51 protein-coding genes, 3 tRNA genes and 1 pseudogene (2 of these 55 running past the window's edge) are annotated in these 57671 nt (G+C 32.4%); 32 read left to right on the forward strand and 23 right to left on the reverse strand.

Going from position 1 to position 57671, the window contains the following annotated elements; genetic code table 11:
• The 8 genes from LL966_RS14395 to LL966_RS14430 form a co-directional block, all read left to right on the forward strand.
• Positions 1-68 carry the end of a MerR family transcriptional regulator gene (locus LL966_RS14395; protein WP_026730479.1) on the forward strand. The gene continues 265 nt to the left of window position 1, outside the view, so 68 of the gene's 333 nt are visible here — the last part of the coding sequence; the start codon falls outside the window, past its left edge; the stop codon is at positions 66-68.
• Between the two features lie 34 nt (positions 69-102).
• Positions 103-687, forward strand: a complete 585-nt coding sequence (locus LL966_RS14400) for a LemA family protein (protein ID WP_229354245.1) — start codon at positions 103-105, stop codon at positions 685-687.
• A gap of 45 nt (positions 688-732) precedes the next feature.
• Positions 733-1170: a TPM domain-containing protein gene (locus LL966_RS14405; protein ID WP_229354247.1), complete on the forward strand. Its 438-nt coding sequence runs from the start codon at positions 733-735 to the stop codon at positions 1168-1170.
• Positions 1171-1173: 3 nt separating this feature from the next.
• Entirely contained in the window at positions 1174-1995 is an 822-nt protein-coding gene (locus LL966_RS14410) for a TPM domain-containing protein (RefSeq protein WP_229354249.1), read from the forward strand.
• 35 nt (positions 1996-2030) lie between these two features.
• Positions 2031-2810, forward strand: coding sequence for a tetratricopeptide repeat protein (locus LL966_RS14415; protein ID WP_229354251.1), 780 nt, complete (start codon positions 2031-2033; stop codon positions 2808-2810).
• Positions 2811-2820: 10 nt separating this feature from the next.
• Positions 2821-3234 (forward strand): RrF2 family transcriptional regulator, encoded by a 414-nt coding sequence (locus LL966_RS14420; protein WP_229354253.1) that lies wholly within the window; start codon positions 2821-2823, stop codon positions 3232-3234.
• Between the two features lie 254 nt (positions 3235-3488).
• Positions 3489-6035, forward strand: a complete 2547-nt coding sequence (locus LL966_RS14425; RefSeq protein ID WP_229354255.1) for a TonB-dependent receptor — start codon at positions 3489-3491, stop codon at positions 6033-6035.
• Between the two features lie 149 nt (positions 6036-6184).
• Positions 6185-6925, forward strand: a complete 741-nt coding sequence (locus tag LL966_RS14430) for a DUF2490 domain-containing protein (protein WP_229354257.1) — start codon at positions 6185-6187, stop codon at positions 6923-6925.
• A 200-nt stretch (positions 6926-7125) separates the two neighbouring features.
• Here the strand turns inward: LL966_RS14430 and LL966_RS14435 are convergent, their stop codons facing one another.
• From LL966_RS14435 to era, 3 genes are all read right to left on the reverse strand, one after another.
• Positions 7126-9876: an outer membrane beta-barrel protein gene (locus LL966_RS14435; RefSeq protein ID WP_229354259.1), complete on the reverse strand. Its 2751-nt coding sequence runs from the start codon at positions 9874-9876 to the stop codon at positions 7126-7128.
• 178 nt (positions 9877-10054) lie between these two features.
• Entirely contained in the window at positions 10055-11365 is a 1311-nt protein-coding gene (gene der / locus LL966_RS14440) for a ribosome biogenesis GTPase Der (RefSeq protein ID WP_229354261.1), read from the reverse strand.
• 327 nt (positions 11366-11692) lie between these two features.
• Positions 11693-12574 (reverse strand): GTPase Era, encoded by an 882-nt coding sequence (gene era / locus LL966_RS14445; protein WP_229354263.1) that lies wholly within the window; start codon positions 12572-12574, stop codon positions 11693-11695.
• A gap of 117 nt (positions 12575-12691) precedes the next feature.
• On the opposite strand from era, the gene LL966_RS14450 reads away from it, so the two are divergent.
• Positions 12692-12764, forward strand: a tRNA-Met gene (locus tag LL966_RS14450).
• A gap of 460 nt (positions 12765-13224) precedes the next feature.
• Here the strand turns inward: LL966_RS14450 and LL966_RS14455 are convergent.
• The 3 genes from LL966_RS14455 to LL966_RS14465 all read right to left on the reverse strand — a co-directional run bounded on the left by LL966_RS14455 (position 13225) and on the right by LL966_RS14465 (position 16895).
• Complete coding sequence (locus LL966_RS14455) at positions 13225-13599, reverse strand: hypothetical protein (RefSeq protein ID WP_229354264.1); 375 nt, start codon at positions 13597-13599, stop codon at positions 13225-13227.
• Between the two features lie 160 nt (positions 13600-13759).
• The gene (locus tag LL966_RS14460) at positions 13760-14578 is read right to left on the reverse strand and encodes a DUF5694 domain-containing protein (RefSeq protein WP_229354265.1); all 819 of its coding nucleotides are present in this window, start codon (positions 14576-14578) and stop codon (positions 13760-13762) included.
• Between the two features lie 304 nt (positions 14579-14882).
• Positions 14883-16895: a M13 family metallopeptidase gene (locus LL966_RS14465; RefSeq protein ID WP_229354266.1), complete on the reverse strand. Its 2013-nt coding sequence runs from the start codon at positions 16893-16895 to the stop codon at positions 14883-14885.
• A 267-nt stretch (positions 16896-17162) separates the two neighbouring features.
• Here LL966_RS14465 and LL966_RS14470 point away from each other — a divergent pair, with 267 nt between their 5' ends.
• Both LL966_RS14470 and LL966_RS14475 read left to right on the forward strand, forming a co-directional pair.
• A complete protein-coding gene (locus LL966_RS14470; RefSeq protein WP_229354267.1) occupies positions 17163-18299 on the forward strand; it encodes a helix-turn-helix domain-containing protein in 1137 nt (378 codons plus the stop codon).
• 88 nt (positions 18300-18387) lie between these two features.
• The gene (locus tag LL966_RS14475) at positions 18388-18924 is read left to right on the forward strand and encodes a porin family protein (RefSeq protein WP_229354268.1); all 537 of its coding nucleotides are present in this window, start codon (positions 18388-18390) and stop codon (positions 18922-18924) included.
• A 60-nt stretch (positions 18925-18984) separates the two neighbouring features.
• Here LL966_RS14475 and LL966_RS14480 read toward each other — a convergent pair whose 3' ends face one another.
• Positions 18985-19443, reverse strand: coding sequence for an SRPBCC domain-containing protein (locus tag LL966_RS14480; protein ID WP_229354269.1), 459 nt, complete (start codon positions 19441-19443; stop codon positions 18985-18987).
• A 229-nt stretch (positions 19444-19672) separates the two neighbouring features.
• Positions 19673-20147 (reverse strand): annotated as a pseudogene (gene yiaA / locus LL966_RS14485) (inner membrane protein YiaA).
• A 30-nt stretch (positions 20148-20177) separates the two neighbouring features.
• Here yiaA and LL966_RS14490 point away from each other — a divergent pair.
• From LL966_RS14490 to LL966_RS14500, 3 genes are all read left to right on the forward strand, one after another.
• Positions 20178-21797 (forward strand): hypothetical protein, encoded by a 1620-nt coding sequence (locus LL966_RS14490; protein ID WP_229354270.1) that lies wholly within the window; start codon positions 20178-20180, stop codon positions 21795-21797.
• A 279-nt stretch (positions 21798-22076) separates the two neighbouring features.
• Positions 22077-22148: transfer RNA gene (locus LL966_RS14495), tRNA-Glu, on the forward strand.
• A 113-nt stretch (positions 22149-22261) separates the two neighbouring features.
• On the forward strand, positions 22262-23461 hold the full coding sequence (locus tag LL966_RS14500; protein ID WP_229354272.1) for an outer membrane protein assembly factor BamB family protein: 1200 nt from the start codon (positions 22262-22264) through the stop codon (positions 23459-23461).
• A gap of 152 nt (positions 23462-23613) precedes the next feature.
• Here the strand turns inward: LL966_RS14500 and LL966_RS14505 are convergent, their stop codons facing one another.
• Positions 23614-23859 carry a hypothetical protein gene (locus LL966_RS14505; RefSeq protein WP_229354274.1) on the reverse strand — a complete coding sequence of 82 codons (246 nt, stop codon included), beginning with the start codon at positions 23857-23859 and terminating at the stop codon, positions 23614-23616.
• Between the two features lie 299 nt (positions 23860-24158).
• Between LL966_RS14505 and LL966_RS14510 the strand changes: the two genes are divergently transcribed.
• Entirely contained in the window at positions 24159-25424 is a 1266-nt protein-coding gene (locus LL966_RS14510; RefSeq protein WP_229354276.1) for a putative DNA modification/repair radical SAM protein, read from the forward strand.
• The gene (locus LL966_RS14515; RefSeq protein ID WP_229354278.1) at positions 25424-26200 is read left to right on the forward strand and encodes a TIGR03915 family putative DNA repair protein; all 777 of its coding nucleotides are present in this window, start codon (positions 25424-25426) and stop codon (positions 26198-26200) included. Before LL966_RS14510 ends, LL966_RS14515 begins: the two co-directional genes overlap by 1 nt.
• Positions 26201-26204: 4 nt before the next feature.
• Here the strand turns inward: LL966_RS14515 and LL966_RS14520 are convergent, their stop codons facing one another.
• Positions 26205-27677 carry a glycoside hydrolase family 130 protein gene (locus tag LL966_RS14520; protein WP_229354279.1) on the reverse strand — a complete coding sequence of 491 codons (1473 nt, stop codon included), beginning with the start codon at positions 27675-27677 and terminating at the stop codon, positions 26205-26207.
• Positions 27678-27869: 192 nt separating this feature from the next.
• Between LL966_RS14520 and LL966_RS14525 the strand changes: the two genes are divergently transcribed.
• Complete coding sequence (locus tag LL966_RS14525) at positions 27870-28112, forward strand: helix-turn-helix transcriptional regulator (RefSeq protein ID WP_229354280.1); 243 nt, start codon at positions 27870-27872, stop codon at positions 28110-28112.
• Positions 28113-28254: 142 nt separating this feature from the next.
• Here the strand turns inward: LL966_RS14525 and LL966_RS14530 are convergent, their stop codons facing one another.
• The gene (locus LL966_RS14530; protein WP_229354281.1) at positions 28255-28557 is read right to left on the reverse strand and encodes a hypothetical protein; all 303 of its coding nucleotides are present in this window, start codon (positions 28555-28557) and stop codon (positions 28255-28257) included.
• Positions 28558-28900: 343 nt separating this feature from the next.
• Here LL966_RS14530 and LL966_RS14535 point away from each other — a divergent pair, with 343 nt between their 5' ends.
• The 7 genes from LL966_RS14535 to LL966_RS14565 all read left to right on the forward strand — a co-directional run bounded on the left by LL966_RS14535 (position 28901) and on the right by LL966_RS14565 (position 33951).
• Positions 28901-29449 (forward strand): DUF4494 domain-containing protein, encoded by a 549-nt coding sequence (locus LL966_RS14535; protein ID WP_229354282.1) that lies wholly within the window; start codon positions 28901-28903, stop codon positions 29447-29449.
• A 145-nt stretch (positions 29450-29594) separates the two neighbouring features.
• Positions 29595-31121, forward strand: a complete 1527-nt coding sequence (locus tag LL966_RS14540; RefSeq protein ID WP_229354284.1) for a glycosyltransferase family 39 protein — start codon at positions 29595-29597, stop codon at positions 31119-31121.
• Positions 31122-31124: 3 nt separating this feature from the next.
• Positions 31125-31649, forward strand: coding sequence for a DUF4269 domain-containing protein (locus LL966_RS14545; RefSeq protein ID WP_229354286.1), 525 nt, complete (start codon positions 31125-31127; stop codon positions 31647-31649).
• A gap of 91 nt (positions 31650-31740) precedes the next feature.
• A tRNA-Met gene (locus LL966_RS14550) sits at positions 31741-31813 on the forward strand.
• Positions 31814-32039: 226 nt separating this feature from the next.
• A complete protein-coding gene (locus LL966_RS14555; RefSeq protein WP_229354288.1) occupies positions 32040-32420 on the forward strand; it encodes a hypothetical protein in 381 nt (126 codons plus the stop codon).
• A 267-nt stretch (positions 32421-32687) separates the two neighbouring features.
• Positions 32688-33161 (forward strand): hypothetical protein, encoded by a 474-nt coding sequence (locus LL966_RS14560; RefSeq protein ID WP_229354290.1) that lies wholly within the window; start codon positions 32688-32690, stop codon positions 33159-33161.
• A gap of 145 nt (positions 33162-33306) precedes the next feature.
• Entirely contained in the window at positions 33307-33951 is a 645-nt protein-coding gene (locus LL966_RS14565; protein WP_229354292.1) for a hypothetical protein, read from the forward strand.
• A gap of 177 nt (positions 33952-34128) precedes the next feature.
• Here LL966_RS14565 and LL966_RS14570 read toward each other — a convergent pair whose 3' ends face one another.
• Positions 34129-34758: a hypothetical protein gene (locus LL966_RS14570; protein ID WP_229354294.1), complete on the reverse strand. Its 630-nt coding sequence runs from the start codon at positions 34756-34758 to the stop codon at positions 34129-34131.
• A gap of 294 nt (positions 34759-35052) precedes the next feature.
• On the opposite strand from LL966_RS14570, the gene LL966_RS14575 reads away from it, so the two are divergent.
• Both LL966_RS14575 and LL966_RS14580 read left to right on the forward strand, forming a co-directional pair.
• The gene (locus LL966_RS14575; protein ID WP_229354296.1) at positions 35053-36147 is read left to right on the forward strand and encodes a Ppx/GppA phosphatase family protein; all 1095 of its coding nucleotides are present in this window, start codon (positions 35053-35055) and stop codon (positions 36145-36147) included.
• Between the two features lie 264 nt (positions 36148-36411).
• The gene (locus LL966_RS14580) at positions 36412-37287 is read left to right on the forward strand and encodes a DMT family transporter (RefSeq protein WP_229354298.1); all 876 of its coding nucleotides are present in this window, start codon (positions 36412-36414) and stop codon (positions 37285-37287) included.
• A gap of 78 nt (positions 37288-37365) precedes the next feature.
• Here LL966_RS14580 and LL966_RS14585 read toward each other — a convergent pair whose 3' ends face one another.
• Positions 37366-37671, reverse strand: a complete 306-nt coding sequence (locus LL966_RS14585) for a hypothetical protein (RefSeq protein ID WP_229354300.1) — start codon at positions 37669-37671, stop codon at positions 37366-37368.
• A gap of 526 nt (positions 37672-38197) precedes the next feature.
• Here LL966_RS14585 and LL966_RS14590 point away from each other — a divergent pair.
• Together LL966_RS14590 and LL966_RS14595 are read left to right on the forward strand one after the other, a co-directional pair.
• Positions 38198-38686, forward strand: a complete 489-nt coding sequence (locus LL966_RS14590; protein WP_229354302.1) for a DUF1761 domain-containing protein — start codon at positions 38198-38200, stop codon at positions 38684-38686.
• Between the two features lie 115 nt (positions 38687-38801).
• The gene (locus LL966_RS14595; RefSeq protein WP_229354304.1) at positions 38802-39947 is read left to right on the forward strand and encodes a GNAT family N-acetyltransferase; all 1146 of its coding nucleotides are present in this window, start codon (positions 38802-38804) and stop codon (positions 39945-39947) included.
• A gap of 5 nt (positions 39948-39952) precedes the next feature.
• Here the strand turns inward: LL966_RS14595 and LL966_RS14600 are convergent, their stop codons facing one another.
• On the reverse strand, positions 39953-40822 hold the full coding sequence (locus LL966_RS14600) for a diacylglycerol/lipid kinase family protein (protein ID WP_229354306.1): 870 nt from the start codon (positions 40820-40822) through the stop codon (positions 39953-39955).
• Positions 40823-40882: 60 nt separating this feature from the next.
• Here LL966_RS14600 and LL966_RS14605 point away from each other — a divergent pair, with 60 nt between their 5' ends.
• Positions 40883-41845 (forward strand): App1 family protein, encoded by a 963-nt coding sequence (locus LL966_RS14605; protein ID WP_229354308.1) that lies wholly within the window; start codon positions 40883-40885, stop codon positions 41843-41845.
• A gap of 200 nt (positions 41846-42045) precedes the next feature.
• On the opposite strand, the gene abc-f is transcribed toward LL966_RS14605, so the two are convergent.
• On the reverse strand, positions 42046-43959 hold the full coding sequence (abc-f, locus tag LL966_RS14610; RefSeq protein WP_229354309.1) for a ribosomal protection-like ABC-F family protein: 1914 nt from the start codon (positions 43957-43959) through the stop codon (positions 42046-42048).
• A gap of 64 nt (positions 43960-44023) precedes the next feature.
• On the opposite strand from abc-f, the gene LL966_RS14615 reads away from it, so the two are divergent.
• The gene (locus tag LL966_RS14615) at positions 44024-44407 is read left to right on the forward strand and encodes a DUF983 domain-containing protein (protein WP_229354310.1); all 384 of its coding nucleotides are present in this window, start codon (positions 44024-44026) and stop codon (positions 44405-44407) included.
• On the opposite strand, the gene LL966_RS14620 is transcribed toward LL966_RS14615, so the two are convergent.
• The 8 genes from LL966_RS14620 to topA all read right to left on the reverse strand — a co-directional run bounded on the left by LL966_RS14620 (position 44388) and on the right by topA (position 55378).
• Positions 44388-45461, reverse strand: coding sequence for an NAD(P)/FAD-dependent oxidoreductase (locus LL966_RS14620; protein ID WP_229354311.1), 1074 nt, complete (start codon positions 45459-45461; stop codon positions 44388-44390). The genes LL966_RS14615 and LL966_RS14620 overlap by 20 nt on opposite strands.
• Positions 45462-45537: 76 nt before the next feature.
• Positions 45538-46527, reverse strand: coding sequence for a type IX secretion system ring subunit PorN/GldN (gene porN / locus LL966_RS14625; RefSeq protein WP_229354517.1), 990 nt, complete (start codon positions 46525-46527; stop codon positions 45538-45540).
• 183 nt (positions 46528-46710) lie between these two features.
• Complete coding sequence (gene porN, locus LL966_RS14630) at positions 46711-47700, reverse strand: type IX secretion system ring subunit PorN/GldN (protein ID WP_229354312.1); 990 nt, start codon at positions 47698-47700, stop codon at positions 46711-46713.
• A 44-nt stretch (positions 47701-47744) separates the two neighbouring features.
• A complete protein-coding gene (gene porM, locus LL966_RS14635) occupies positions 47745-49280 on the reverse strand; it encodes a type IX secretion system motor protein PorM/GldM (protein ID WP_229354313.1) in 1536 nt (511 codons plus the stop codon).
• A gap of 52 nt (positions 49281-49332) precedes the next feature.
• Positions 49333-49980 (reverse strand): type IX secretion system motor protein PorL/GldL, encoded by a 648-nt coding sequence (gene porL / locus LL966_RS14640; RefSeq protein ID WP_229354314.1) that lies wholly within the window; start codon positions 49978-49980, stop codon positions 49333-49335.
• A gap of 55 nt (positions 49981-50035) precedes the next feature.
• Complete coding sequence (porK, locus tag LL966_RS14645) at positions 50036-51442, reverse strand: T9SS ring complex lipoprotein PorK/GldK (protein ID WP_229354315.1); 1407 nt, start codon at positions 51440-51442, stop codon at positions 50036-50038.
• A 262-nt stretch (positions 51443-51704) separates the two neighbouring features.
• Complete coding sequence (locus LL966_RS14650) at positions 51705-52856, reverse strand: formimidoylglutamase (RefSeq protein WP_229354317.1); 1152 nt, start codon at positions 52854-52856, stop codon at positions 51705-51707.
• A 5-nt stretch (positions 52857-52861) separates the two neighbouring features.
• Positions 52862-55378, reverse strand: coding sequence for a type I DNA topoisomerase (gene topA, locus LL966_RS14655; RefSeq protein WP_229354319.1), 2517 nt, complete (start codon positions 55376-55378; stop codon positions 52862-52864).
• Positions 55379-55746: 368 nt separating this feature from the next.
• Here topA and miaB point away from each other — a divergent pair, with 368 nt between their 5' ends.
• Together miaB and LL966_RS14665 are read left to right on the forward strand one after the other, a co-directional pair.
• The gene (miaB, locus tag LL966_RS14660; protein WP_229354321.1) at positions 55747-57192 is read left to right on the forward strand and encodes a tRNA (N6-isopentenyl adenosine(37)-C2)-methylthiotransferase MiaB; all 1446 of its coding nucleotides are present in this window, start codon (positions 55747-55749) and stop codon (positions 57190-57192) included.
• A gap of 96 nt (positions 57193-57288) precedes the next feature.
• Positions 57289-57671, forward strand: partial view of a YcxB family protein gene (locus tag LL966_RS14665; RefSeq protein ID WP_229354323.1) — the 5' portion only. It continues 139 nt past the right edge of the window; 383 of the gene's 522 nt are visible here — the first part of the coding sequence; its start codon is at positions 57289-57291; the stop codon falls past the right edge of the window.

The raw sequence follows: 57671 nt of genomic DNA on the forward strand, positions 1-57671 counted from the left end.
AATTCGAAATAATACGTAAATTAGAGTCGATAAAAACGCAACTGAACGACATCAAAAACGAATTGTAATTAAAACTAGAAATAAACTTAAATCAAAACAAATATGAAAAAGTGGTTAATCCCTGTAGGAATTATTATAGCACTTATTGCTATTATCGCATTTTGGTCGATTGGTATTAAAAATACTGCTTTGCAACACAGCCAAGCTGTAAATAAAGAATGGGGAAATGTTCAAACGGCTTACCAAAGACGTAATGATCTTATTGGGAATTTAGTAAACACTGTAAAGGGTGCTGCAGATTTTGAAAAAGGAACTCTAACAGCGGTAATCGAAGCTCGTGCTAAAGCTACATCTGTAACAATTGATCCTAGTAATGTAACTCCAGAGCAATTAGCTGCATTTAATCAAGCTCAAAGCGGCGTAAGTTCATCATTATCAAGATTATTGGTTTCTGTTGAGCAATACCCAACTTTAAAGGCTAACGAGAATTTCTTAAAACTTCAAGATGAATTGGCAAGTACTGAAAATCAGATTTTAACAGCTAGAACTCGTTTTAACGAAGCTGTACAAGTTTATAACGGATATGTTTTGAAAATTCCAAACAATTGGTTCTTGAGCGAATACAAAGAAAAACCATACTTTGAGGCTTCTACTGGAGCAGACAAACCTGTTGAAGTAAAATTCTAAAATCTACAATCTATCCCGATAGCTATCGGGACTAAAATCATTTTCATGTCAAAAGTAGAAGATTTTTTAACCAAAGAAGAAGAGCAAGAAATTGTTGAAGCTATTCGTATGGCCGAAAATAACACTTCTGGCGAAATTAGAGTTCATATAGAAAAAACAACTTCTAAAGCTCATTATGATAGAGCTTTAGAAGTTTTTCATGAATTACGCATGGATGAAACTAAATTGCAGAATGGCGTATTACTTTATTTTGCAGTTGAAGACAAAAACTTCGTGATTTGCGGTGATAAAGGAATTAATGATTTAGTCTCTAATGATTTTTGGGATTGCACCAAAGATGTGATGAGCAATCATTTTAAATCGGGCAATTTTAAACAAGGAATTGTTGACGGAATTCTAAATGCCGGACAACAGCTTAAAAAATATTTTCCCTCTCTGGAAGATGATACTAACGAACTATCTAACGAAATCTCAAAAGGATAAATGATGAAAAATTCCAAAAATAAAATCTCAAATTCTAAAAGGATTTTTCAGTTTACTCTTTTGTTTATCACATTTTTTACCTGCAATATCATTTTTGCTCAATTTGATATTCCTAAAAAACCTGATTTCCAAACTTCTGTTTACGACTATGCAAATGTTTTAAGTGCTTCCGAAAAAACACAGTTAGAAGAAAAACTAATTCGGTATTCTGATTCAACTTCTACGCAAATTGTTGTCATTACTATAGAAAGCCTAAAAGGAGAAGATATCGGAATTCTTACTCCAAAATGGGCGCAAGAATGGGGAATTGGACAAAAAAATGAATATAATGGAGTCCTAATTTTATTAGCAAAAACCGAAAGAAAAATTTGGATTTCGCCTGGATACGGACTTGAAGATCGTTTGACTGCTGGTATCGGAGGAGAAATCACGAGAAATATTATTATTCCAGAATTCAAAGCAGGAAGCTATTATAATGGACTTGACAAAGGAGCAGATGCTCTTTTTGATGTTTTTAAAGGAAAATACAAAGGCGAACGTAAACAAAACAAACAAAAAGATTTTCCAATACTGCCTTTTATCGTAATTGTTGTAATTGTATTAATTTTACTTTCCCGAAATAAAAAAGGTGGAGGTGGCAATTCAGGTAACAGCGGTGGAGGACCGAGCTTGTTAGATGTTATTATTCTGAGTAATCTTGGAAGAAGCGGCGGTGGCGGCGGATTTGGAGGTTTCGGCGGTGGATCATCTGGCGGTGGCGGCGGATTCGGTGGCGGATTTGGCGGCGGCGGATTCTCTGGAGGAGGTTCTGGAGGAAGCTGGTAAATTTATTTGTTTCACGTTTTAGGATTCTGTTGCTTATGAAAATTAGTTTTTATCTGTTTATTCTTTGTTCTTATTTCACTTCTTATTCTCAGGAATATTTTGAAACTGATAAAGTACAAAACGATAAAGTTATTGAGGACTTAAACAGTTCTATTGCTACAGATCCAAGTTCTGAAAATTATTATTACAGAGGATATTATAATTTCTTAAACGATAATTTGGTCGATGCAATTTATGACTATGACAAAGCGGTATCATTAAACCCAAATGATTTTAATATTTATTTTAGCAGAGGAAATTTATTTCTAAAATTAAAAGAGTATCAAAATGCAATTGATGATTTTTCGAAATGTATTGCATTAGATGGAAATTCACAGAAAGCTTATTTTAATAGAGCTTTTGCCAATAGAAAAATTTTTAATCGTACAGGAGCCATCGAAGATTATTCCAAAAGCATTGCGCTAAAACCAGACAATGTAGCGGCTTATCAAAATCGCGGTTTACTGAGAAAAGAACTAAATTTGCATAAGGAAGCCATTGCAGACTTTGACCAAGTAATCAGAGTAGATCCAAAATCGGTTGATGCATTTCAAAATAGAGCCGTTTCTAAAGCCATGATTCATGCAAAAGATGCTTTACTAGATTTTGACGCAGCAGTAAATTTGGCACCAGAAAATGCCGAAACTTATTTTAATAGAGCACTTTATTTCATTAATTTTAAAATAAAAGGAAATTATTGCTCAGATTTAAAAAAAGCGTTTAATTTTGGGTATTTACCGGCACAAGAATTAATAATAGAATATTGTAAAATTTAACAAGGAATAAATGTTATCACATAAAGCAAAATACGCCCTTAAGGCCTTACTTTATTTAGCAGAACAAGATGAAAATCACATTTCCAGAACTGTGGAAATTGCTGAAGGAGCTAATATTCCTAAAAAGTTTTTAGAACAGATATTATTAGACTTGAAACGCGGTCGTTTTGTGAGCAGTAAACAGGGAAAATTTGGCGGTTATTATCTGATAAAATCCAAAAATGATATCACTTTGGCAGAAATTCACCGATTATTTGACGGTGCAATTGCACTTTTGCCATGCGCTTCTTTAAATTTTTACGAACCTTGTGCAGATTGCAAAACAGAGTCTGAATGCAGTCTACGTCACGGTTTGATGCTTATTAGAGACAAAACTTTAAAGGCAATGGAAGGCATCACAATAGCTTCACTTGTGAATAAATAAAAAAATATTTTCTAATTCCTAGTAAATCGATAGAATTAATATTTATATTTGCACAAAATAATTAACTAACCATTTACAAAAGTTTTAACATGAAAGTACATTTTAGTCGATCGGGTGTATCAAAAATTTTGCAAAACAAACAAAGAAGTCTCTCCACTTCTGTAATACGAAATTCATCTATGATGTGTATGTGTTGATTTTAAAAAAATATTTTTTCTTTTAAATTCTACTAATCACATATACTTAATATAAAAATGAAAACATCAATACAAAATATACTTACAATATTATTCTTTTTAACCTTTTCAATCTCATTTGCACAAAATATCGAAGGTGTTGTATCAACAACTGAAAACACACCTTTAGAAGCGGTAAACGTAGTAATTAAAGGAACAACAAACAGTACGATTACAGATAACAGCGGTAAATTCGTTATTGACTCGAAAGGAAGATTACCCTTAACTCTTTTAATTCAGTACGTAGGATACAAAACAGTTGAACTTGAATTAAGTTCAATACCTGCAAATCCGATTCAGGTTGCACTTAAAGAAGAAAACGAGCTTGTTGAAGTCGTAGTTTCTTCAAGACGCCGTATCGAGAAAGTACAAGATGTGCCAATTGCTATTTCTGTTATTACAGGAAAACAAGCAGAACAAACTGGAGCTTTCAACGTAAATCGTATCAAAGAATTAGTACCTTCAGTACAGCTTTATTCTTCTAACCCAAGAAATACAGGTATCAACATCCGTAGTTTAGGTTCTCCATTCGGATTGACAAATGACGGAATTGATCCAGGTGTTGGATTTTATGTTGACGGTGTTTACTACGCACGTCCAGCTGCTACAACACTTGACTTTATAGATGTAGAACAAATTGAGGTTTTACGTGGTCCGCAAGGTTCTTTATTTGGAAAAAACACTACTTCTGGTGCTTTTAACATTACTACTCGTAAACCAAGTTTTACTTCAGGCGCTGACTTTGAAGTAAGCTACGGAAATTATTCTTTCTTACAAGCAAAAGCTTCTTTAACTGGTGCTTTAGGAAAAAAAGTAGCAGGAAGAATATCTTTCTCTGGTACATCTCGTGATGGTTTAGTAGATAATGTGGCAACAGGAAGAGCTACAAATACTTTAAACAACCAAGGAATTAGAGGACAATTGCTTTGGACTCCGACAGTAAATACAAATGTTATTTTTGCGGCAGATATTACAACACAACGCCCTGACGGATATGCGCAGGTTGTTGCGGGAGTAGCGCCAACACAAAGAGCGGCTTACCGTCAATTTGATGCTATCATTAAGGATCTAAATTATCAATTGCCAAGCTTGAATGCTTTTGATCGTAAAATAGATCATGACACGCCTTGGCGCTCTAATCAAGATATGGGAGGTTTCTCTTTAAACGTTGACACTAAAATTGGCGGAGGAACATTAACTTCTACAACTGCATGGAGATTCTGGAACTGGGATCCATCAAATGATAGAGATTTTACAGGATTACAGGTTTTGGCTAAATCTCAAAACCCAACAAGACAAACTCAAATTACTCAGGAAGTACGTTATGCTGGTCAATTAACTTCTAGAATCAGTGGTGTTGCCGGTGTATTCTTTATCGATCAAACATCACAAACTGACGGTACAGAAGAGTCTGGAAGTGCTCAATGGAGATTTGCTCAAAGTTCAACAAGTGCTTTATGGAAAACACCAGGACTTTTTGAAGGATATGGAATCAAAACAGATGCAAGAATTAGAGCTTCTAGTGCTGCGGTATTTGGACAAATCGACTGGGCAATTACAGATTGGTTACACGTTTTACCAGGTTTAAGATATAACTTTGATAAAAAAGACGCGCACTACGCTCGCACAACATACGGAGGTTTGCAAACTACTGATCCGGCATTATTGGCTCTGAAAAGACAAGTTTATTCTGATCAGGCATTTGATTCAGCTATTGACAATACAGACTTTTCTGGAAATATTACTGTTACAGTTAAAGCTTCGGATAAAATCAATGCTTACGGAACGTTCGCAAAAAGTTATAAACCAGTTGGTGTAAACGTTGCTGGACTTCCAACAAACTCTGCTGGACAGCCGCTACTTGATTTGGCAGTTATTAAACCTGAGAAAGTATACCATTATGAAGTTGGAGTAAAAACTTCTCCATTTAGAAACTCGATTTTTAACTTAGCATTATTTCAAACAGACATTAACGATTTCCAAACAAACGTTCAAGCTGCTGAGTTGGGTGTAAATCGTGGATATCTTGCAAATGCTGATAAAGTACGTGTACAAGGTGTCGAAGTTGACGCAAGTTTTGTTGTTAGCTCACACCTAACAGTAAATGGTGCTGTAACTTACACAGATGGTAAATATATAAAATTTACAAACGCACCACTTCCATTAGAAGAAACTGGAGCTCCAGTATCTTTTAAAGATGTTTCTGGATCTGCTTTGCCAGGTGCGTCTAGATGGGCAGGATCTTTGGGCGGAGAGCTTTCAGATAATGCAAAATTCTTTGGAAATGCAGGAAAAATTTTCTTAGCAGTTGATTCTTATGCTCGTTCTGAATTTTCATCAAGTCCTTCAGCTTCTAAATACTTAGTGGTTCAAGGTTATGCGATTTTCAATGCTCGTTTAGGTTTCCGTGCTTCACAAGGTTTATCTGTTCACTTCTGGGGACGTAACCTTTTAAATAAAGATTACTACGAGCAATTATTGCCTGCAGGAGGAAATACAGGTCAATATGCCGGGGTATTAGGTGATCAAAGAACTTACGGTGTTACGCTTAAGTATTCATTGTAAGCGGTTAATTAGTTTTAGTCTTAAAAACGAGATGCATTTGAAATGCATCTCGTTTTTTTGTTCAAATCACAAAAAAAATAAAAAAGCAAATTTTTAAATTAATAGAAATAAGATCATTTACATAAATTCGCAGCCTGAATTTATCATAATTGAACATTTTTTCCAGGTTACTTTTTATTATAATTTTTGCTTGCCAATTTATTAATGGGCAAAATCAAAAGAATATCGACCAGCAAACATTAACTTGGATTCGATACTACAATATTTTTCCACTATCTGAGAAATGGGCGATTCATTCTGAATTTGATAACCGAAGTTTTGTAAATCCTGTTCACGAAAATCTTTTTGTAATAAGATCACAGATTCGATTTCGTGCCAATAAAATAATGGATTTTGGTGGCGGATTTGCTTATTTTAATGTCAATACTCAGAACGAAAAAACAGATGTTGATTTTTCTGTTCCCGAATATCGAGCACAGCAAGATCTCACTTTTATTAATGACATTTTAAAGATTACCTTTCATAACCGTTTTCAAGTTGAAGAACGTTTTATTCAAAAAGCAGACAACACAAGACGTTTAAATGAATTCTCTTTTGCATTTCGATTTAGATATCGTTTACAATCTATGTTTACCATCTGGGAAAAAGAAAGGCGAAGTATAAAAGGAACTATTTCTGATGAAATTTTATTCAATCAAGGAAAAGATAACCGCAATAATACTTTCGATCAAAATCGTTTTTATGTTGCGCTACGTTATCATTTTAATCCCAATATTGGCTTAGAATTGGGATATTTAAAGAACTTTCAAAGACGCGCCAGCGGTGTGGATTTCTATGATCGTGATATTATTAGATTTACTGTTTATCATAGAATTGATAGAAAATTTTAGATTTTAGATTTTAGATTTTAGATTTTAGATTTTAGATTTTAGATTTTAGATTTTAGATTTTAGATTTTAGATTTTAGATTTTAGATTTTAGATTTTTCTATAAAAAAACGGCAAATCAAAAATTTGATTTGCCGTTTTTTTATTTGTCATTTTGGATCTTAGAACCTTAGCATCTTAGAATCTTAGACCCTTTAAAAAAATCACGATCCCCTCTGTCTCTTTCCTCCTTTTTTCCCTTCAGAAAAGTTTCCGATTTTGTAAGCTAAAGAAAACATTACATAACGCTTTAAAACTGTATTTTCTTCATCACGAATCGAAGTAGATGAAATAGTTCTTGTTGCACTTTGGTTCTGATTTAAAACATCGTAAACTTTTACTTTGGCGTATAATTTTTTATCCATAAAACCATAAGATAAACTGGTATTCCAAAGGAAGAAATCCTTTTTAAAATCATCTGAAATATTGGAGTTGTATGTATATCCGAAATCATTACCAAAAATCAAATTAGCTGGCCAATAAGATGTTGTCTGCAAATTAATTCTATGAATCACATTTGAAGTGGCATCTCGCGAAAAGTTTTCATATTTCGTTTCATTATAAGACAAACTATAAGACGGCGCAATAGAAAGTACCTCTCCATAATCGTAAGAAGCATAAACACTAGGTGTTACTACAATTGATTTTGCATTATACAATTGAGCATTGGTAAATCCTTTATCGAAATTATAATTACCGCTTAAGCGTACACCGTATCTTAAAGTATGCGCATCTTTTTTAACTTGCTGATTCCAGTTTCCTCCAATCGAAGCCGAGTACGTTCCAGATATATTTACGTAAGTTGTATTACGTTTTCCGCTATCATCGTAAATTGAAGTTGAAACCACATCATTATTATAATAATCTCCACGAAGATAAACGCTATAACCAGAACGAGTTCTAAAATCAAAATTCTTGAAATCGATACCTGCACTATTTTTCTCAATCGGATTTAAATCTGGGTTTCCAATTACACTATTTAATGGGTTATTTAAATTGGCTACCGGCATTAATTGAGTTGCTGATGGAAGCGCATTAGAATAATCATATTTAAAAGTCAAATTCTTTGAACGGTTGAATTTGTATCTAAGTTGCGCATTTCCATATGGAAGCATATATCTTTTGTTCAAATCAGTCGCTTGATTCAAATAAAAAGAATGATTGTCAAACTCTACAATCGAAGTTCTTGAATTTAAATTCAGCGTAAATTTACTTTTCTGCAATGTAATTCCAACCTTAGGCGTTATCGAATTTTGCTTTGATGAAGTGTAATTTGTCAAAGATTCATTTAAATTTGAATACTGATCTGTAGTTTCATCAAAATCAAAAGTCTTTTGATCGTTGATGGAATTCTGCCAATTGAAATCAGTTCCGAAACGAACACGAAGTGAATCTGTAATTGGTTCTGTATATTCTAAATCAATTGCATAAGAATCACTTTTTGAATTATTTTTTGCATTCTGATTTCTTTCATCATTCGGTTTTCCATCCTGATGAAAAATAGTTTCAGAAATATTAATTCCGTTCGAATCATTTTTAGAGTTATTGTTATTAAAAACAACACTCAGATTTCGTGACTTCTTTTCGAATACTTTATTGAAATTAATGCTGTTCGCAAAATTCGTATTAGATCCTTTTGTATAAGAACTTGATGTGCTTTCGTTTAGCGCTTCGCCATTTTCATCTACCGAAGAAGTAAACGAAGAATTAGTATTGTTCGAATTAGACTGATTTATGTTCGGAGCCACAACCAGACGCATTGTCGGATCGATTTTGTACTCTAATTGAAAATTGGCATTGTTTCCCGTATTTTCATTTTTAGTTTTAGAATCAGCTTCAGTTACAATATTTCCTGTAGGTAAAAAACTAACCTGATTTGATTTACTATCATTTTTAGTCACAGCATTTGTAAAATTATAACTGCTCATAAACTCCAAATCTTTGTTCCAGTCGTCAGAATAATTGATTCCAGCCAAAGTAGATTGCGTAATTCCTTTACCTCCGCTGCTGGCGCCCTGACCGCCTTTTGAATTTCTTCCTCCTCCCATATTATCAAAAACCTCATCCATAGAAAAACCTGTTGAGTTGATATTATTTGAAGAAGCCAAAACACTGATTTTTTGTTTATTTTTAAAGAAGTTCATCATCAAACTGGTTTCATAATGCTCGTCTGATCCATATCCTCCGAGGACTTTTCCAAAATATCCTTTGTTTTTCTTTTCGTCGATCGTGATATTTATACTCGAATAATCCGATGTAGATTCTTGTTTTGCCAGTTCTTCTTTTTTCGTTTTAAAATCAGAAACCTGAACTTTTTTGATAATATCAGCAGGAAGATTTTTAATAGCAATCGCTCCATCTTTATCAAAAAATGCTTTTCCGTTGACTAAAACCTGATTGACTTCTCGCCCATTGACCGTTATTTTTCCAGAATTATCAACGTCAAATCCTGGCAATTGCTTTAATAAAGCTTCGACATTTGCATCTGGACGGACTTTGTATGAAGGAGCATTAAACTCTAAAGTGTCTTTTTTAATGGTAATTGGCGGTGCTTCAGATTTTACGATTACCTCGTTAAGAACATTTGCATTTTCAATCATATACAATTTTCCAAAGTCTTTACTTTCTGTAAGTCCTTTTTGTTCTTCAAAATAAGCCTGATATCCTGTATAGTTTACTTTCAAAAATACGGGTTTATCATACTTTTTAGTATTAATGAGGAAATTTCCGTTTTTATCTGTTGTCGCATATTCAATGATAGTAGAATCTTTTACGGTTGTAAAATAAACGGTGGCAAGTTCAAGTGGAAGCTGTGAATTTATATCAACCACTGTTCCTTTAATAACGATATTATTTTGGGCATTTGCCGAGTAAACAAAAGCTAAAAACAATAAAAATGAATAAATTTTGGTCATAAAATTAGGTTAGTTTGATCAGTAAGACTTAAATAATTGCAAAAGGTTTAATTGTATTTTTTACATTTATCCAAATATAATGCCAATAAAAAATTGATCTCATAATTATAGAGACACAAAAAACAAAAAAGTCCCCTATTGCGGAGACTTTTCTATTTAATTCTATCTTATTTTAATTTTATTTTTCTCTGATATAAATATCAATTGGAACTCCTGCAAAATCCCAATTTTCTCTAATTTTATTTTCCAGATATCTCTTATAAGGTTCTTTTACGTATTGAGGCAAATTGGCAAAAAATACAAACTGAGGCGTTTGTGTTGGCAATTGCATACAATATTTAATTTTAACGTATTTACCTTTTGTTGCTGGTGGCGGATAAGCTTCAATAACTTTCAACATATATTCGTTGAATTTTGAAGTTGCGATTCTTTGTTTTCTGTTTTCGAAAACCTGAACTGTAGCTTCAAGCGCTTTCAACAAACGCTGTTTGGTTAAAGCAGAAACGAATAAAATTGGCACATCTGTAAATGGCATTAATTCTTTCTTGATTTTTTCTTCATAATCACGTGTAGACATGGTATCTTTTTCTACCAAATCCCATTTGTTTACCAAGATTACAACACCTTTACGGTTTTTCTCAGCCAGCCAGAAAATACTCTGATCCTGACCTTCAAATCCGCGAGTTGCATCAATAACCAATATACAAATATCTGCATGCTCGATTGCACGAACTGAACGCATTACAGAATAAAATTCTAAATCTTCTTTTACTTTTGCTTTACGACGAATTCCGGCAGTATCTACCAAGTTAAATTCGAAACCAAAACGGTCAAATTTAGTATCAATTGCATCACGAGTTGTTCCTGCAATATCTGTAACAATATAACGATCTTTACCAATTAAGGCATTGATAAAACTAGATTTTCCAGCATTCGGACGACCTACAACAGCAAAACGAGGTAAATCTTCTTTAACCTCAACTTCTGGTTTCTCAGGAAAAGCATCAATCAAAGCATCTAATAAATCTCCTGTTCCACTTCCAGAAATACTTGCGAAAGTATAATAATCTCCTAAACCAAGATTGTAAAACTCAATCGCATCTTTTTCGCGCATTGCGTTATCTACTTTATTTACAGCCAATAAAACTGGTTTTGTTACTTTACGCAACAATTTAGCAACCGTTTCGTCCATTGGTGTAATTCCCTCTTCAACATCAACAACAAAAATAATAACATCGGCTTCGTCGATAGCCAATTCTACTTGTTTACGGATTTCACCTTCAAATACGTCATCAGATCCGCGAACGTATCCACCCGTATCAATAACAGAAAACTCTTTTCCGTTCCACTCGCTTTTACCATAGTTTCTATCACGGGTAACCCCAGATACTGAATCTACAATAGCTTCTCTTCTTTGTATCAGCCTATTAAAAAGGGTTGATTTCCCTACATTAGGTCTTCCTACTATCGCAACAATGTTATTACTCATTTTATTGAATTTTTGATTTTAGACTTTAGATTTTAGTTTCTTAGTTTCCTAAAAAATCCAATCACTTGTAATCTAAAATGCTTTATTTAAATTTTTTGCAAAGGTAGTTAAAAAAAGTTGCTAAGATGCTAAGTTTCTAAGTACCTAAGTTTTTATTGTTTTTTTGTATAATTTTCAGGAGCTAATCCAGCTATCCGCTATATCTTTTCCTGGCTAAAGAAGCCAGAAAAAGGATACCGCTCCTATCTGGGCTAGGGCACTCATTTTCAAATGAACCTTTCGTTAAACGATTAAACAAATCAACGATTAACCGATTAAACAAAAAAACTACTGATTGTAACCAAATCTTTTCAGCATATTAGCATTGCTTCTCCAATTTTTATTCACTTTTACGACTAGTTCAATGTGAATTTGTTTTCCGAAGAATTTCTCTAAATCGGCGCGGGCATCGGTTCCAACTTTTTTAAGAGCAGCACCTTTATGTCCGATAACAATTCCTTTTTGAGTTTCGCGTTCTACCATAATAATCGAACGGATTCTGATGATTTTTTCGTCTTCAAAAAATTCTTCTGTTACGATTTCAACTGCGTATGGAATTTCTTTACTGTAATTCAATAAGATTTTCTCACGAATGGTTTCGTTTACAAAGAAACGTTCTGGTTTATCTGTTAACTGATCTTTTGGATAATAAGCCGGAGATTCTGGCAATAATTCGATAATTCTTCCGAAAACTTCTGGAACATTGAAATTCTGCAAAGCCGAAATTGGGAAAATTTCTGCATTTGGCACTTTTTCTTTCCAAAAAGAAACTTGCTCTTCTAATTGTTCCTGATTCGAATTGTCGATTTTATTTAAAAGTAATAAAACAGGAATTTTAGCATGAATGATTTTATTAAAGAAAGCTTCGTCTTTTAGATCCTGCTCTCCTATTTCGACCATGTAAATTAAAATATCAGCATCTTCAAAAGCCGATTTTACGAAGTTCATCATCGATTCCTGCATTTCATACGCTGGTTTGATAATTCCAGGCGTATCAGACAAAACCAATTGAAAGTCTTCTCCGTTTACAATTCCTAAAATTCTATGACGCGTAGTTTGTGCTTTTGATGTAATGATAGACAATCGCTCTCCAACGAAAGCGTTCATCAATGTTGATTTTCCAACATTTGGATTTCCGATAATGTTTACGAAACCTGCTTTATGTGACATTTTTTGTTTTATTTATTTTGCAAAGGTAGTCATATCAAGTCAATACAGAAAATAAAACATTTTTTAAAGTTTTCGTTGGATTTCTCAAAAAACGGCGTATCTTTGCACCCGAAACATCGCGGGATAGAGCAGTAGGCAGCTCGTCGGGCTCATAACCCGAAGGTCACAGGTTCGAGTCCTGTTCCCGCTACTAAGTAAAAGCTTCAGAGAAATCTGGAGCTTTTTTTGTTTCAAAAATTTGATTTAGATTGTGGGTGCGAAGTCAGAGATATTCGCACAGCGCCTCCATTTAACTCTTCGAAAAGCGGGGAATTATCTTTTTCATTTTTCAGTTTTTTTAATTCTTTTGTTTTATGAGTTGACAATTCAGAAACCTAATAAACTATCTAACAACTAATTACACACAACAAACATACAAAGCTATCCAAATTATTGAAGATATATGTGATAAAAATTATATTTTCATTATAAATCATTAAAAGGCGAATCTTGTAAACACAATAATCCTCAATGCTCTTGTTATATATTGAATGCTTTCCAGTACGAGGTAAAAGCTTTAGAGAAATCTGGAGCTTTTTTTTTGTTTAATAATAATATGTGATTTAGATTGCGGGTGCGAAGTCAGAGACATTCGCAAAGCGGTGTTTTTTTTAATTATCAAAAGCGTCATCGTATTGATAACTAATAATTCCGTCTGTTATCATAACTTCCTGATTGCCGTCATTTAGTTTTCCTGAAAATGTAGCGTAAAAGCAGGAATTTCTATTTATTATGACGTCACATTCAAATTCACCTTTAATAAAATCTCCATCAAATGATACATTGTCAATATATTGATGGTAAAGAAATTTTTGAATTATATTTTTACCCGTTTTCTTATAAGGTAAAATAACAGCAATTCCCTGTTCTCTAAAAGGATCATTACTTCTTCTATCCCCGTTTAAATGCAATTCATATCCTTCTGACCTAAGATCGATTCCATAGCCTAATGCTTGGAAAGTTTGAGGTTTGCCGTTAACAACCATTGATATGCTTGTTGGTTTGCAATTTAGGACTTCTTCTCGATTCTCATCTTTATTACACGAAAATGTTACAATAACTAAAAGTAAGAATAGTAAGTTTTGAATTTTCATTTTTGATTATTTTATTGTGTTTTTTAATCTCCAAACTATTGTTAACCGTCGCTTATTTCAATACGCTATCTGCCTCAACGATTTCAAAATCGTCATTATTTTGCAACAGATGTTTTAATATGGGAATATGTCCTTGACCAAATATTAGAATAACGTATTTGTCATCTGCATTTATTTGATTCATAATATTTGAATAGATAGCTAGATTTCTCAAATACCAATCAGACACAGATTGTGCTCCTGCATAATTTTTACCCGCTCCAACTTTTGCTATAAATTTTAGATAAATTGATAAATTTCTTTTTAATTCTTCTGGTTTATTGATGTATTTCAAGACTTCGAGAATTGTCCCGTTTTTCAATTTAGCATCAAAATCCTTAATCATTGCATTTGCTTGGGTTCCCAAATCTTTCAACAAATAAAGTTGATTATTTTCTTTTGCGGTTGCGGCCATTAAGCTATCGTGTGTCATTCCGTAGAATTTATCTACACAGTTTACTTGATTTAATTTTAATTTTTTAGCTAACCTAAAGCCAATTTGTTCTCGTTCTGAGACTGGAAGCTTATACTGGCCTTTCAAATATAAATTATACAAACTGTCATTAGAACGTTGATTTTCAAATGATCTTTCAATCATCACTTTAGTTGCTTTCGTTTGAGACAGAACATTTGTCAAATCTTCCAACTCACTTTGACGTTTAGCACTAAAAAAATCATCCGTTTTTAATTCAAATTGATCTGTATGCGGATTTTCAAAATGAATTGTTCCAATTAACAAGATCTTAGTCTTATGCTTCGCTTCCTGTCCAAAAGTTGCGGTTACAATTAAAAATGTAATTAAAAATGCAGAAACTGTTTTAATGAAAGTCATATTTTTAGTCTATTTATGTTATAGTTGTTCATAAAAATTCTCACCAGTTTTTTTAAAACAATATTGAAACTTGGTTTGTAAAAATAAATTATTAGTATTACTCTTTTTTACGGCATTCCTCATTATTTAAAATAAGTTTCTTTTCATTTACCTTCGTTCCTAAGAATATTTTCAAATAGCACTAACACGATACCTAAATATCTTTGACTTTGTGACTTTATCGTAACAAAACGTAAAAAAAAGCGCAAAGTCGGAGACATTTGCGCTTTTTTTTTCTTTTCAAACACTTCTGAGAATTTAAGCATTACCAAATCGTTATTCTATCTTTTTCTGGTAAATACATTTTATCTCCAGATTTTACATTAAATGCATCATAAAAAGGTGTCGTATTCATTAAAGGACCATTAACACGCCAATTTGGTGGAGAATGTGGGTTATTGTTAATCCACAAACGCAGGAACTCGTCTTTCATTTTTACTCTCCATATTTTAGCTATAGAAATAAAGAAGCGTTGATCTGGAGTAAATCCGTCGATTTTAGTATTTCCTTTTCCTTGGTCTGTCATTTTAAAAGCATCATAAGCAACCGCAATTCCAGCAATATCTGCCGTGTTTTCGCCAACTGTCATTGCACCATTAATGTGTAGATCGCCTAAAACGGTATAAGTACTATACAAATTGATAACCTGTTGTATTCTTGACTTAAACTGTGCATAATCTTCTTTTGTCCACCAGTTTTTTAGGTTGCCATCTTTATCATATTGAGCGCCTTGATCATCAAAAGTATGGGTTATTTCGTGGCCTATAACCATTCCGATACCTCCATAATTAAGTGCATCATCTGCATCATTATCAAAATATGGGGCTTGCAAAATACCTGCAGGAAAAACGATTTCATTTGCAGTAGGATTATTGTATGCCGTAACTGTTGGAGGCGTAGTATACCATTCTGATTTATCGACTAGTTTGCCCAATTTTGCCAATTGAAATTGATATGCAGCTGTAGCGGCAGAAACCATATTTTCAAAATAGGTATCCCTGGCTATATTTACATTGCTATAATCCCTCCATTTATCTGGATATCCTATTTTTTTAGTAATGGCAAACAATTTTTCTTTGGCCTTTTGTTTTGTAACAGGACTCATCCATTCCAGTTTATCAATCCTTTTGCCATATGCTTTTTGCAAATTATTTACTAGTGTCAACATACGTTTTTTGGCATCTTCTGAAAAATATTTCTTTACATACAATTCACCCAATGCTTCGCCTAAATAAGTATCAACTGCATTGGCCATTATTTCGCCACGCGATTTTTGAACAGCTTGACCAGAAAGCACTTTGGTGTACTCAAATGTAGCATCTACAAAAGGTTTACTTAAATCATCTGCATATCTTTCTAAAGAATTTGCTTTCAGATAAATTTTCCAATTATTGATCGGGATTGTTTTTAATAACTTATTAAGAGCATCATAATAGGCCGGTTGAGACACATTAATAGAATCCGTTTTTGCTCCTAATTTTGTCAAAAAAGTAGTCCAGTCTATATTAGAATGCCTTTTTACAAGATCTGTCACAGCGATTTTATTGTAATTTGCCTGCACATCTCGAAGTTCTACTTTTGTTTTATGAGCAACGGCGATTTGTTTGTCAATACTGTAAACCAAATCAGCATTCTTTTTAGACACTTCGGCATTGCTACCTGTTTGCTGAAATAATGCAGCAAGATATTTTTTGTATGCTTTCTGTATCGCAACAGTTGATGAATCTGATTTGAAATAATAATCCCTGTCAGGCAAACCAATACCTGTTTGATAGATTTCCGCAATGTTCATACTGCTGTTCTTTTGATCGGGTGAAACTCCGAAAGCTATTATAGAAGAATTTCCTGCTTTTTCTTCATTCACTACAAAGTGCATCAAGGATGGTAAATCGTTAATTGCTTCAATTTTGGCAAGCAGGGGTTTTATAGGTTCAAAACCGCGTTTATCAATAGCTACAGTATCCATACCAGATGCATAAAAGTCTCCTACTTTTTGCGCAATACTTCCTGCTGGATTCTTGCTTTGCGAAATACTGTCTAATATTCCTCGCAAGCGAATTCGCTGCGGAAAATTCATAAACATATAGGCTCCTACTCCGGCTTGAGACGAAGGTATTGATACAGAATCGTACCATTTGCCATTTACGTATTTAAAAAAATCATCTCCCGGACGTAATGTAGAATCTATTCCAGTGATAGCAATATTTTTTTTCCTTTCGTGCTTTGAACACGCTGTAAAAGCTAAAAACACAATCAACAGTACTAATATTTTTTTCATAATCTAAATGATTTCTATTAAAATGAATATGCTTGGCATAATTTATTTAGCACAACAATATAAGAATTCAGTTTCAAATTATAAAGTTTTTCTTAGAAGAACCGCTTACCAAAATGATTACTGTTTTTAGTTAATCATTTCTTAATCTGTAAAAAAATTCATTCTTATTACTATAAATTCGCCAAGCCATTTGATATGAAATAAGCTACGTTTTATAAAATACCATAATATCCCAAAAAATCTTAAACCAACTTTTATCTTAAAAAATTGATTTATACAACACTTTTAAATATTGCGGTTTTTCAGGGAACACTTTTAGGCTTTATTATTCTAAAGTCTTCCTTATTCAATAGTAATTCCAATAAATATCTCGCATACTTATTATTTGCACTTTCAATTATTTTACTGAATTACGTTTTTGAACTTGAAGAGGTTTTTATATCATATCCTTTATTACGTTTTATAGACGAGATCGATTGGATATTTCTATTACCTGTTTTTACATTTTTGTTTATTACAAACCGCATTGATGATACGGTAAAAAACAGACAAAAAACTTATTTGTATTATATCCCATTTTTCTATGCCACTATTCTTAATCTTTCAGCCTATTTTGAAATTGTAGTAGGACTTTATAAAATTCCTGAATCTTACACATTCCTAATCAATATTTTTAGACTGATTCAGCTTTTATTGGTCGTTATCATCATTGTGTGTTTACCTCTTTACTCTTATTTTATGATAAGATATTTAAAAAACCCTCAAGAGAAAAAATGGGTACTTACGTTATTAAATTTCATGTATTTGGTGTTATTAGTATGGCTAACTACTTATATAGTCGGTCTGTTTTTTAAATCAGACATTTCTTTTCCCATGAGTCTGGTGGCTTTATTTGCAACATTTATTATTCATTGGACAGCCTATATAGGTATTTACAAATACAAATTGGCAAAAGACACAGATGCTGTTTACAATTTTTTAAATAAAGATTTAGCGATCGCACCTGCCAATTTTCAAATTGTAGAAAATGATATCTCACAAGAATATAGCGAATCTATCACGTCTATTAATCTTTATTTTCAAAAACTGGAACATCTTTGCAAAGAACAGCACATTTACACTGACAGTACTTTGAACAGAGAAAAAGTTGCAGAGAAATTAGGTATAAGTGCAGGATATCTATCGCAAATTGTAAACACAATAACGGGCGACAACTTTGCTAATTATATAAATAATTACAGAGTTGAAGCTGTGAAGGAAATGATTTCAAATTCTGAATATGAAAATTATAATTTGCTAGCAATGGGATTAGAATCTGGCTTTACTTCAAAAACAACTTTTTACAAAGCCTTTAAAAAAGTTACCGGCCAAACACCAAATGAGTATAAAAACGCAATCAAATAAGTGCCGATTTGTAAAGTTTTAAGCTTTTGAAACCTTTTCTAATTTTTCTTACACGAATTTTGGCTTCAAATAATTCAAATCAATTTTTATGAAAAAAATTTTATTGCTAGCTGTTTTTACAGTTTTAGGATTTATGAATGTAAATGCCCAAGAAATTAAATTTGGAGCTAAAGCGGGTTTAAACTTTTCAACGGTCAACGGAAGTAACACCAATAACATTGATTATGTAACATCCTATCATGTTGGCGTTGTATCGGAAATTCCAATTTCTGAAAAATTTTCTTTTCAACCTGAACTAATGTATTCTCGTCAGGGTTATAGCTTCAATAATGATGTAGTTGCTATGAATTATCTGAACATTCCTTTAATGGGAAAATATTATGTAACAAAAGGATTAAGTGTTGAAGCTGGACCACAAATAGGCTTTTTACTTTCTGCTAAAAATGAAGGCGTAAAAGTAACAAACTCATTTACCACTTTTGATTTTGGCGCTAATTTTGGCTTAGGCTATAAACTAGAAAACGGACTTAATTTTAGTGCAAGATATAATTTGGGAATAACTAAGGTTGATACTGACAATAGAAATGGAGTATTTCAAGTATCTGTTGGTTACTTCTTTTTCTAAAACTAATCATTCAACTTCATATAAAAACTGCGCAAAATGGGAGACATTTGCGCAGTTTTCTTATTTTTCTGAAATTTCTTTTAATTTATCTAAAGCTTTTGGATAGGTGTTTTGAAAGTAATCCAAATATTCATCAATTGTATCCATATCGACTGTTAAGGTTGTAATACCGTTATTTTCCTGAAAGGTATAATTCTCATGCCCTCCTGCCCATTTTTCAACCTCTTCGCCTGTGGTTACTTCCGTATCTCCATCCAAAAATCCGTAATGACGGATGGAAACAAAATCAGCTGGTTTGTGTTCTGCAATTTCAGAAATCATTCCTCCTTTTTTACCATTTTCATCTTCTCCTACAAAGAGGATTTTGCTTCCTTTGTCCCAACTGCCTTCGTAGGTAGAAGTCGGATTAAAAGTGGAAACCCAATATTCGTAAGTGGCTTTATCCTTTAAGCCCAACATCGTTTCGTATACCTTTTGAGCCCATGCGTTAATTTCTTTTTTAAACTGTAATTTTTGCATTGCTTTCTTTGTTTTAGTTTTCAATCAGTGAGATATAACCAAATTTAATAACTTAAATTCTTTTGCACGTTAAGTTACACAAAATAGCAACTAATACACTATAAAACAACATTTTAATTCCATTACCAAATCTTCAAAAATCAGCTCTAAAATAAAAACAAACATTTGGATTAAATTTAGAAAACCTCAAAACTGCACAATTTGTGACAGTAATGAGGCCCGCTAAAAACTATATGTTAGCCGATTCAAATTGCTTCAAATCTCTGGTATTTTTTTTGTACGGCAAGAGCAGAAAAAAGTCCAAGTACAAATGACATTCCGAAAAATCCTTTTTCACTGAGCAGCAAATCTGCATTCCAAAGACCAATTATGAGCAATACTATTGAAGCTATGGTACTAAACCAACTTATACTATAATACAAGTCGGTTACTGGTATACCTTCTAGCCTATCTCTTACACTTTTTTGTACTGATATTACAGAAAAAAGACCAAAAAGAAGAATAGTAAAATAGTATCCTTTTTCATTGTAAGCCATGGCCGAATTGTAAAGACCAATACAATAAGAAGTCATTCCTATAAGCAACGTCATCCAAGATGCGCCTACAAAAGCAGCGCTGGGTTTTAAAGGATTAGACCCATTATTTAATTTTGCATTTTTTGATTCTGAATTGTTGTTTAATTCATTTGATTTTAGCGGTTCCATAATTTTTTATGTTTTATAATTATGAGGCAAATGTCAGCAGGAATTAGAAGTTATAAAAATCAATTTATTCAAAAAACTGATGATATAAAGATTCATTTTATTATTTTTATTCAAATAAAATCACCATTTATGAATGCACTTCAAGAAATAGCAAACATAATGAATGAATCAGACAAAAAGGCATTCATACTTTATCTATCAAAAAAAAATAAGCGTAAAGACGTTGGCAATATAGAACTATTCAATTCATTAAAAACTGACGATATAAATCATAAAAAAAAGTATTTAAAAGACAAAAAAAGCACCGATGCCTATCATGCTTTAAGGAAAAGGCTTTATGACAGTATGATTGATTTCATGGCGAATCAAAGTTTTGAAAACGATACTTCGCAAGAAAATACCATATTGCGCCTTATTGTTGTAAGCCGTTTATTTTTTGAACATCAACTGATAAAAACAGCTTTCAAATGTCTGGCAAAAGCCGAAGAGATCGCTTTAAATATTGAGCAGTTCAGCCTTCTCAATGAGATCTATTTGACTCAGATACAATTTGCGCATTTTAATCTGTCTGAACCAATTGAAAAAATAATAGCAAAATTTAAAGCAAATAAAAAACGACTCGAATATGAGGAACAGCTCAATTTAGGTTACGCTGTTCTGCGCCGCGAACTTACTGCAATATATCATGAAGGACGAATAGTAGACTTTCAAGCACTGATAAAAAATACGATTGAAACACATGGAATATCTTTAAAACAAGGATTAACTTTTAAATCTCTGTATCAAATATTATTTATTGCCAACGAATATGCATCTATAAACAACAATTATGTGCTTATACAGCCTTTTGTTATTAAAAGCTATCGATTTATTAATCATAAAAACGAACTCAAAGACAGGCATTTATATTACCACATATACATATTGTATTTTATAGCTAATTTCTATTTTCGCAATGGTCAGTTCACCGAGTCTTTGAATTATCTGAGTTTGATGTTTACAGAACTACAGAAACAATCTGGCAAATATTATCAGCGTTTCTGCCTCAGGTATTTTTTATTATTAGCATTTAATGAAAATTATATTGGCAATCCTGAAAAGGCAATAGAAATTGCTGAAAAAGCTCTTTCTTCAAACAAGAAAACAGATCCTAACGAAAGCAACGACATCCGATTAATGCTTATTGTTTTTTATGTGCAGCAAAATGCGGGACGAAATGCAGCAAAAGAAATGGCAAAATTAAACCATACCGACAGCTGGTACGAAAAAAAAATGGGAATGGACTGGACCATAAAAAAATGCATAGTTGAAATCCTTCTGCAAACACAACAAGAAAATGCAGAACTGGCTTTGTCTCGAATAAAGAGTTTTAAAAGACGTTATAAAAAATATCTCTTAACCGTAAATGAGGAACGTGTTGTAAATTATATTCTATTCGTTGAGCAATATGTAATGAAACCAGAAATTATACAAACACAAAAATTTCAAAAAGCAATTGAAGATTTCATAATTGCAGCACAAAACGGACCTAAAGATATTTTTATTATGAGTTTTTTATCTTGGTTGCTTGCCAAAGTGAGGCAAAAAAAGGTTTATGAAATAACTTTGGGACTTTTAAAAACATATTTTCTTACTTCGGATTTTAAATAAAGCAAAAAAATAAGAAAGATTTTTCTTTAAAAACCAAAAATTTTCAATTTTATTAAAAATTTTTATCAATAAAAAGATGCAAAATTTTTCTTTATTATTTTTAAGAAAAGTAAAACAAATTAATTACTAATCAAACAAATACATTTTACACAGCTCCATTTCTTTGTTGATAATTTTCTTCAAAAATGATATTTTCAAAATATTCAAAAAAAGTTTTTCTTGAAAGTCTCTTGTATAATTCAATATTAATTATAATTTTGCACCCGCATTACAAAAGCAGGTCCGTTCGTCTATCGGTTAGGACGCCAGGTTTTCATCCTGGTAAGGGGGGTTCGATTCCCCCACGGACTACTTATCAAAGGCAAAAGCTTCAGAGAAATCTGGAGCTTTTTTTGTTTATATTTACTCCGCCTAAAATGTTTGAGAAAAAATATTATAAAACAATACTGAAACCAAATCTTATAATGAAACAAAAACTTACAACACTTTTAATTGTATTTACTGTTATAAATATGTTTGGCCAAGTGCCGGCCAGCACAACTAATTATTCAAACAAAACTTTGACTACAGCAGATATGGTAACTAATAAAGCCTTAAAACCGCTTAAAAAAGTTCCTTTAGACGAAGCGTCAATGTTGATTTACGATTACGACGGCTCTCTTTTTTCATGGGATCTAGAAGCGGAAACAATTGTTTGGACTGTAAAGGCTACAGATGCTAGTACAGAAATGTGCGCCAATAAAATAACATTACAGGATGGTGTAGTTTATGTTCCGTTTGTTAACGGCGAAATTTTTGCAATAGACAATCAAACTGGTGCGATTTTTTGGAAATCAAGATTAGGTTCTATTACAGATCAAATTGTTTTAAAAGACCAAACTCCAATTGTAAAAAATGGAAAGTTATTCATTATTGCTCAAAATCAAAATCAGAACAGCAATCTATACGCTCTTGACTTAAAAGATGGAAGTTTAGCATGGAACTTCAAATTTGATACTGCGGTTAATGACACAACACCACTTTTTTTTGACAATAAAATTATTACCCAAGGCGGATCAAATGTCTATATTTTTGAAGCCAATACAGGTAAAATTCTTAGCCAGAAAAACTTTGAAGAACTAATTACAGGAAACGCTGTAACCGATGGACAAAATGTATTTATGGCAAGTAAAAAAAATACTCTTTTTGCTTTAAATCCGAATAACCTGGACATTGTTTGGCAGTTTAAATTGGATGAAAATCAAAACAACATTAAAGAACGCATCTTGTGCAAAGACAATAAAATATATGCTGGTGCTCAAGGTTCTCAAGTTTCTTCTTTGTATGCAATTGACTCAAAAACTGGAACTCAGCTTTGGAAAACAGATTTTAAAGACGATAATATCGAATACATTGTTAAAGAAAACGAGAACATTTGGGGTTATACTCGCAAAAAAAAGCTTTTCGAATTGGATTTAACCAATGGCGAAATCGCATTTGAAGCCAAATTGACAACACTTCCTATTTCAAATTTTGAATTTCCAAAAGAAGACAATTTATTGTACTATTATTGCGACGCTGGATTAATTCAATTTGATTTGAATGAGAAAGACGAAAATATGTATTATATGAGAACTTCTCTTGCAGACAATCCATATAGCGCTTATTTAAAGATAATTCGATAAATAGTAATGCTCAACTATATAAGAAAGCTTCTGTTTATCAGAAGCTTTTTAATTTTATAAATAATGATGGTATTAGAAAAACACATTATTCCAATACAGAGTTATGCCTCATAAAGAAGCTCCCAGTATTTGTAATAGAAAAGCCAAAGCTTTTAAGCTGCCTTCTTTGCCATTCTTTTTTTACACTCTAAAATTCTAAGCTGATTTTCGGCACAAAGAATATGCTCTTTTGTACCATTTTTTTGAATTTCGATCAAATAATGAAAATCTCTCTCCTTAGTCGCAGATTTTATTATAAGCCCCTTTTTAAAATCCATTTTTCTTTCTACCACTGTGGCAGTGTAAGATCTACCACTCAATGCAACGTAGGTTACATCTTGTCCTTTTAAAAATTTCATCGTTTTAGCTTTTTCAGTTAAATAATGGTTGCAAATGCTAATAAGACAAAATCGATTTTAAGGGGGGTTAATCAATTTTTTCTTTAGAGGTGCAATATAGAAATATTGCAAAATTCAGTACCCCGTATTTATACCTGTTTTTACATTTTGAAAAGTTAAAATTTTGGAAGCTCACTTTTTTTACTTATAGAAAAATTTGATACAATTTAGAACAGCCCTTTTCAATTCTTTTTTTGGCCAAATGAGTAGTTTTGAATGAAGGATAATCCTTTTCAAAAAACAACTAAAATTCAGGCAAAATGATACATGAAAGAGTGATGGAAAAACTGGCAATTTTAGCAGATGCAGCCAAATATGATGTTTCTTGTTCGTCTTCTGCTGGTCAGAACAAGCGAAAAAATCAAAACAAAGGATTGGGCGACACGGGAAATGGAATTTGTCACGCCTACACCGAAGACGGACGCTGTGTTTCGCTCTTAAAAATACTATTGACCAATCACTGCATTTTTGACTGTGCTTATTGCGTCAGCAGAAAAAGCAACGACATTAAACGTACTGCCTTTACCGTACAAGAAGTTGTCGATCTTACCATTGGTTTTTACAGAAGAAATTATATCGAAGGGTTATTTTTAAGTTCAGGAATTTTTGATAATCCGGATTTTACCATGGAGCGTTTGGTTCGAATTGCAAAGAAATTACGATTAGAAGAAAACTTTAATGGTTATATTCATCTAAAAGCAATTCCAGGCGCAAGTGACGAGCTCATAAAAGAAGCTGGAATGTATGCAGATCGTTTAAGTGTAAATGTTGAAATGCCAACCGAAAAAAGCTTAAAATTATTAGCACCTGAAAAAAATCATGCTGATGTAATTAAGCCAATGGAATACCTGAAAAATGAAATTGTTGGTTATAAAGAAGAAAAAAAAGCCAATTTTAAAGCGCCGCTTTTTGCTCCGGCTGGACAAAGCACGCAAATGGTAATTGGTGCCACACAAGAAAATGATCTTGAAATTCTTGGAATGGCAAATTATTTTTACGAACAGATGAATATGCGTCGTGTCTATTATTCTGGCTATGTGCCGATAAGCTACGACAACCGACTTCCTGCAATTGGAACTCCAGTTCCAATGATACGTGAAAATCGTTTGTATCAAGCCGATTGGTTAATTCGTTTTTACGGTTTTAATGTCAATGAAATTGTCGGTTTCGATCAGCCCAATTTAGATTTGGATATTGATCCGAAATTAGGATGGGCATTGCGAAATTTACATCAGTTTCCTGTTGATATTAATTCTGCAGATTTAGAATTAATCCTGCGCATTCCAGGAATCGGAGTTACGAGCGCCAAAAAAATTATCTCCGCGCGAAAATTCAAAAGATTACAGCCTGAAGATTTGAAAAAACTAGGAATTGCCTACAATCGTTCAAAATTTTTTCTAGCTTTTTCTTCGCCTTTTTATTTACAGAAAGATTTGACTTCTATGCAGATAAAAGAGCAAATTTTGAATATTCAAAACAGCAAGTATCAAAACAATTTTTCTAATCAGCTTTCTTTATTTCAATAATGACACTTATAATCTACGACGGCACTTTTGAAGGCTGGCTTACAGCTGTTTTTGAAATTTACGAGTACAAACTCCAAGATGTTGTTTTTGCAAAAGACGAAATTTCAAACGCTTTACTATTTTCAAAAAATCACCTTATCGAAACTGATGATGTAAAAGCAAATCGAGTTTTAAAAGGCTTAAAACAACGTCTTTCGCCAAGCGGAATTACCAACATGTACCACGCTTTTTTCTCCGAATTGAATCAAATTGAAGAGAGTTTATTTCGTTTTGCCACCTATGTTTTTTCGAGTTCAAAAAACATAGAAGGAGATTTAAGCAATAATGACGTTTTAAACATTCAGAAAGCTGCTCATTTAACTGGAAAAGAAAGTCACCGAATGAAAGCTTTTGTGCGTTTCAAATTAACAAAAGACAATTTATATTATGCCATCGTTGAACCTGATTGCAATGTGCTACCGCTTATTCAAAAGCATTTCAAAAATCGTTATGCCGATCAACGCTGGTTAATTTACGATACCAAACGCAAATACGGCATTTACTATGATCTTGAAAATGTTTCTGTTGTCGAATTGACTTTCGATTCCAATCCTTCATCTTCTAAATTTCTAGCTGAAATCTCAGATGAAGGCGAAGAATTTTTTCAGAATTTATGGAGAAATTATTTCAAAAGCGTCAATATTGAATCCAGAAAAAACACCAAACTTCACGTACAGCATATGCCAAAACGATATTGGAAAAATTTAATTGAAAAAATACCTGAACTCAAAAAATAGCACTTTATTTCTTGTAACTTTTTTTCAAAGCATCTAATAATTCTACCATATCCACTACTCCATAAGTTGAAGAATAATCTGAAACGGCGTAAGGCAAAATCAAACTATTGTTGTGAATAATTGCCCCGCAAGAATATACAACATTAGGCACATAACCTTCACGTTCATCTTCTAACGGAGAAAGTAAAGGCTCAGAAAGTCGCCCAATTTCTTTTGAAGGATCATCCAAATCAAATAACGAAGCACCAATGCAATAACGTCTCATTGTGCCCACACCGTGTGTAATAACTAGCCAGCCTTCTTCTGTCCAAAGTGGAGAACCGCAATTTCCAATTTGGGTCAATTCCCAAGTAAATCTCGGCTGCTGCAAAAGAATTGGCGTATTCCATTGTGTCGCTCGATCCGAATACATGATGTAATTGTTAACGCCGTCAATTCTTGCCAGCATAGCATATTTACCTTTTATTTTTCGAGGAAATAAAGCTAAATTTTTATTTTGCGCACCTTCACCATGAAGCGGCATCACTCTAAAACTATAAAAATCTTCGGTAGAAATTAATTTAGGCAAAATCGTATGTCCGTTGTATGCGGTATATGTTGCCATAACACGTACCGAATCATCATCGTCTACAAAACGAACGAAACGGGCATCTTCGATTCCTCGGCTTTCTGAATCAGAAATTGGAAAAATAACACGTTCTGTAATATCCGAATCGTGTTTAAACTGTAAATCATAAAAAGAATTCGCTAGCCATAATATTTCCTGCAAAGCCGTTTTTCTTTCTTCACGAATTGCTGGATCACTCAAAGCTGTAGTCAGCATATTTTTCAAAACTGCAAATTCAAATTCTTCTGGAAGATCTTGCATAATTTGGACAATGTATTTGTCCGTTGTATGCATCTCTGATAATTTCGTCAGAAAACGCTCTTTATTAAATAAGGTTTTATGTTCAATTTCGGCTTTATCAATATGATTTCCGATTTTCATTATTTGCAGATTATTGTCTCGATCTAAAATTCCTCTCCTAAAAACAATAGACGAAATATGGCCTTCGCCAGTGGCACGAAAAGAAATTACAACGCGTTTTTCGCCCGCTTCTAAACCTGTCTGGTCAAAATCTTCTACAATTGAAGGATTAAAAATCGCAGCTGATTCAATCGCATATTCCATTGTACAATAAGAACCGATAAGCATTTTTCGATCTAAAGAAAGCGAATCAAAATCAATTTGCATTTCTTCTATTATAGGTCTGATTCTTTCACAATGTCTAAAAAAAACAGCTGAGATGTTTCTATGGCGTCTTGCAAATTCACGAAGCGTTTGCTCTAAAGTCTGCAAAACTTCTTTTTCTTCCAGTGTCATTATACGAAGTACCATTTGCTGGGTTCGTTCAATACCATTCATGAAATATCTTGCAACAACTCTTCTTGAATCTGGTGTAAATTTTATACTTTTTCGAACTACTGATACTCGCATAGTGGCGTTTTTTTTAAGGAAATTATATTATCTAAATCACATATTCTAAAACAAGTTACTAATTTTTGTTAAAGAAAAAAACTTAATTTTTTATTAAAGCTACGAATTCGTTGCCAAAAACAAACATTTTTTAATGGAACAATTTGATTAAAACTTTGATAAGTTCGATTTGAAAACCACATCTAAAAAGCAATGAAGAATAAAGTTAAATTTTTGAGAGAAGAAAAAAATATGACTCAAAATGAACTTGCCGAAAAATCTGGACTTTCTCTAAGAACGATTCAGCGCATTGAAGCAGGAAATATCTTGAAGGGATTTACTTTAAAAAGCATTGCTCAAACATTAGAAACAGAACCAGAAAAACTTTTTGAAGCCACTGATTTTTTTGATCTTGAAAGAGCCAAAATCATTAATCTTTCTGTCATATTCCTTTAACTGGATATCTCTGTTTAAAATTGATTGTTGCTTTAATAAATGGAATCCATTTAAACCAAAACAAGAATTAGCTATAAAATTGAAAACAACTTTTTATAATTTAAGCTGGAATAAACTAAAGTTCTAATCTAAAAAAACGATTTTAAAAATTGACTTCAATTATACTGTTTACGTGCTCAATAAAAGCTTCAGTATCTTTAATTTCTTGTTTTATAGTCAAATGATGATCTGCGAGATTGTATCGATCGATCATGTCTTTTTTCAAATATTTTATCATCGATTCTAAACTACGCGTATCTGTATGAGATTGTCTTTTTAATTCGCGTTGTTTTGCTTCCAGATAATTTAAAGTTTCCTTTAACTTTTGAACGTTTAATTTTCCTGTCATATAACTGTAATTATAAAAAACAATCGCTAGGAATGCGGTAAGATTCTGTTCTTCCAAAAACTACTATCTTTTGAATTTGCCTCATTCCCAACCATTGTATTCCCACACTTACGTTCAATTTGAATATTTGGTTTTAAGAAAAAATCATTTTTTTTGAGATTAAAATTGAAAGAAAAACAAACCATTGAATTACAAATATTTATGAGTAAAAAAAAGCAGCACTTTTTTACAGCAAAAGGAATGAATGCGATTACAAAACATTTTCAATAAAAAAAAACACAACTTTCACAATCTCAAAACATTACCCAAAATCTATCAAAATTGTGAATATCTATTTCGATATTTAACTATTTATTTTCCTGTAAAATTTATCTTTGGCATCCTTAAAAATTAAAAAGAGATGAGCGTAGTTTGGTACGAATGCAAAGTAAAATATAGAAAAACAGATGAAACTGGCGGACAAAAAGTGTTGACAGAACCGTATTTGGTTGATGCCTTGTCTTATACAGAAGCTGAAAAAAGGATTAATGAGGAAATGGCTGCTTATATTAGTGAAGAATTCAAAATCACGAATATTAAAGTGGCAAATTATGCAGAAATTCATCCGTTTGAAAATGCTGACAGATGGTTTAAATCTAAGGTTTCTCTAATTGCTTACGATGAAGAAAGCGGTAAAGAACGTAAGACAAGCATGTATATGCTTATTCAAGCCAATGATGTTCGTGAGGCTTTTGACAACACGATTCATGTAATGAAAAATACAATGGGCGAATATTCGATTCCGGCGATTTCAGAATCACCGATTATGGATGTTTTCCCTTATTTCAGCGGTGAAGAAGGTGAAACAGAAATGCTAGAAAGATTTAACGCTCTGAAAGCTTCTAAACCAGAAAGACCAGATGAAGAAGTTGTCGATCACATGGAATTTGAAACAGCTACAGAAGAATAAAAATTCACAAAAGCTTCAGAGAAATCTGAAGCTTTTTTTATTTGTTCCTAACAATGGAGTCCTCGTTTTTCAAATCAAAATAAACCTTATATTCGTAACACCATTAAACTGACTTAAAACCACTTACTGCAAAACCAACCACTTCATGACCAAAAAGACACTAATTTTAATTGGGTTTATTCTTTTAAAATTTATTCTGCAATATGTTTTAATAAGTCCCGAATACGATTTACAGCGCGATGAATATCTGCATCTCGATCAAGCGTATCACACTGCTTGGGGGTTTTTATCGGTTCCGCCGGTAACTTCTTGGTTTTCCTGCATTATTCTACTGCTTGGAAATTCCTTTTTTTGGATTAAGTTCTTCCCTGCCCTATTTGGCGCATTGACTCTTTTGCTCGTTTGGAAAACAATCGAACTTTTAAAAGGAAATCTTTACGCTTTAATTTTAGGTGCGTTATGCATATTGTTTTCATGTTTGTTACGGCTAAATATGTTGTATCAGCCTAACTCTTTGGATGTTTTATGCTGGACTGCGGTTTATTATGTCTTGATTCAGTACATTACTTCAGAAGACACAAAATGGATTTACTTTGGAGCCATTATTTTTGCTTTTGGTTTTTTAAACAAATACAACATCGTATTTTTATTATTTGGATTATTTCCTGCTATCATACTTTCTCGTCAAAGAAAAATGCTCCTAAAAAAGCAGTTTTATTTTGCCTTAATTTTTGGTCTAATGCTCATTCTTCCTAATCTGGTTTGGCAGTTTAGAAACCAGTTTCCGATTGTGCATCATATGCGAGAACTAGCCGAAACTCAATTGGTAAATGTTAATTTAGCAGATTTTATAAAAGATCAAATTCTATTTTTTATTGGTGGCTTATTGGTCATTTTAGCTGGACTTTATGCGCTGATTTTCTACAAACCTCTCAAAAAATACCAAGTGTTTTTTGCTTCGTTTGTTTTTACCCTTTTCATTTTTATTTACTTCAAAGCAAAAGCGTATTACGTAATTGGCCTATACCCAATTTATCTTGCTTTTGGCGCCGTGTTTTTATCTGAAGTTTTGAATGATGGATGGAAACGTTATCTCAAACCTGTTTTTATTGTAATTCCGATTTTACTTTTTATTCCGATGTACGATATTGCTTTTCCTAATAAAAGTCCCGAATATATCGTGGCACATTCCGAGAAATATCAAAAACTAGGAATGCTGCGATGGGAAGACGGAAAAGACCATCAAATTCCTCAAGATTTTGCCGATATGCTGGGCTGGAAAGAATTGGCAAGAAAAACAGATTCTTTGTATGCTTTACTTCCAAACCAAAAAGAGACTATAGTAATTTGTGATAATTACGGACAAGCCGGCGCGATCAATTATTATTCAAAAAAAGGAATTAAAGCGGTTTCGTTCAATGCCGATTATGTAAATTGGTTCAATCTTAAAATTCAATACAAAAACCTGATTCGTGTAAAAGAATTTGATGAAACGAACGAAGAATTGAAAGAAACTGGTCCTTATTTTGAAAAAGCCTTTATTGGCGGTCAGATTACAAACCAATATGCAAGAGAATACGGAACGACAATTTTTGTTTTTACGAATGCTAAAATCGACATCAACAAACGATTGGAACAAGAAATCAAAGAAGAGAAAAATTATAAAAGATAGTGAATGACTGATTTTACAAATATCTCTTATTTAAAAACAGGAAATCAGAAACAGCAATCGGCATTTGCAGTTTTAACGAAATACCGTGTTTTAGAAAATCTTACAGATTTTGATCCTATTTTAGTTGGTACAATTCCGATAAATATCGACATAGAAAATAGTGATTTGGATATTATCTGTTATTGGAAAGACAAGGTTGAATTCATAGAAAAAATTAAAGTTTTATTTGCACCACAAAACAATTTTAGCATTCGAGAAAATCTAATAAACAATCAGGAATCTGTTATTGCAAATTTCCATATTGATGATTTTGAAATTGAAATTTTCGGACAAAATATTCCTACTCAGGCACAAAATGGTTACAGACATATGCTTATTGAAGCTCAAATTCTTCATTCAAAAGGCGAAAAGTTCCGATTAGAAGTCATTAAATTAAAAGAAAATGGCATAAAAACCGAGCCTGCTTTTGGTTTGCTACTAGGCTTAAACGGAAATGTTTACGAAGAATTATTAGATTATAAAGTCTAATAAAAATCACGTTTTTCAGCTGGTCAAAAAAATAAATTACAAAAATAACTTGCAAAACCACATTTAGTGTGTATCTTTGCACCCGAAACATCGCGGGATAGAGCAGTAGGCAGCTCGTCGGGCTCATAACCCGAAGGTCACAGGTTCGAGTCCTGTTCCCGCTACTAAGTAAAAGCTTCAGAGAAATCTGGAGCTTTTTTTGTTTATCTTAGATTTACTTAAGTTTGATGCAGATTGCGAGTGCGAAGTCGGAGACATTCGCACAGCGCTTTCATTGAACTCCTCGAAGAGCGGGGCTTTTTTTGTTTATCTTAACAATCATGATTTCAATCTGCTCACGAGCGGGACGCTCAAGCGAGCAAAGGAAATAAACAAATACGATAATAGACTATGAAAAATAGTAAGATTGTAATTATAATGATGATATTGGGACTTATTTTCTCAATATATTTTTTCTCAGTTGATTCAAAATCACAAAAGGAATTAATTGAAATTAATACTGCAACTAGTGTCAAAATGAAAATAAAAGTTGCATACAATGAACGAGGAATCTATATTTTAAATGATAAGTTTTTTGTCCGTAGCGCTACTTATATTTTAGGAAATGACTATTCGATATCTAAAGACAAGGCTATTTGGAGACCTACAAATAAAAAATACATACCTAGTATATCCGACATTTCTGCTCCTTTTGAAATTTATAAAAATAAAAATAGTGACACATTAACTCTTATAAAAGATAATAAAAAAATCATCCTATTACTTGAATAATATTCGAACCTAATTTAATATTATTTGATATTTATTTTATATAAGTCATCCTAAAAATGGTTCGAAAATTGTCCCGTTAGGCTACTAAGTAAAAGCTTCAGAGAAATATGGAGCTTTTTGTCTTAGATTTTTACTTAAGTTTGATGCAGATTACGGGTGCGAAGTCGGAGACATTCGCACAGCTTTTCATAAGGCACTCTTCAGAAAGCTGGTATTTATAATATGGCAAAAATGCGCCAATAGGTACACCTTGCAAAAAGTAAATATATGACATACCTAAAAAAAATATTTTTAGTGATTCCTTCTTTCCTTATATCTTGTTCTAGCAGATTATATGTGGAAAACTATGATCCAATAAATGCATTTTTAGACACACAAAATCTGGACAAACGTAGAGAGTATATCTTACAAAGCGATAAGGAATTAAATTTACAGGCTTTAAGAATTTTTAATAGCGGTGAAGGGAATCAACATATTACTTATCCAACAGATTCCATAGACTATACAGACGGTTTATTTGTCGAAAAACACTGGAAGAAAATGTATAAAGAATATGCTGGTGATACTATAAAGAAATATTGGAAAAAGGAAGATTTTCCTCATTACAATTTCATTTTAGAAAAAGGAACTGGTTTAACTTTAAAAGAATCTTTTCTAAGAAAGTATAAGGATAGTAGAATTAATGAAATGATTATCCTTTCAGAACCAATGTATTATTTATTATCTAAAAATATATTTTGAAAGCAGTGGAACTTCTCAAGTTGTTATTATAAAAAAAAACAAAAACAAATGGGAAGTTGTCAAAATAGTTGGAGATTACATTTACAACTAATTTTCTAATCACAAAAGCTTGTTGCCAAACAATGTAATTAATAAAAGGATGATAGTGAAAAATATCTTTATATTATTAGTAACTTTTTATTATAGCTTAACATATGCCCAAAAAGATACAACTAAAACATTAAATAAAACTGATTCTTTTAGCGTAATAAACCAATATTTAAATTCGAAAATCAAAGATAAAACAAGTGAAATTATAGTAATTAGTGAAAAATTAAACCCTAATGTAACTTTAAAAATTTTTGAAGGACAATTTCCTAGACCCGAAAATGAAAAGTCTGACTATAATGTATTATATGGTGGGGCTACAAGACCTTTATTTAATGATAGGGCTTTTAAGATTATGAAAAATAATTTTTATGATAGCAAGAAATATATTTTACCAGACATCACCGACAAACTATGGACAAAAACTGATCTTGAGTTTGATAAAATAAAATTCATATCATATGTTCGTTTTGCTGCCAATTCAAATAATGCAGATGATGTAGAAATAAATAATTTACCTAATTTTTTACCTGTTTTTGGCATATCTGAACCGATTATATATGACAAAAAATATTTAGTGTTTCAATTTCATGTCACACGAACTCCTTTTTTTGGGTTTTCTAATTCAAAAGTCATAGTAATGAAAAAAGCGAAAAATAAGTGGATTGTTGTTCAGGAAATTTCAAACTATGAATTACATTAAAAAATGAAAATTTATTTAAACTTAAAAGAATTAGAAATTATCCCAAGAGAAAATTAAGATTCTCCTCTGCTGGCGCGAGCGTCCCGCTCGTGCGCGCACAGAAAATAAATTATTGTAATTTTATATTAAAAATACTTTGCGTTCACGAGCGGGACGCTCGCGCTAGCGTATGCTTTGTTACTTCAATTTATGATCTGTCGCTTTTATTTGTACAAAATCTTCAGATTTAGTAAAATACTCTAATCCTAAAACTAAAAGTATGGCACTTGCATTATATACTTTCTGCATCATGATAGCCCAAGCCATATAACCAAATCCAAATAAGATAAAGAAACAGTAAAAAGTCAATAAGCAAATAATGCAGCAAAATTTAAGAAAATGAAGTTTTGACTTTAGCATAAGTATAGTAATTATAAATAAGCCTATCAAAGTTAAAACAATCGATATTGTTCCTACGTCGTGCAAAGGTGTTGCTATTAAAAAAATAAATAAGATGTTGGCAAAACCTATATATTTTAAAAGATTAGCCCAGCTTGAAGCTATTTTTTTTGACATATGAATAAAAAAAATGCCATAACCAATAGACTGAAAAGCCATTCCGATAATCGCCCAAATTCTACCAGGATTTTCTATACCATTTATGGCTTTTGCCGCAAACAAATTGCTAACATAATTTTTTGACCAGCCAAATCCAATAGAATTTTTGTCGACTAATGAACCTCCTGGATAAAGTGAAGCGGCTATTACTATCAAAATAATTGAAATGACCATACCTATCAAAACCGAGTATTTCTTGATTGTTTGCATAATTATTACACCTTCATTTGTTTATTAAACAATACATTATTTGCATCAAGTTAATTTACAAATAAACATTAACTTCAGAATCTACTTAACTCACATCACAAATTTCATAAAAAAACTTCCATAATCGAACATGATTTTTTTGATTTTTCATTCTTCAATGTTAAGTTTCAGAGAAATCGCAAACTTTTTGCGCTATTTTAAAAAAGGAGCATTTAAAAAATGATTTGGTATGAGTATCTTTGCGCTCGCAAATACCTACTGAACATTCTTTATTTTAAATTATATTATAACACAATGCTTACAAAAAACAAACCCCAAATTTTACTTTTTATTCTAGCAAGTTTCTTTGTTTCTATCCATTCATTCTCTCAAAAAAGCATTTATGCTGGAATTGAAATCGGACGTAGAGCTATAAAAGTTTCTGTTCTTGATGTAAATAATATCAGAAAAGCCGATTATAAAATTCTTTCGTTCTGGACAGAGCGAATTCCGTTTGCTGACCACATTGGTGCTAACGGTCAATTGACTCCAGAGGACATCAACAAAACAAGTGTTATTGTTGTAGATCAATTGAAGAAAATTAGAACAGATTATAAAATTCTTGACGAAAATATCTTTATCGTTGCGGCACCCGTTTTTGCTTCTGCAAGCAATGTTGATGTTTTAAAAAACAAAATCAAAATGTTGACAGACAAAAATCTTGACGTTTTGAATGTTAATGAAGAAGCTAAAACACTAGTAAAAGGCGCTATGCCTCCAGTTGATTATGCTAATGCTTTCCTTTTAGACATTGGAGCTCAAACTACAAAAGGTGGTTATATTGATGAACTTGAGGATAACAAATTAGAGTTTATTCCCTTAGAACTAGATTTCGGAACAATGACGCTTACAGATGCTGTAAAGAAAACGGTAGCAAACCCAAATCAGGCAAATGATATGTCTACGTATCAAGAAAAATCTTTTGACTATAATCCGATTCTTCGCAAAAAAGTAAAAGAACTTATTGATGCAAATCCGCCTTTGGCTAAAAAAGATAAAGTATATTTATCTGGTGGAGCTGTTTGGGCTTTTTCAACGTTGTATTATAATGAAAACGTAAAAGAACATTATATTACTTTAACAATGGAAGACATCATTAATTATGATGCTATTTTAAAGAATAATTTTAGCAAGTTTACCAACCTTGCTAAAACGAATAAAGAAGCAGAAAGAGTTTTAAAAACGTATGATCAGGCATATCTTATTTCGGCAAACAATATTTTGACAACTTGTCTTGAAGGTATTCCAAATTTAAATGCAAAGAAAGTATACTTTGTAAAAGACGGTCAAGTTACTTGGTTGATTTCTTATATCGCAGATCGTTCTAAAAAAGTAAATACTAATTTTTAAGTATAATCTTTTTCCATTTTATAAAAAATGCTTCAGAGAAATCTGGAGCATTTTTTATATCTACTCGTTTAATCATACTCCTTTATTTTAAGTTCAAAAATATAATACTATATTTGTATCTATGAATAGAAAAGGCTGTCTTCCTCCTCCAAGGTTTTAATATTGTCTCTTGATTTAATGGAGCATATTTTCGGTACTACTGCCGAATAACTCAATATGCTTATTTGATAATATTAAAATCTGCCTTATTCGGCACAAAAATTCATGAAAAATTCTTATTTCTTATTACATCTTGCTGTATTTCTAGCAGGATTCACAGGTGTATTTGGTAAACTTATAACTCTTAATGAAGGTTTATTAACATTTTACCGAGTGCTCTTTTCGGCAATATTACTATTTGCTATAACCCGATTTTTGAAATTTGGCAATAAAATTAATAACACTGAAAAAAAATCAATCGGAAAAATTGGAATATTAATTACCATTCACTGGATATTTTTTTACGCCAGTATTAAATATTCTAACATTTCGATTGGTGTAATCTGCTACTGTCTAACTAGTTTTTTCACAGCAGTGTTCAAACCAATTATTCAAAAGTCGAAATTTAAATTTACCGAATTATTACTTAGCGCACTTACATTGGCAGGAATTAGTCTAATATTTCATTTTGACACTTCTTATCAATTAGGCATTATACTTGGAGTAATTTCATCTGCATTTGCAGCACTTTATACCATTTATAACGAACGTTTGGTACAATTTTACGATAGCAAGCTTATCAACTACTACCAGATGATTTATGGTTCTATTTTTTTGATATTTTTAATGCCTTTATATCTTTACTTTTTTCCTGTAGAAACTATTTTTCCTAGTTTAAGCGATACTATTTATCTTATTTTTTTATCGTTATTCTGTACAGTTGGATTGTATATTTTATTTGCAGAAGTATTGAAAAAGATTCCCGCTTTTACGGTTAACTTGACTTTTAACCTAGAACCAATATATGCAATTGTAGTTGCTTTCCTTTTCTTTAATGAAAGCAAATCTGTAAATAGCTCTTTTTACATTGGTATGCTTTTCATCATAAGTTCGGTTGCCTTACAAACCTATGCATCTTCAAGAATAAAATCAAAAAGTTAGATTTTTTGGCAATGCATTTTAACTAAAGAAAAAAAGACCATTTCAAAAATGGTCTTTTTTATCTTATTTTGAGAAAAATTATGCTCTGAATAAAGCATATTTATTGTGGTTGAACAAAACTTTATCGTAAGGAACATAAAGCGAAACAATCTTCTCAGTTGATTCGTCAAATTTGATTCCGTTGTGTTTTCTAAACAAATAAATCTCTTTTAAACAATTAGAAAGGCTTTGGTGAATTTCAGTTGTAAAAGTTGGTACTTTTTTGTCATTTACCAAAAGATCAATCTGATAATTTGAACTGCTTTTTGACAAGTTATTACCAATAATTCTAATTGTAAAAGTTGTTGACTTTCCGTATTGTTCACCTTGATATTGTAGTGTCATAATTTCTATTTTTAATTGGTTAGTAATACAGCCGATCGCTCAGCTTTTTATCCTTTAAATACTCATATTAAAGTTATAAAATTTTTAGACAAACATAAAAAATCCTTTCTAAATTAAATGTTATTTTTTCGAAATATCTTATGCTATAAAAAACAAAAAACCGTAAACGAATTACGGTTTTGCAATTAACTAAATATATTTAATCAACTTTTTTAACGAGTGTAAAATTCATTCATAAGCACGATTAATTTTGGGTAACAATTGTAATTTATGTTTTGGTTATGTTGATGCTAAAAAAAGACAAATTTTAATTGTTATTGCTAACAAAAAGCAATCGAAATTTTTACCAATCGATTTTGTCTCTTATTTCGCAGGCTAAATTATGGATTTCATAGATATAATACTCATAATGTCGACAATCTGTTAATAAATATTTTTTTAACACATATTACATTACTTTTTAAACCTATTTTTATTAATCTATTTTTAATTACATTTGACTAACTAATTCTAAAAACCTCACATTATGGAAATTAACTTCTACGCATTCCTAATTTCGGCTGTTGTAACACTTGTCGTTGGTTTTATCTGGTACAATCCAAAAGTGTTTGGAACAATCTGGATGAAAGAAAACAACTTTACTCAGGAAGATCTTAAAAATGGAAATATGCTCAAGATTTTTGGGTTTACTTACATTTTTGCTTTAATGATTTCAATGACTTTAATGTCGTTGACAATTCATCAGTCTGGAGCAGTCGGAATGGTTGGCGGACCGCCATTGATAGCAAGCGCCAAACCTTCTTTTGCTGCTTTTATGGCAGATTATGGCACGGCTTACAGAACATTTAAACATGGCGCTTTACACGGATTTATGTCCGGATTGTTTTTTGCTTTTCCGCTTATCGGAATTAATGGATTATTCGAAAGAAAATCTTGGAAATACATCTTCATTCACGCAGGATATTGGATGGTTTCACTGACCTTAATGGGTGGAATTATCTGTGCTTTCGCATAAACTAATTATAGAAACTCGTTTGGTTTAAGAATCGAACGAGTTTTTCTTAATAATAACTTAAAGAAAGTTAGTTATTACAATTATTATCTAATTTTGACGAAATTAGTCGACTCTCTTGAACACAACTTTTTCTTTCCAAATTTACAAAAGCGCTTCTCTGCTGCCTTCAGAATGGAATTCGCTTGCTGAAAACAATATCTTTTTGACAAGAGAATATCTCGAAGTACTGGAAAACTCTTCTCCAGTAAACATGACTTGTCGTTTTATCGGAATTTTTGAAGAAACAAAGCTGGTTGGAATTGTTTTAACGCAATTTTTATTTGCAGAAAAACTCGAATCTTTTGGAGAGCGCGATAAATGTTTAAAAACATCGGTTCGTAATTTCGCTCTAAAGAATTTTGCTTCACATGTTTTATTTGTCGGAAATAATATGCTTACAGGTCAAAATGCTTTTGTTTTTGATGCAGCTGTCAAGCAGTCAAAAGCTATTAAAACACTTCATAAAGCCATTAATCAGCTGAAGAAAGATCTAAAAGAAAGTGGAAAGAAAGTTCATATTACCAGTATAAAAGATTTTACTGCAAAAGAAATCGAACCTTTACAAGCTGAATTTAAAAACAATTATACCTTTTCGACTCAGCCCAACATGGTTTTTGAAATCAATGAAAACTGGAAAACAGAACAAGATTACATTGATGCCTTATCCAAAAAATACCGCGACCAATACAAACGTGCCAGAAAAAAATCGGAAGGAATTGTAAAACAACAAATGACACTTACAGACATTAAACAATATGAAGATATTATTTATGATTTGTATTTTCATGTGGCAAAGAATGCTCCTTTTAATACTTTTTTTCTAGCTAGAAACCACTTTAGTTTTTTCAAAGAAATTATGGGAGAAGATTTTCTTCTGTATGGCTATTTTTTAGATGAAAAATTAATCGGTTTCAATACTCTGATAAAAAATGGCAATGTAATGGATACCTATTTTTTAGGTTATGATGAAAGTGTTCAGCGCGAAAAAATGCTTTATTTAAACATGCTGTACGATATGATCGCCTATTCGATAAAAAAGGGATTTCGAGAAATAGTTTTTGCTAGAACTGCGCTAGAAATTAAAAGTTCTGTTGGAGCAAAACCAATAAAAATGTATGGTTTAATTACGCACAGTAATGCATTAATTAACCATAACATTTCTAGGTTTTTTAGTTATCTAGAGCCAAAAACAGAATGGCAAGAAAGAAATCCATTTAAATAAAAAATCTAAGGAACAGCGATTTTCATTTGTTTGTGTAAAATATGAATTTCTAAAGATTTCTGCGCTCCGCAATATTCACCATCAATTTGAAAATTTACGGGATAATCGGTCGTTATTTCTGCTTTGTCTGTCGAAATAATGATAATATCATCTGAATCAATTGGCATATTCCCAGTAATAATTTTTCCGATTAACAGCAGATCAAGGCTTTTTAAAATCACCAATTCAAACTTTCCATCGTTCATAGAACCATTTGGATTTATGATTACGCCTGTTCCGTACTTTTGCGAATTTGCAACCACAATCATCCTTGCCGTATGTTCTACAACTTTATTATTGGCAGAAATAGTTGCTACAAAAGGCTCTTCTGATTCTTTAAGAGTTGTAAACGCCTGCAGAGCATACCCCCAAAAGCCTCTAACATCGCTTTCTTCGTAGTTTTTAACCAAGTTGGCATTTAACCCAAGATCGCTTAAGTGAATGCTTTTTTTGCCGTTAATACAAATCATATCCATTTCGATGTAATGATTTAAAAAGGCAACTTTTAGATTCTCTTCAATTCCCTCAGGAAGATTTAAGTCTACCGAAAGTCCGTTTGCAGAACCTGCCGGCAAAATCCCTATTATAACATCATGCTCTTCCATTGCTTCAGCAACCATTTTGATGGTCCCATCTCCACCTGCTACAATAATTCGTTCTGGCAGGAGTTCATCATAACGGAGCTGAATATTTTTAATATCATTTTTTCCAGTCGTTTCATAAACTTCTAGATCAAAATGATTTGTGATTGCAAATTCTTCGACAGCACCAATTAAATCGGATTTATCAAGGTCTCCCGATATCGGATTGACAACAAATAGGATATTTTTTTTCAAAATTTTATTTTTAAAAACAATTTAAATTAAGTAAATTACAGTATACATAAATGTACGTAAATGAAACCAATTCTACAATTATATCGAGGTTATGCTAATCAGCAAGAATTAATTGTAATGGGGCACGTTTTAAAGAGAGAACACAATTACGATTTTCAGAAAAGAAACTTAAAAAATGCCACCTCAATTCTCAAATTATTCAGAATTAAGACCATTAAGAACTTTGATGTTTACCTTCATTATAATGACCAAACAATTCATACTAAAACTTTAGACGACGGTTATTTCAATTTTTGTATTCCGTTAGAAAAAGAAACCCATTTTGGATGGATGCCGTACGAAGTGAGCTTGAAATACCAAAACGAAACCACCACTTGCAAAGGCAGTTTTATTAGACCTCATAAAGGAAAACTTGGAATCATATCTGATATTGATGATACTTTTTTGATTTCGCATACCAATAACTTTTTCAGAAAAATTTATATTTTACTGTTTAGAAATGTAAACGATAGGAAAGTTTTTAAAGATGTGGTTTCGCATTATCAAGCATTGAGTTCTGCAGGACGTCAGAATACAGAAGAAGTGAATGCTTTTTTCTACATTTCAAGCAGCGAATGGAACTTATATCGATTTATTGCGAAATTTACCAAAATACACAAATTACCAAAGGCTGTTTTCCTACTGAAAGATATTAAAAGAGGAATTACCGATTTTTTTATGAGCGGCAGAGGAAACCATGATCATAAATTTGAAAAAATAAAACATGTTTTAGAATTTTATCCTACTCTACAGTATGTTTTAATGGGAGACGATTCGCAGCACGATCCCATATTATACGAGCGCATCTGCAAAATATTTCCTGTTACCGTTATAGCAGTTTATATTAGACAAACTGGTAAATCTCAAAAAAAAGAAGTAAAAAAGATTCTAAAAAATCTAGAAAGTCTAAATGTTTCAGTTTGCTATTTTAAAGATAGCAGCAAGGCAATTGAACACTCTAGGTCTATTGGAATCATTAAGTAGCTTGTTTCAAGTTTTGAACTGAATTATATTTTAACGCCAAGTTTTTTTGACTTGCGTGGTTTTCTAAAAACACAAAGTTCGCAAAGCTTTATCTATAAAAGCTTTGCGAACTTTGCACATTGTAAATGTAAACTTTAAAAAACTTGGCGTGCTTTGCGTTAAAATTGCTCGTCAAGATTACAACTTGAAACTTAAAATTTTTAAGCATTAAAATTATCAATCTCTTCCTGCACGATTTCCCAGTCGGTTAACAATTGGTCTAAATCAGCTTTCTTTTTGTTGTAAGCGGTAAAGAATGAAGCGTCTTCTATATGTTTATCATAATTGCTCTCCAACATTTTATCGTCGTGCTGAATTTGCTTTTCTAATTGTTGAATTTGACTTTCAATTTTACTCAATCTATTCTGAAGTGTTTTTCCTTTTTTCTGATCTTCGTAAGAAGTTTTCGTGTTTTCTTTTGTCGCAGTAGCTTTTACAACATCTTTCTTCTCTACTTCGCGCATATTTTCAAGGTTGCGCTGTTCTAAAAAGAAATTAATATCACCCAAATACTCTTTAATTTTTTGATCTTTAAATTCGTAAACGATGTTTGACATTCCTTGAAGAAAATCCCTGTCGTGAGAAACCAATAATAATGTTCCTCCGAATTTTTGAAGCGCAGCCTTTAGCACATTTTTAGATTTAATATCTAAGTGGTTCGTAGGCTCATCCATCAGCAATACGTTGATTGGCTGTAACAACAATTTACAAAGTGCCAAACGGTTACGTTCTCCTCCAGAAAGCACTTTTACTTTTTTCTCTACATCATCTCCGCGAAACAAGAATGAACCTAACATATCACGTACTTTCATACGATTTGTATCAGTCGCCGCATCTTCCATTGTTTGAAGCAAAGTAATTTCTCCATCTAAATATTCTGCTTGATTTTGAGCAAAATATCCTAACTGCACATTGTGTCCTAATTTGATATTTCCAGTATACTCAAACTCATTTACTAAAGCTTTAATGAAAGTCGATTTTCCTTGTCCGTTTTGTCCAACAAAAGCAATTTTACTTCCACGTTCAACCAATAAATTAATATCTTTTAAAATCGTTTTGTCACCGTAAGCTTTGGTAACATTTTCTGCTTCAATTACTACTTTTCCAGGTTCTTTCGAAACAGGAAAAGAAATATTCATTACTGAATTGTCATCTTCGTCAACTTCGATTCTTTCTACTTTATCTAATTTTTTAATTAAAGATTGTGCCATGGAAGCCTTTGAAGCCTTGGCACGGAATTTCTCAATTAATTTTTCTGTTTCTTCAATCTTTTTCTGTTGATTTTTTTGAGTTGCTAATTGCTTCTCTCGAATTTCGTGACGTAATTCTAAATATTGAGAATATGGTTTATTGAAGTCGTATGCTTTCCCTAATGAGATTTCGATTGTTCTATTAGTAACGTTATCCAAAAACATCTTATCGTGTGACACGATTACCACAACTCCTGGATAATTTCTAAGAAAGCTTTCTAACCAAATAATACTTTCAATATCTAAGTGGTTGGTTGGCTCATCCAGAAGCAATACATCATTAGATTGCAATAAAAGCTTTGCAAGCTCTATACGCATTCTCCAACCTCCAGAAAATGTTTCAGTTTGATTATTGAAAACCTCTCTTTTAAAACCTAAACCTAAAAGGATTTTCTCTGTGTCTCCTATGTAATTGTAACCACCTAGAAGTTCAAAACGATGTGTGTAATCAGATAAATCTTCAATGATTTGTCCGTATTCTTCACTTTCGTAATCGGTTCTAGTAACCAATTGATGATTGATTTCTTCCAGTTTTTTTTCTACAACTTTTATTTCTGTAAAAGCCTCGTATGCTTCTTCCAAAACAGTTCTTCCTTGTTCAAAATCAATATCCTGACGAAGAAAACCCATTCTAATATCTTTTTCTTGAGAAATAACCCCAGAGTCTGGTTTAAAATCTCCGGCCAGCATTTTTAGCATTGTAGATTTACCCGCTCCGTTTTTACCAACAAGACCAACTCGGTCTCCAGCTCCTAAACGGAAAGTAACTTCTTCAAATAAATATGTTCCTCCAAAAGAAACCGAAAGATTGTGTATATTAAGCATAATTTGTGACTGTTGTTACAAGAAATAAAGGCGTAAAAATGTACCTTTGATAAAATTTTTGCAAATGTTAAAAAAAGGATCGAAACTAAATAGCATTTTAACAGGAAGTTGTCCAAAATGCCAAAAAGAAAGCATGTATGAAGACAAAAATCCGCTTCATTTGACTAAAGTTCTAAAAATGAATGAAAATTGCAGCCATTGCGGATTCAAATATCAAATTGAACCTTCCTTTTTTTATGGAGCAATGTATGTAAGCTATGGACTAAATGTAGCTGTCGGAATTGCAGCTTTTATAGTTTCTTTTGTTTTTTTTGGTGCGACTATAGAACAATCATTTCTAACTATAATTTTAACGTTAGTAGTTTTATTTCCTTTAGTTCTTCGCCTTTCAAGAAATCTTTATATTAATATGTTTGTTTCTTATGATCCTAATGCCGGTCGGGAGTAAGAGATTTTAAATATCTTTTATGAAATCGCTTAATATCCGCTTCACGATCTAGAGGTATTCCATTTTCAATATTTTCATATAACATTTTTGCCAACGCTGGCCCGAGCATAACACCTCGCGTTCCTAATCCGTTAAGAACGTGAATAGAACTATATGCTTCATGTGTACCTATCAAGGGTCTCCTATCGGCCACTGTTGGTCTTACACCAGCAAAATGTTTTATGATCTCAAAATCGCAGGTAATAATTTCTCTAATGCGCTCTAAAAGTTCCTGTTTTCCTTCTTCTGTCGGAAGGTCTGTTTTATCAGACCAATTATAAGTAGCGCCAACTTTAAACAAATTGCCTCCTACTGGTAAAATAAAAACACTGGTATTAACAATTAAATCCAATTTCAGATCAGGTGCTTTTATCAAAAATAGTTCTCCCTTTGTTCCATCCAAAGGAAGATAATTAAAATAGGGATTTTTATGCAAACCAAAACCTTCTGCAAATATGATATGGCGTGCTTTAATATTTTTATACTGAATTCCTGAATCAAGAATCTCCAAGAAAGAACTATGGAAAGATTCTTCTAGAAGTAAATTATTTTCCTTTAAATAAGCTCTGTAACTTTCTAATAATTGTCTAGTTTTAACATATCCGGTATGCAGAACTTCACCATAATCGTGAGGAGAATCAATACCCTGATACTTTTTAGTAATTAGCTTCGTTGATAAAAAAGGTGCTAAGTTTATTTTATCAGAAGCTGCAAACCAATTATTCTGTTCTTCAATTGAAAAAAACTTTCTAAGAATAGGCATTTTATAATTGAACTTCTCCTGCAATTTATCTTCAACTTGGTTGTAGAACTCGTTCATTAGAACTAAATGTTCTTTTGCATTCCAAACTTCGCTGAAACGTTTCAGAATAACCGGATTATATAAGCCACCAGCAACTCTTGACGAATTCTGAGATTTATCATCCAAGAGTAAAATTGATTTGTTGTTTTTAAGGGCAACTTCAGCAAAAGAAATTCCAGCCAATCCAGATCCAACGATTAAATAATCAAGCATTTTGAAGTGTATAAGTAAAATAAAAAACTCTTACTACAAAGGTAGCAAGAGTTTTGATTATAATTTGGTTACTGTCTTAGTAATTCCACATATCTTCTTCAAAATTACGAATCTTCTCTTTTACTCTTTCAGATTCCCATAATTGACTTTGCGCATCATCACGGATGTAATCTTTTATCTCTCTATCTCCATATACGTTTTCTTCTTTGTAAATGACACTGTTAAATCTTCTGGAGTTCAAAATCTGATCAAATGAGATTGGAAGTGCTGAATTTTGATCATTAAAAGCCTTTGCTTCATGAAGAACTTCACGCGCATTGGGAAAGAAAACCCAAAAAAGCTCGATATAATCTTTTTCGTCACTATTCATTGTGTAGACATCTGGAGTAACAGGGCAAATTCCTAACAAACGATATTTCAATTCGCTTTCTCGTTTATCAAAATACCAAAATCCTTTAATCTTGTATTGACTAACATCTGCAGCAGTTAAATCCTGTTTCAAAATATATTCAGCAGGAACAGTTCTTGTTGGTCCAACCGTTTCTTCAACGTAAGATACACTCTTATTCTTTCCTTTTCCAGTTACTACTTTTTTCTTCACAACACGTGATCTATAATCATCCGGATATTGATTGATTAATTCTCTACCCGCATCAGTTGTGTCCACACGAGACAAAGCTCCTTGAATATCCTTCAAAGATTTTTTTGTATTAAAATAACTATCCGTATAAACTTCTGTTATCTTACCATCTTTTATTCCTTTTGTTAAAACATCATAAAGTGACCGTCTATCAGGACCGATATTCGCGGTATCTACAGGAAAATATAAAGGAAAATTGATTTTTTCATTTAAGTCAATAATCTCCCAAACCGTTTTTCCCATCAAAATATCTCTATCGTTTACATAGCCATAAGCCAATGGTTTATCATTATCCGATACTAACTGTGCTGCCGTTTTGATTCCAATTTGGTCAGCAGTTTTAGCATTAAGTAAATTAGACTGTGCTTTAGAAGTATAGCTCCCAAAAACAGAAACAATAGCTATTAAAAAAACTTTTATTTTCATCATGATTTATATTACAAGAAATTAAACGTAACTTTTTAAAATATATTGTGTGCTTTTTCCTACATAAAAAATAATACTAAATAATTTAAAACGATGATTAAAATTGGGGCGATTTTTTAAACAAAAAAAACTCTTACTACAAAGGTAGCAAGAGTTTTTATAATTATTATGTTATGTATCAACTTAGTAGTTCCACATATCTTGTTCGAAATTGCGAATTTTTTCTTTCACTCTTTCAGATTCTAACAATTGATTTTGTGCATTGTCTTTCATGTAGTCGCTAATTGCTCTATCTCCATAAAGGTTTTCCTCTTTGTAAACAACAGCATTAAAACGTCTTGAGTTCAAAATCTGATCAAATGAAATTGGAAGAGCTGAATTGTTATCATTGAAAGCTTTTGCTTCATGCAATGCTTCTCTAGCATTTGGGAAGAAAACCCAAAATAATTCAATATAATCCTTTTCATCACTATTCATAGTATAAACGTCTGGAGTAACAGGGCAAATACCTAGTAAACGATATTTCAATTCACTTTGACGTTTATCAAAATACCAGTATCCTTTTACTTTATACTGAGTAACATCTGCTGCAGTTAAATCTTGTTTCAAAATATATTCAGCAGGAACTGTTCTTGTTGGTCCAACTGTTTCTTCAACATAAGATACACTTTTGTTTTTTCCTTTACCAGAAACCACTTTTTTCTTCACAACACGTGATTTGTAGTCATCGGGATATTGGTTTATTAACTCTCTACCAGCATCAGTTGTATCAATACGAGATAAAGATCCTTCGATGTCTTTCATAGATTTTTTAGTGTTGAAATAACTATCAGTATACACTTCAGTGATTTTTCCACCTTTAATAGCTTTAGTCAAAACGTCATATAAAGAACGTCTGTTAGAACCAATATTAGCTGTATCTACCGGAAAATATAATGGAAAATTGATTTTCTCATTTAAGTCAATGATTTCCCAAGTGGTTTTCCCCATCAAAATATCTCTATCATCTACATAACCATAAGCCAAAGGCTTATCATTATCAGATATTAATTGAGCAGGAGTTTTAAGTCCAATCTGAGCTGGTGTTTTTGCATTAAGCAAATTTGATTGCGCATTAGAAGCAAAACCTCCAGCGATAGAAACAATAGCTATTAAAAAATTTCTTACTTTCATCGTGGTATCATTATAAGATATTGAATGTAGCTTTCACTACTTTATTATTGTATTTCGTAAATTACCGGAGCAGTTCTTGGCAATAAATAACTACCAGCTCCAACAAGTTTAGTTTTAATTTCAGAAATAGTAACTTGGTCTCCTTTACCTGCTCTTGAAAGTACTTGTTTACATTGTGCATTCATTTTGTTTCCTGTAACAACAACAGTAGGTTGTCCAGCAATCTTCATATTAAATCCAACAACATCTAAACCAACTTCAAAATCAAAATCAAGTAATTTAGCGCCAATAGTAGCAATCTCTAAGTTAGATTTAGGACCTTTAACAACTCCCATTTCTCCTCTGATTGTTCCTGTTGGACCAGGAATACCTTTAATTCTGAATGTTTTCTTGTCTGAAACTTTATCTCCATTTGGTAATGTACCAGTAACAGAAATTGTAGCCTCAGTACCTGAACCTGGGTTCATGTTATATTTTCCTGGTTTACCAGCTGAAGATAATCCTGGAGCACTAGCTACAACTTTATTATCAGCAACACCAGCGAATGATACAGAGATAGGGTTAACAACACCTCTATATACAACGTTCATTTTATCAGCAGAAATTGTAGCAGAGTTTGGTCTTGGAACTACAACGTATGTACCATTAAAAGGTAATTTAATTGGTTTACCATTTTCCATAAAGTTAAATGAACCTCCAATTTTTTGTTCTCCTACACCACCAGCAGTCATTTCTAATACAGCTTGACCATTAACTAATTTACCAGGACCTTGAAAACCACTAAATTGAGCATTAGGATCATATTTACCTAAAACTACTTTACCAGTAACTTTTTCACCTTGGAAGTAAGCATTTTTATCTAAAACTACAATAGCTTCAAATTTGCTGTATGATGCTTCATCTACAGCTGCTTTTCCTAAAGCACGGTTGTAAACATCGGCTTCAATTTTTTGAACATCATTTTGCCATGTAGAAAGTTTCGCAGCTGAAGCAATCGCAGGAAAACCTTTAAAGTGATATGCTAGATATTTTTCTTTAATACCATCTTTATTTTTCACATCAGAAACATCAAATTTCTTAGAAACCTCGTTTGATATATCAGCATATTTTGGCCCTAAAGCAGCTTTCATATCCGCTTTATATTTCTCAATTTTTGCGATAATTTCATTACCTTTTGCAGTGTAACCGTCTCCTGTAAACCAATCATCGATATTATCACCTCTGTCCATAGACTCATAAGGTAGTTTCCCTGTTTCACTATCTACTTCAAAACCGCTAATGGCTTGAGTTTTTAGACCTGCGATATAAGTATAAAAATCTTTAGAAATAGTTTGCACTTTATGAGCAATTACTGAAGCTTCAGCAAATTCTCCTTTTGATTCAGAAGCTTTTAAATTTAAAGTTTCTAATAATTTTGCATTTGTTGTAACTGAAGAAGTGTTTGCTGCTTCGAATTTTTCATTCATCAAACCAAAAGCAGAAATAACTTCTTTTGATACGTTCATTGCTAACATCGCGATGAAAACCAGGTACATCAGGTTAATCATCTTCTGTCTAGGGGTTAATTTTCCTCCTGCCATTTTTTTCTAATTAGTTCTTTATTAATAAATTTAATATTTAGTTAAAAACTAATTATCCTTTGTTACTCATTGCAGAAAGCATACCACCATAAACACTGTTTAAAGAAGCAATATTAGCAGTCATAGATGCCATTTGTTCTTTTAATTTAGAAGCGTTTTCAGCGATTTCTTTGTTAGCTTCAGCGTTTCTAGAAGCGCTTTCTAATTGAACTTTATATAAACTATTTAGTGATTCCATTTGAGCTGCAGCAACAGATAATTCTTCAGAATATTTCTTTTGTCCTGCAATTGAATCTACAGTAGGAGCAATTCCTTTAGCAGCAGATTCGAAGTTTTTGATGCTATTACCTAAACTTGACATTAATTCACCGTCAATTTTAGCTTCTTTTAATAATGAATCTAATTTTTGAGATAATAATCCTTGAGCTTCAGTTGGGTTTTCAGCTTTAACTTCTTTTTTTCTAGCTTGTCCGTTAGCTAACTCTGGGTAAACTAAAGTCCAATCTAATTCGTCTTCAACTGGTTCGAAAGCAGAAAGAGCAAAAATTAATGCCTCAGTAACCAATCCAATTGAAAGCATAACTGTTCCTGTTAAAGGTCCAAGCTCAAAGTGAGTAATTTTGAATAATGCTCCAATAATTACCACTGCCGCTCCCATACCATAAGCGAAATTCATTGCTTTTTTACTTAATAATGCCATAATACTTTTTTTTAGGTTTTAAATAGATTTGTTGGATATTGATAAAATTATAAAATTACTTTCTTTTGCTTCCGTTACCGCCACCTGTTACTTGAGTTCCCATGTAATCTTGTACAGTTCTGAAACCAATATAACTTCTAGCTGAATCAGCATATTCGTGGTCACGAGTACTTACCTGTAGGAAATAAGCAACGTCTTTCCAAGAACCTCCACGAACCACTTTTCTTTGGTTTTTACCGTCAATTACGTTTGGATTCATTGTAGAAACATATTCGTAAGCATTTGGGTTATAAGCTGAATCTGTCCATTCTGAAACGTTTCCTGCCATATTGTATAATCCGTAACCGTTTACTTCATATGATTTTGCTTCAACAGTATATAAAGCTTCATCAGCAGCATAATCACCTCTGCTTGGTTTAAAGTTTGCTAAGAAACAACCTCTATCACTTTTTGTGTAAGGACCTCCCCAAGGGTAAGTAGCAGATTCTAGACCACCTCTAGCCGCATATTCCCATTCTGCTTCAGTTGGTAATCTGAAAGCATTTACTAGGTCACGACCTTTTTTCTTAGATTTGATATAACTGTTTTTGTTTAAAGTTCTCCAAGCACAGAATGCTTTTGCTTGTTTCCAAGTCACACCAACTACAGGATATTCTCCATAAGCTTTGTGCCAGAAATAGTCATTATGCATTGGTTCATTATATGAATAAGCAAAATCTTTAATCCAAACTGCAGTATCAGGATATACATTTACCTGCTCTGTTTTTACGAAGTCACTTCTTTTTCCAACTTTAGCTTTTGCAGCAGCTTGAATATCCATCCAAGAATAACGGAATTTCAATTTATTTACGTCAATTGTTCTTAAACCATTGTATGATTCTTCAATTGGCAAATACATAGAATCCATTACTTCAGTGTAATATTCATCTGGATATGCTTTAGTATCTTTAATTAATTTTACTTTTTTGTTTAATTTTCTTCCAGCATATGGATCGTCTTTTGTACCAACGCTATAGTAGTTGTCGTACATGTATTTATCATAAGCTGTCATTTTTTCTGGATCAGAATCATTAAAAGCATAATCAGCAATACTTCCGCCTTTTTTACCTTTATCTCCAGTACTTTTTTGTCCAGTTTCATCTGCTAAGATTGCTAAACGAACTCTCATTGTAGAATCTTTTACCCACTCTACAAATTGACGATACTCACTATTTGTAATTTCAGTCTCATCCATATAAAATGAACGAACAGTTACCGTTTTAGTTGGAGCATCTTCTACATTAGCTAAATCCGCATCAGATTTACCCATAATAAAAGACCCACCCGGAACCAAAGTCATTCCATAAGGTTTTTCAGGGTGCCATTTCCCTCCTGTAACACCAACTAATTCACCTTTGTCACCTGACTTACCACAGCCAATTACCAGTGTTAACATTGCTGCAAATGCAATAAACTTCTTCATATAAATTTGGATTATCTATTCATTATTAAAAGTCCGTAAACGTATTTATTATTTATCTAAAAAACAATACTACTTGCGAAATTTATTTTACCGTTCAAAAATAATGTTAAATAAAATAAAAAAAAAATATTTTATCGATAAACTGTGTCAAAAAATCGATGTAAAACGTTAATTTTTATAATATATAATTATTTTCCTACTAATTTAATTTAACTATTTTTTCTATTTTTTTAAAAACTAAGATTTACCTTAAACTTTTGAATTATAGAGCATTTTTACGTTGTGCTTTCCACCATCTTTCTGGCAATTCTTGATTGCAAGCCGCAAGATATTCATCGTAAGAACACGGTAATAACGTATTTCTTTTTAATTTATTGCTGCCGTTTGATTCAAACGGAATTTCTATCCACCAACGATCAGTTTTATCGCTTTTGTAAAATATAAGTTCCTCATCTTCAAGTGGCACTATATACTTTAAATAATTTGCACGGCTACCGAAAGGATATTCTTTCGAGCGATAATGAAAGCCTTCAATAAAATACCATACAATCTGCGAAATAATCACAGATTCTGCCAAGGTGCTATTATGATTAAAAACTCCAAAAGAAGAAACCTTATCACTAATACCTGCGTATCTTGCTAAAGAACAGACCTCTTTACCATTAAACCCATTAGGCTCAAATGTCACTGTATTTCCAGAAGCCGAAGACTTAACAGAATTTAAATCAATACTTACTAAATCTGCATCTCTGAAAACTGGCTCAGCCAAAGTAATTTTGTTCGATATCTCACCCAATCGGTAAGCGTCGAAAAATAATTTTTCGATCAAATCAATTTCTTCTTGAGAATTATAGTAGGTCTGATATCCTATATTACAGTAATTGAAGAGATTATTTGGCTCATCTATAATTATTTTGGTTAAATAAGAATTAGCCGAAACCGACTCATTCTCTTTTCCAAAATCAAATTTATTATCAACAGCAACCAAATTTACCATTTGCTCTAAATCATCATAAGCACGATACAAAGCATAGGTTAAATCCTGAGAACCTCCCAGGACTATAGGAATGACTTTATTCTTAATTAACGATGCGGTAACTTTCTTCAAAGCAAAGTAAGTATCCTCAACAGAGTCACCGGCAAGTATGTCTCCAAGATCAGCAATTGAGGCATCCCAATTACCTGGAAACATACTATATAATTTTTTACGAACAGCAGTAAGATTAACTTCATTAACCATATTGATGTTTGTACGATCTTCCAAAACACCAATTATAGCAATGTTAATTTGCTCTATATCCGGAAATTGTTCTTGCGTATGAAAAACAATTTTACTTCCAAGCTCTTGCGAAGACAGTCCTCCAACGAATTTTACAATCGCATCATTAACTGGTTCTAGAAAATCAAATTCCATCTATTTTATTTCTTTTTAGCAGCCGTTTTTTTAGCTGGAGCTTTTTTAGCCGTTGTTGTTTTTTTAGCTGCCGTTTTCTTTGCAGGTGTTTTAGCCGCAATCATTTCTTGAACTTGCGCCAATGTTAATTGCGTAGCATCAACATCTTTGCTTAATTCAATTTTGATTTTTCCTTTTAAAATCACAGAACGTCCCCAACGGGCTTTTTCCACTACAATTCCTTCTTCTTCCCAATTATGAAGCACTTTATCAATGTTTTTCTGAAGCTTATCTTCAATAAGCTCTTCTACATCTGTTTGTGATAAATTGTCAAAGTTGTATTTCTTACTTACATTCACAAAAAGCCCATTCCACTTAATGAATGGTCCAAAACGACCTACTCCTTTTTGAACACCTTCTCCTTTATAGACAGCAATCGGTGCATCAGCAAGTGCTTTTTCATCAATTAGTTCTTGAGCTCTCTCTTTAGAAACACCTAAAGGGTCTTCTCCTCTCGGCAATGAAATAAACACACTTCCGTGACGTACATAAGGACCGTAACGGCCATTATTCACTTCCACTTCTTCTCCTTTATATTCACCTAAACTTTTTGGAAGTAAAAATAAATTTAAAGCTTCCTCAAGTGTAATATTTCCAATATTTTGATCTGCCATTAAACTGGCGAATTTCTTATCTTCATCGTCTGCTTCTCCAATTTGAGCCATTGGTCCAAATTTTCCTAAACGAACAGAAACTTGTCTTCCATCTGCATCTTTACCAAGAATTCTTTCTCCGCTTTCGCGTTCCGCATTTGCTTCAACTTCTTTTACATTTGGATGAAACTGATTGTAAAAATCCTGCATCATTTTTGCCCAATCTATATTTCCTTCGGCAATTTCATCGAAATCCTGCTCTACTTTTGCAGTAAAATTGTAATCTAAAATGTTTCCGAAATTCTTTACTAAGAAATCAGTAACAATTGTTCCGATATCAGTTGGAACTAATTTTCCTTTATCAGAACCCGTATTTTCTTTTAACAGCTTCTCTCCAACTTTACTGTTTTGCAAAGTAAGTTGCGTGTAGTTACGTTCTTGACCTTCTAAAGTTCCTTTTTCAACATAATTTCTATTGATAATGGTTGAAATGGTTGGTGCATAAGTAGAAGGACGCCCGATTCCAAGCTCCTCTAATTTTTTAACCAAAGAAGCCTCCGTGTAACGTGCTGGCGGTCTAGAATACCTTTCTGTAGCAGTAATATAATTATTAGCTAGTTTTTCATTTACTTTTAAAGCCGGAAGCATTCCTTCTTGTTCTTCTTCGTCATCATCGTGACCTTCCAAATAAACTTTCAAGAAACCTTCAAAAAGCAAAACCTCTCCTGAAGCAGTAAAAATTTCGCTGTGGTTATCGGCTTCAATTTTTACGTTTGTTCTTTCTAACTGTGCGTCGCTCATTTGCGAAGCTAAAGTTCTTTTCCAGATCAAATCGTATAAACGAGCTTGGTCACGGTCTATATTTACCGTATGACGTGACATATCTGTCGGACGAATTGCTTCGTGCGCTTCTTGTGCTCCTTTATTTTTATTAGCAAAAACTCTCGGTTTTGAAAATTCTTTTCCGTAAGATTTGATAATCTCTGCCTCTGCAGCATCCATCGCCTCTTTTGAAAGGTTTACCGAATCGGTTCTCATGTAAGTAATAAGTCCTGCTTCGTATAAACGCTGTGCTAATTGCATGGTGATCCCAACTGGCAAGTATAATTTTCTTGCAGCTTCCTGTTGTAACGTAGAAGTTGTAAAAGGTGCTGTTGGAGATTTTTTGGTAGGTTTAGTTTCTAAATCTGCTACTTTATATTTAGAACCGATGTTTTGATTTAAGAAATCTTCGGCTTCTTTTTTAGTATTGAAGTTTTTAGGCAGTTTTGCTTTGAAAGCTTTTCCAGCTTCATTTACAAATTCAGCAACAATCGAATAAGTTGCCACTGCATTAAAACTTTGGATTTCACGTTCTCTCTCTACAATTAAACGTACAGAAACAGACTGAACACGTCCAGCTGAAAGTCCGCCTTTGATTTTTCTCCATAAAACTGGAGACAATTCGTAACCCACTAGACGATCTAATACTCTTCTCGCTTGTTGTGCATTTACTAAATTATAATCAATTTCTCTTGGATTATCGATTGCTTTAAGAATCGCAGATTTTGTAATCTCGTGAAAAACAATTCGTTTGGTCTTTTTTTTGTCTAATTTTAATTCTTCCGCCAAGTGCCATGAAATAGCCTCTCCCTCGCGGTCCTCATCGGATGCTAACCAAACCGTTTCGGCATTCTTAGAAAGTGATTTTAGTTTCGTTACCAAGGCTTTTTTATCCGGAGAAACTTCATACTTAGGTTTAAAACCATTTTCTACATCTACTCCTATTTCCTTTGATGGTAAGTCTGCTATGTGACCATAACTTGACTCCACCTGAAAATCACTCCCAAGAAATTTCTCGATTGTTTTCGCCTTTGCAGGTGACTCCACTATTACTAAATTCTTTGCCATTGCTCTATTTTTCTGCAACAAAAGTATTTATTTTTTTTAAATATTAACCTTACGAATTCATTTTTGAAGTATTTTGATATTATGAAACTTAAAATTGCAGATTTATCTGTAATATTCTCTATTATATATATAGGTATAACTTTTAATGATTTCTGAGCGAGAAATCCCTTTTAATTTTAGATTGCAGATTTTAGATTTTAGATTTTTTGCCGTTGAATTTAAACTTTCTTCATATCAATTTAAAAAACATTGCATAATGTACCATCTCAAATCTGCAACCTAGAATTTTTAAAACATTGTTAATTCTTTATCTGACATCTTGTCATATTAGATTCAATTACGCTATCTTTGCACTTTGAAATTTTACAATGGAAAAGATTATTGAAGAAAGCAAACAAGGCGAAAGTCTTGTTTTAGAAAATAAACCTGAGAATACTAAAAAACTTTTTATAGAAAGTTACGGCTGTGCAATGAATTTTTCGGATAGCGAAGTCGTAGCTTCCATTTTATCTGATGGAGGATATAATACCACTTCAGTTTTAGAAGAAGCCGATTTGGTTTTAGTAAATACTTGCTCCATTAGAGACAAGGCCGAACAAACCATTCGTAAGCGTCTTGAGAAATATAATGCTGTCAAACGTACCAATCCAAAAATGAAAGTGGGCGTTTTGGGCTGTATGGCGGAACGTTTGAAAAGTCAATTTTTAGAAGAAGAAAAAATAGTTGATCTTGTTGTTGGTCCTGATGCATACAAAGATCTTCCAAATTTATTGGCAGAAGTTGAAGAAGGCCGTGATGCAATCAATGTAATTTTATCAAAAGAAGAAACTTACGGTGATATTTCGCCAGTTCGTTTAATGAGTAACGGAATTACCGCTTTGGTTTCCATCACTCGTGGTTGCGACAATATGTGTACGTTCTGCGTTGTTCCTTTTACACGCGGACGCGAGCGCAGCCGTGAACCACAAAGTATCATGACTGAAATTCAGGATTTATGGAGCAAAGGTTTTAAAGAAATCACCCTTTTGGGACAAAACGTTGACAGTTACCTTTGGTACGGCGGCGGTTTGAAAAAAGATTTCGTAAACGCTTCTGAAATGCAAAAAGCTACAGCAGTTGATTTTGATCAATTGTTAGAAATGGTTGCGGTTGGTTTTCCTAAAATGCGTATCCGTTTTTCAACTTCAAATCCACAAGATATGCATGAGAGCATTTTGCACGTTATGGCAAAATATCCAAATATCTGCAAACACATTCACTTGCCGGTTCAATCTGGAAGTAACCGAATTCTAAAAGAAATGAATCGTCTGCATTCTCGCGAAGAATATATGGCTTTGATTGACAAAATTAGAGCAATTGTTCCAGATGCTTCAATTTCACAAGATATGATTGCTGGTTTCCCAACAGAAACTGAAGAAGATCATCAAGACACAATGAGTTTAATGGAATATGTAAAATATAATTTCGGTTATATGTATTCGTATTCTGAACGTCCTGGAACTTTGGCTGGAAGAAAAATGAAAGATGATGTCGAGGAAGAAACAAAAGCCCGAAGATTACAAGAAATTGTTGATTTACAGCAAAAACACGCTTGGTTTAGAAGTGAAGAATTTGTTGGAAAAACTGTTGAAGTTTTGGTAGAAAAAGTTTCTAAAAAATCAACCGAAGAATTCTCAGGAAGAAATTCTCAAAGTATTACGGTTGTTTTCCCTAAAGAGAATTATAAGATTGGAGATTTTGTAAATGTAAAAATCACAAGCTGCACTTCTGGAACACTTAAGGGTGAAGCGGTTGAATATTCTGAAATGAATTAAATTGTTTCAGGTTTCAAGTTTCAGGTTATTTACGTAACTTGAAATTTGAAATAGATTAATTTAAAATATTAAAGCCTCAAGTTAAAAAAAGCAAGAATGGATAAAGAAATTATTTTAAAACCTAGTTTCAGTGTGAGGAGTTCAATGAAAGGGACCTACTATATCTTATACAAACCATTAAATATCGTTATTTTATCTTTTTTATTGGCATCTGCAATTTTTGGCTTATCGGATTATTTTTTTAACATATTAGGCAGTACGAATAAAACAAATCGTGACTTTCCATTTTTTGGTTTGGTTATTATTTTGCTTCCTTTTTTTATTTATTTATTAACTTATAAAGCTGTCAAAAAACAAATAAATAACAACCCACGTATAAAAGAAGATATAAAATATATTTTTAACATCGAATATTTTCAAGAAAAGGGAGAAACATTTGAAGTAAAGCATTTTTGGAAAAACATTATAAAAATTGTTGA

This window comes from Flavobacterium chungbukense (assembly GCF_020805785.1).
GTDB classification, from domain to species: Bacteria; Bacteroidota; Bacteroidia; order Flavobacteriales; family Flavobacteriaceae; genus Flavobacterium; species Flavobacterium chungbukense.

Coding starts and splice junctions, on each gene's coding strand:
- miaB (WP_229354321.1), top strand. CDS start 55,747: ATGGAAAAGATTATTGAAGAAAGCAAACAAGGCGAAAGTCTTGTTTTA.
- porN (WP_229354517.1), bottom strand. CDS start 46,527: ATGAAAATAAAAGTTTTTTTAATAGCTATTGTTTCTGTTTTTGGGAGC.
- LL966_RS14555 (WP_229354288.1), top strand. CDS start 32,040: ATGAAAAATAGTAAGATTGTAATTATAATGATGATATTGGGACTTATT.
- LL966_RS14415 (WP_229354251.1), top strand. CDS start 2,031: ATGAAAATTAGTTTTTATCTGTTTATTCTTTGTTCTTATTTCACTTCT.
- LL966_RS14460 (WP_229354265.1), bottom strand. CDS start 14,578: ATGACTTTCATTAAAACAGTTTCTGCATTTTTAATTACATTTTTAATT.
- LL966_RS14405 (WP_229354247.1), top strand. CDS start 733: ATGTCAAAAGTAGAAGATTTTTTAACCAAAGAAGAAGAGCAAGAAATT.
- LL966_RS14540 (WP_229354284.1), top strand. CDS start 29,595: ATGACCAAAAAGACACTAATTTTAATTGGGTTTATTCTTTTAAAATTT.
- LL966_RS14500 (WP_229354272.1), top strand. CDS start 22,262: ATGAAACAAAAACTTACAACACTTTTAATTGTATTTACTGTTATAAAT.
- LL966_RS14505 (WP_229354274.1), bottom strand. CDS start 23,859: ATGAAATTTTTAAAAGGACAAGATGTAACCTACGTTGCATTGAGTGGT.
- LL966_RS14480 (WP_229354269.1), bottom strand. CDS start 19,443: ATGCAAAAATTACAGTTTAAAAAAGAAATTAACGCATGGGCTCAAAAG.
- LL966_RS14620 (WP_229354311.1), bottom strand. CDS start 45,461: ATGCTTGATTATTTAATCGTTGGATCTGGATTGGCTGGAATTTCTTTT.
- LL966_RS14455 (WP_229354264.1), bottom strand. CDS start 13,599: ATGGTTGTTAACGGCAAACCTCAAACTTTCCAAGCATTAGGCTATGGA.
- LL966_RS14580 (WP_229354298.1), top strand. CDS start 36,412: ATGAAAAATTCTTATTTCTTATTACATCTTGCTGTATTTCTAGCAGGA.
- LL966_RS14585 (WP_229354300.1), bottom strand. CDS start 37,671: ATGACACTACAATATCAAGGTGAACAATACGGAAAGTCAACAACTTTT.
- LL966_RS14535 (WP_229354282.1), top strand. CDS start 28,901: ATGAGCGTAGTTTGGTACGAATGCAAAGTAAAATATAGAAAAACAGAT.
- LL966_RS14400 (WP_229354245.1), top strand. CDS start 103: ATGAAAAAGTGGTTAATCCCTGTAGGAATTATTATAGCACTTATTGCT.
- porN (WP_229354312.1), bottom strand. CDS start 47,700: ATGAAAGTAAGAAATTTTTTAATAGCTATTGTTTCTATCGCTGGAGGT.
- LL966_RS14615 (WP_229354310.1), top strand. CDS start 44,024: ATGTTAAAAAAAGGATCGAAACTAAATAGCATTTTAACAGGAAGTTGT.
- era (WP_229354263.1), bottom strand. CDS start 12,574: ATGTCACATAAAGCAGGTTTCGTAAACATTATCGGAAATCCAAATGTT.
- LL966_RS14650 (WP_229354317.1), bottom strand. CDS start 52,856: ATGGAATTTGATTTTCTAGAACCAGTTAATGATGCGATTGTAAAATTC.
- LL966_RS14420 (WP_229354253.1), top strand. CDS start 2,821: ATGTTATCACATAAAGCAAAATACGCCCTTAAGGCCTTACTTTATTTA.
- LL966_RS14605 (WP_229354308.1), top strand. CDS start 40,883: ATGAAACCAATTCTACAATTATATCGAGGTTATGCTAATCAGCAAGAA.
- LL966_RS14465 (WP_229354266.1), bottom strand. CDS start 16,895: ATGAAAAAAATATTAGTACTGTTGATTGTGTTTTTAGCTTTTACAGCG.
- porL (WP_229354314.1), bottom strand. CDS start 49,980: ATGGCATTATTAAGTAAAAAAGCAATGAATTTCGCTTATGGTATGGGA.
- topA (WP_229354319.1), bottom strand. CDS start 55,378: ATGGCAAAGAATTTAGTAATAGTGGAGTCACCTGCAAAGGCGAAAACA.
- LL966_RS14570 (WP_229354294.1), bottom strand. CDS start 34,758: ATGCAAACAATCAAGAAATACTCGGTTTTGATAGGTATGGTCATTTCA.
- LL966_RS14560 (WP_229354290.1), top strand. CDS start 32,688: ATGACATACCTAAAAAAAATATTTTTAGTGATTCCTTCTTTCCTTATA.
- LL966_RS14475 (WP_229354268.1), top strand. CDS start 18,388: ATGAAAAAAATTTTATTGCTAGCTGTTTTTACAGTTTTAGGATTTATG.
- LL966_RS14545 (WP_229354286.1), top strand. CDS start 31,125: ATGACTGATTTTACAAATATCTCTTATTTAAAAACAGGAAATCAGAAA.
- abc-f (WP_229354309.1), bottom strand. CDS start 43,959: ATGCTTAATATACACAATCTTTCGGTTTCTTTTGGAGGAACATATTTA.
- LL966_RS14575 (WP_229354296.1), top strand. CDS start 35,053: ATGCTTACAAAAAACAAACCCCAAATTTTACTTTTTATTCTAGCAAGT.
- LL966_RS14525 (WP_229354280.1), top strand. CDS start 27,870: ATGAAGAATAAAGTTAAATTTTTGAGAGAAGAAAAAAATATGACTCAA.
- porM (WP_229354313.1), bottom strand. CDS start 49,280: ATGGCAGGAGGAAAATTAACCCCTAGACAGAAGATGATTAACCTGATG.
- LL966_RS14490 (WP_229354270.1), top strand. CDS start 20,178: ATGTCAGCAGGAATTAGAAGTTATAAAAATCAATTTATTCAAAAAACT.
- LL966_RS14520 (WP_229354279.1), bottom strand. CDS start 27,677: ATGCGAGTATCAGTAGTTCGAAAAAGTATAAAATTTACACCAGATTCA.
- LL966_RS14515 (WP_229354278.1), top strand. CDS start 25,424: ATGACACTTATAATCTACGACGGCACTTTTGAAGGCTGGCTTACAGCT.
- LL966_RS14435 (WP_229354259.1), bottom strand. CDS start 9,876: ATGACCAAAATTTATTCATTTTTATTGTTTTTAGCTTTTGTTTACTCG.
- der (WP_229354261.1), bottom strand. CDS start 11,365: ATGAGTAATAACATTGTTGCGATAGTAGGAAGACCTAATGTAGGGAAA.
- porK (WP_229354315.1), bottom strand. CDS start 51,442: ATGAAGAAGTTTATTGCATTTGCAGCAATGTTAACACTGGTAATTGGC.
- LL966_RS14410 (WP_229354249.1), top strand. CDS start 1,174: ATGAAAAATTCCAAAAATAAAATCTCAAATTCTAAAAGGATTTTTCAG.
- LL966_RS14590 (WP_229354302.1), top strand. CDS start 38,198: ATGGAAATTAACTTCTACGCATTCCTAATTTCGGCTGTTGTAACACTT.
- LL966_RS14510 (WP_229354276.1), top strand. CDS start 24,159: ATGATACATGAAAGAGTGATGGAAAAACTGGCAATTTTAGCAGATGCA.
- LL966_RS14425 (WP_229354255.1), top strand. CDS start 3,489: ATGAAAACATCAATACAAAATATACTTACAATATTATTCTTTTTAACC.